General features: G+C 73.9%; 54 protein-coding genes and 1 pseudogene (2 of these 55 cut by a window edge). 26 read left to right on the forward strand and 29 right to left on the reverse strand.

Features of this window, described 5'->3' with window-relative positions; genetic code table 11:
* The 3 genes from AB0G08_RS04605 to AB0G08_RS04615 all read left to right on the forward strand — a co-directional run.
* Positions 1–471: the final stretch of a lytic murein transglycosylase gene (locus AB0G08_RS04605; protein ID WP_358083046.1), read on the forward strand. 1,242 nt of this gene lie to the left of the window's left edge; the window shows 471 of its 1,713 coding nt (coding positions 1,243–1,713); its start codon lies off the left edge, out of view; it ends in the stop codon at positions 469–471.
* A 72-nt stretch (positions 472–543) separates the two neighbouring features.
* Positions 544–1,560 carry a GNAT family N-acetyltransferase gene (locus tag AB0G08_RS04610; protein ID WP_358083563.1) on the forward strand — a complete coding sequence of 339 codons (1,017 nt, stop codon included), beginning with the start codon at positions 544–546 and terminating at the stop codon, positions 1,558–1,560.
* Positions 1,561–1,657: 97 nt separating this feature from the next.
* Positions 1,658–4,936 carry a lamin tail domain-containing protein gene (locus AB0G08_RS04615; RefSeq protein WP_358083049.1) on the forward strand — a complete coding sequence of 1,093 codons (3,279 nt, stop codon included), beginning with the start codon at positions 1,658–1,660 and terminating at the stop codon, positions 4,934–4,936.
* Between the two features lie 65 nt (positions 4,937–5,001).
* Here the strand turns inward: AB0G08_RS04615 and AB0G08_RS04620 are convergent, their stop codons facing one another.
* The 6 genes from AB0G08_RS04620 to AB0G08_RS04645 form a co-directional block, all read right to left on the reverse strand.
* Positions 5,002–5,607, reverse strand: a complete 606-nt coding sequence (locus tag AB0G08_RS04620; RefSeq protein WP_358083051.1) for a helix-turn-helix transcriptional regulator — start codon at positions 5,605–5,607, stop codon at positions 5,002–5,004.
* 1,052 nt (positions 5,608–6,659) lie between these two features.
* Complete coding sequence (hemB, locus tag AB0G08_RS04625; RefSeq protein WP_358083055.1) at positions 6,660–7,643, reverse strand: porphobilinogen synthase; 984 nt, start codon at positions 7,641–7,643, stop codon at positions 6,660–6,662.
* A 19-nt stretch (positions 7,644–7,662) separates the two neighbouring features.
* Complete coding sequence (locus AB0G08_RS04630; protein ID WP_358083058.1) at positions 7,663–9,243, reverse strand: uroporphyrinogen-III synthase; 1,581 nt, start codon at positions 9,241–9,243, stop codon at positions 7,663–7,665.
* Complete coding sequence (gene hemC, locus AB0G08_RS04635) at positions 9,240–10,235, reverse strand: hydroxymethylbilane synthase (protein WP_358083061.1); 996 nt, start codon at positions 10,233–10,235, stop codon at positions 9,240–9,242. Before hemC ends, AB0G08_RS04630 begins: the two co-directional genes overlap by 4 nt.
* Positions 10,232–11,680: a glutamyl-tRNA reductase gene (locus tag AB0G08_RS04640; protein WP_358083064.1), complete on the reverse strand. Its 1,449-nt coding sequence runs from the start codon at positions 11,678–11,680 to the stop codon at positions 10,232–10,234. Before AB0G08_RS04640 ends, hemC begins: the two co-directional genes overlap by 4 nt.
* Positions 11,677–12,447 (reverse strand): redox-sensing transcriptional repressor Rex, encoded by a 771-nt coding sequence (locus AB0G08_RS04645; RefSeq protein WP_358083067.1) that lies wholly within the window; start codon positions 12,445–12,447, stop codon positions 11,677–11,679. Before AB0G08_RS04645 ends, AB0G08_RS04640 begins: the two co-directional genes overlap by 4 nt.
* 431 nt (positions 12,448–12,878) lie before the next feature.
* On the opposite strand from AB0G08_RS04645, the gene AB0G08_RS04650 reads away from it, so the two are divergent.
* Positions 12,879–14,180 carry a sensor histidine kinase gene (locus AB0G08_RS04650; protein ID WP_358083070.1) on the forward strand — a complete coding sequence of 434 codons (1,302 nt, stop codon included), beginning with the start codon at positions 12,879–12,881 and terminating at the stop codon, positions 14,178–14,180.
* A gap of 24 nt (positions 14,181–14,204) precedes the next feature.
* Positions 14,205–14,858 (forward strand): response regulator transcription factor, encoded by a 654-nt coding sequence (locus AB0G08_RS04655; RefSeq protein ID WP_357877906.1) that lies wholly within the window; start codon positions 14,205–14,207, stop codon positions 14,856–14,858.
* Between the two features lie 12 nt (positions 14,859–14,870).
* On the opposite strand, the gene AB0G08_RS04660 is transcribed toward AB0G08_RS04655, so the two are convergent.
* Genes AB0G08_RS04660 through AB0G08_RS04670 form a run of 3 tightly spaced genes read right to left on the reverse strand, consistent with a single transcriptional unit; the run spans position 14,871 to position 17,530 of the window.
* Positions 14,871–15,521, reverse strand: coding sequence for an HAD hydrolase-like protein (locus AB0G08_RS04660; protein WP_358083074.1), 651 nt, complete (start codon positions 15,519–15,521; stop codon positions 14,871–14,873).
* 22 nt (positions 15,522–15,543) lie between these two features.
* Positions 15,544–15,795 (reverse strand): glutaredoxin family protein, encoded by a 252-nt coding sequence (locus AB0G08_RS04665; protein ID WP_357877900.1) that lies wholly within the window; start codon positions 15,793–15,795, stop codon positions 15,544–15,546.
* On the reverse strand, positions 15,788–17,530 hold the full coding sequence (locus AB0G08_RS04670; protein ID WP_358083076.1) for an AMP-binding protein: 1,743 nt from the start codon (positions 17,528–17,530) through the stop codon (positions 15,788–15,790). The genes AB0G08_RS04665 and AB0G08_RS04670 overlap by 8 nt, the downstream gene beginning before the upstream one ends.
* 554 nt (positions 17,531–18,084) lie before the next feature.
* Here AB0G08_RS04670 and AB0G08_RS04675 point away from each other — a divergent pair.
* The 3 genes from AB0G08_RS04675 to AB0G08_RS04685 all read left to right on the forward strand — a co-directional run bounded on the left by AB0G08_RS04675 (position 18,085) and on the right by AB0G08_RS04685 (position 21,222).
* Positions 18,085–19,059, forward strand: coding sequence for an ECF subfamily RNA polymerase sigma factor, BldN family (locus tag AB0G08_RS04675; protein WP_358083079.1), 975 nt, complete (start codon positions 18,085–18,087; stop codon positions 19,057–19,059).
* 288 nt (positions 19,060–19,347) lie between these two features.
* On the forward strand, positions 19,348–20,220 hold the full coding sequence (locus AB0G08_RS04680; RefSeq protein ID WP_358083082.1) for a DUF5667 domain-containing protein: 873 nt from the start codon (positions 19,348–19,350) through the stop codon (positions 20,218–20,220).
* A 126-nt stretch (positions 20,221–20,346) separates the two neighbouring features.
* Entirely contained in the window at positions 20,347–21,222 is an 876-nt protein-coding gene (locus AB0G08_RS04685; RefSeq protein ID WP_358083085.1) for an HAD-IB family hydrolase, read from the forward strand.
* Positions 21,223–21,243: 21 nt separating this feature from the next.
* Here the strand turns inward: AB0G08_RS04685 and AB0G08_RS04690 are convergent, their stop codons facing one another.
* The 9 genes and pseudogenes from AB0G08_RS04690 to AB0G08_RS04730 form a co-directional block, all read right to left on the reverse strand.
* Positions 21,244–22,146 (reverse strand): lysophospholipid acyltransferase family protein, encoded by a 903-nt coding sequence (locus AB0G08_RS04690; protein WP_358083566.1) that lies wholly within the window; start codon positions 22,144–22,146, stop codon positions 21,244–21,246.
* A gap of 206 nt (positions 22,147–22,352) precedes the next feature.
* A complete protein-coding gene (locus tag AB0G08_RS04695; protein ID WP_358083088.1) occupies positions 22,353–23,426 on the reverse strand; it encodes an NAD-dependent epimerase/dehydratase family protein in 1,074 nt (357 codons plus the stop codon).
* Between the two features lie 120 nt (positions 23,427–23,546).
* Complete coding sequence (locus tag AB0G08_RS04700; protein WP_007465623.1) at positions 23,547–23,648, reverse strand: AURKAIP1/COX24 domain-containing protein; 102 nt, start codon at positions 23,646–23,648, stop codon at positions 23,547–23,549.
* Positions 23,649–23,864: 216 nt separating this feature from the next.
* A complete protein-coding gene (locus tag AB0G08_RS04705) occupies positions 23,865–24,074 on the reverse strand; it encodes a helix-turn-helix domain-containing protein (protein WP_007465625.1) in 210 nt (69 codons plus the stop codon).
* 324 nt (positions 24,075–24,398) lie between these two features.
* Positions 24,399–24,539 (reverse strand): annotated as a pseudogene (locus AB0G08_RS04710) (ABC transporter ATP-binding protein); the annotation flags it as partial.
* A 56-nt stretch (positions 24,540–24,595) separates the two neighbouring features.
* Entirely contained in the window at positions 24,596–25,858 is a 1,263-nt protein-coding gene (locus tag AB0G08_RS04715; protein WP_358083092.1) for a hypothetical protein, read from the reverse strand.
* Positions 25,859–26,511: 653 nt separating this feature from the next.
* Positions 26,512–26,847 (reverse strand): YrdB family protein, encoded by a 336-nt coding sequence (locus tag AB0G08_RS04720; protein WP_358083095.1) that lies wholly within the window; start codon positions 26,845–26,847, stop codon positions 26,512–26,514.
* Entirely contained in the window at positions 26,844–27,422 is a 579-nt protein-coding gene (locus tag AB0G08_RS04725) for a WHG domain-containing protein (RefSeq protein ID WP_358083097.1), read from the reverse strand. Before AB0G08_RS04725 ends, AB0G08_RS04720 begins: the two co-directional genes overlap by 4 nt.
* Entirely contained in the window at positions 27,415–28,212 is a 798-nt protein-coding gene (locus tag AB0G08_RS04730) for an alpha/beta hydrolase (RefSeq protein ID WP_358083100.1), read from the reverse strand. The genes AB0G08_RS04725 and AB0G08_RS04730 overlap by 8 nt, the downstream gene beginning before the upstream one ends.
* Positions 28,213–28,288: 76 nt before the next feature.
* Between AB0G08_RS04730 and AB0G08_RS04735 the strand changes: the two genes are divergently transcribed.
* Entirely contained in the window at positions 28,289–28,699 is a 411-nt protein-coding gene (locus tag AB0G08_RS04735) for a VOC family protein (protein WP_358083103.1), read from the forward strand.
* Between the two features lies 1 nt (position 28,700).
* Here the strand turns inward: AB0G08_RS04735 and AB0G08_RS04740 are convergent, their stop codons facing one another.
* Positions 28,701–29,621 (reverse strand): proline dehydrogenase family protein, encoded by a 921-nt coding sequence (locus tag AB0G08_RS04740; protein ID WP_358083106.1) that lies wholly within the window; start codon positions 29,619–29,621, stop codon positions 28,701–28,703.
* A gap of 131 nt (positions 29,622–29,752) precedes the next feature.
* Between AB0G08_RS04740 and AB0G08_RS04745 the strand changes: the two genes are divergently transcribed.
* Genes AB0G08_RS04745 through AB0G08_RS04755 form a run of 3 tightly spaced genes read left to right on the forward strand, consistent with a single transcriptional unit; the run spans position 29,753 to position 31,782 of the window.
* Complete coding sequence (locus AB0G08_RS04745) at positions 29,753–30,022, forward strand: hypothetical protein (RefSeq protein WP_358083111.1); 270 nt, start codon at positions 29,753–29,755, stop codon at positions 30,020–30,022.
* 1 nt (position 30,023) lies between these two features.
* Complete coding sequence (locus AB0G08_RS04750) at positions 30,024–31,190, forward strand: glutathionylspermidine synthase family protein (RefSeq protein WP_358083113.1); 1,167 nt, start codon at positions 30,024–30,026, stop codon at positions 31,188–31,190.
* Positions 31,191–31,209: 19 nt separating this feature from the next.
* Entirely contained in the window at positions 31,210–31,782 is a 573-nt protein-coding gene (locus AB0G08_RS04755) for a CGNR zinc finger domain-containing protein (RefSeq protein WP_358083116.1), read from the forward strand.
* 80 nt (positions 31,783–31,862) lie between these two features.
* On the opposite strand, the gene AB0G08_RS04760 is transcribed toward AB0G08_RS04755, so the two are convergent.
* Both AB0G08_RS04760 and AB0G08_RS04765 read right to left on the reverse strand, forming a co-directional pair.
* Positions 31,863–32,669: a sugar phosphate isomerase/epimerase gene (locus tag AB0G08_RS04760; RefSeq protein WP_358083119.1), complete on the reverse strand. Its 807-nt coding sequence runs from the start codon at positions 32,667–32,669 to the stop codon at positions 31,863–31,865.
* A gap of 61 nt (positions 32,670–32,730) precedes the next feature.
* Positions 32,731–33,675, reverse strand: coding sequence for a Ppx/GppA phosphatase family protein (locus AB0G08_RS04765; RefSeq protein ID WP_358083122.1), 945 nt, complete (start codon positions 33,673–33,675; stop codon positions 32,731–32,733).
* 74 nt (positions 33,676–33,749) lie between these two features.
* Here AB0G08_RS04765 and AB0G08_RS04770 point away from each other — a divergent pair, with 74 nt between their 5' ends.
* Positions 33,750–34,559, forward strand: coding sequence for a hypothetical protein (locus tag AB0G08_RS04770; RefSeq protein ID WP_358083125.1), 810 nt, complete (start codon positions 33,750–33,752; stop codon positions 34,557–34,559).
* Positions 34,560–34,615: 56 nt separating this feature from the next.
* On the opposite strand, the gene AB0G08_RS04775 is transcribed toward AB0G08_RS04770, so the two are convergent.
* Both AB0G08_RS04775 and AB0G08_RS04780 read right to left on the reverse strand, forming a co-directional pair.
* Positions 34,616–35,299 (reverse strand): response regulator transcription factor, encoded by a 684-nt coding sequence (locus tag AB0G08_RS04775; protein WP_088998216.1) that lies wholly within the window; start codon positions 35,297–35,299, stop codon positions 34,616–34,618.
* 23 nt (positions 35,300–35,322) lie between these two features.
* A complete protein-coding gene (locus AB0G08_RS04780) occupies positions 35,323–36,609 on the reverse strand; it encodes an ATP-binding protein (RefSeq protein ID WP_358083128.1) in 1,287 nt (428 codons plus the stop codon).
* A 199-nt stretch (positions 36,610–36,808) separates the two neighbouring features.
* On the opposite strand from AB0G08_RS04780, the gene phoU reads away from it, so the two are divergent.
* Positions 36,809–37,462 (forward strand): phosphate signaling complex protein PhoU, encoded by a 654-nt coding sequence (phoU, locus tag AB0G08_RS04785; RefSeq protein ID WP_357874876.1) that lies wholly within the window; start codon positions 36,809–36,811, stop codon positions 37,460–37,462.
* Between the two features lie 64 nt (positions 37,463–37,526).
* Here phoU and AB0G08_RS04790 read toward each other — a convergent pair whose 3' ends face one another.
* Positions 37,527–38,294, reverse strand: coding sequence for a phosphoglyceromutase (locus AB0G08_RS04790; protein ID WP_358083131.1), 768 nt, complete (start codon positions 38,292–38,294; stop codon positions 37,527–37,529).
* A gap of 150 nt (positions 38,295–38,444) precedes the next feature.
* Between AB0G08_RS04790 and AB0G08_RS04795 the strand changes: the two genes are divergently transcribed.
* Together AB0G08_RS04795 and AB0G08_RS04800 are read left to right on the forward strand one after the other, a co-directional pair.
* Positions 38,445–39,830, forward strand: a complete 1,386-nt coding sequence (locus AB0G08_RS04795; protein ID WP_358083134.1) for an MFS transporter — start codon at positions 38,445–38,447, stop codon at positions 39,828–39,830.
* 83 nt (positions 39,831–39,913) lie between these two features.
* Entirely contained in the window at positions 39,914–41,392 is a 1,479-nt protein-coding gene (locus AB0G08_RS04800; protein ID WP_358083137.1) for an MFS transporter, read from the forward strand.
* A gap of 534 nt (positions 41,393–41,926) precedes the next feature.
* Here AB0G08_RS04800 and AB0G08_RS04805 read toward each other — a convergent pair.
* From AB0G08_RS04805 to mshA, 3 genes are all read right to left on the reverse strand, one after another.
* Positions 41,927–42,784 (reverse strand): hypothetical protein, encoded by an 858-nt coding sequence (locus AB0G08_RS04805; protein ID WP_358083569.1) that lies wholly within the window; start codon positions 42,782–42,784, stop codon positions 41,927–41,929.
* Between the two features lie 360 nt (positions 42,785–43,144).
* Positions 43,145–43,690, reverse strand: coding sequence for a YbjN domain-containing protein (locus tag AB0G08_RS04810; RefSeq protein WP_358083140.1), 546 nt, complete (start codon positions 43,688–43,690; stop codon positions 43,145–43,147).
* A gap of 59 nt (positions 43,691–43,749) precedes the next feature.
* Entirely contained in the window at positions 43,750–45,114 is a 1,365-nt protein-coding gene (gene mshA, locus AB0G08_RS04815; protein WP_358083143.1) for a D-inositol-3-phosphate glycosyltransferase, read from the reverse strand.
* A 181-nt stretch (positions 45,115–45,295) separates the two neighbouring features.
* On the opposite strand from mshA, the gene AB0G08_RS04820 reads away from it, so the two are divergent.
* Together AB0G08_RS04820 and AB0G08_RS04825 are read left to right on the forward strand one after the other, a co-directional pair.
* Positions 45,296–46,057: an SDR family NAD(P)-dependent oxidoreductase gene (locus AB0G08_RS04820; protein WP_358083146.1), complete on the forward strand. Its 762-nt coding sequence runs from the start codon at positions 45,296–45,298 to the stop codon at positions 46,055–46,057.
* A gap of 23 nt (positions 46,058–46,080) precedes the next feature.
* A complete protein-coding gene (locus AB0G08_RS04825; RefSeq protein WP_358083149.1) occupies positions 46,081–46,878 on the forward strand; it encodes a class I SAM-dependent methyltransferase in 798 nt (265 codons plus the stop codon).
* Between the two features lie 114 nt (positions 46,879–46,992).
* Here the strand turns inward: AB0G08_RS04825 and AB0G08_RS04830 are convergent, their stop codons facing one another.
* Positions 46,993–48,084, reverse strand: coding sequence for a UDP-N-acetylmuramate dehydrogenase (locus AB0G08_RS04830; protein ID WP_358083152.1), 1,092 nt, complete (start codon positions 48,082–48,084; stop codon positions 46,993–46,995).
* 71 nt (positions 48,085–48,155) lie between these two features.
* Here AB0G08_RS04830 and AB0G08_RS04835 point away from each other — a divergent pair, with 71 nt between their 5' ends.
* From AB0G08_RS04835 to AB0G08_RS04870, 8 genes are all read left to right on the forward strand, one after another.
* The gene (locus AB0G08_RS04835) at positions 48,156–48,917 is read left to right on the forward strand and encodes a maleylpyruvate isomerase family mycothiol-dependent enzyme (protein WP_358083156.1); all 762 of its coding nucleotides are present in this window, start codon (positions 48,156–48,158) and stop codon (positions 48,915–48,917) included.
* Positions 48,918–49,156: 239 nt separating this feature from the next.
* A complete protein-coding gene (locus AB0G08_RS04840) occupies positions 49,157–50,458 on the forward strand; it encodes an extracellular solute-binding protein (protein WP_358083159.1) in 1,302 nt (433 codons plus the stop codon).
* Between the two features lie 75 nt (positions 50,459–50,533).
* A complete protein-coding gene (locus AB0G08_RS04845) occupies positions 50,534–51,544 on the forward strand; it encodes a sugar ABC transporter permease (protein WP_357874906.1) in 1,011 nt (336 codons plus the stop codon).
* Positions 51,541–52,374 carry a carbohydrate ABC transporter permease gene (locus tag AB0G08_RS04850; RefSeq protein ID WP_357874909.1) on the forward strand — a complete coding sequence of 278 codons (834 nt, stop codon included), beginning with the start codon at positions 51,541–51,543 and terminating at the stop codon, positions 52,372–52,374. Before AB0G08_RS04845 ends, AB0G08_RS04850 begins: the two co-directional genes overlap by 4 nt.
* Positions 52,371–53,741, forward strand: a complete 1,371-nt coding sequence (locus AB0G08_RS04855; RefSeq protein WP_358083162.1) for a GH1 family beta-glucosidase — start codon at positions 52,371–52,373, stop codon at positions 53,739–53,741. Before AB0G08_RS04850 ends, AB0G08_RS04855 begins: the two co-directional genes overlap by 4 nt.
* 17 nt (positions 53,742–53,758) lie before the next feature.
* Complete coding sequence (locus tag AB0G08_RS04860; protein WP_358083165.1) at positions 53,759–54,766, forward strand: LacI family DNA-binding transcriptional regulator; 1,008 nt, start codon at positions 53,759–53,761, stop codon at positions 54,764–54,766.
* Between the two features lie 56 nt (positions 54,767–54,822).
* The gene (locus AB0G08_RS04865; protein WP_358083168.1) at positions 54,823–55,236 is read left to right on the forward strand and encodes a RidA family protein; all 414 of its coding nucleotides are present in this window, start codon (positions 54,823–54,825) and stop codon (positions 55,234–55,236) included.
* A 1-nt stretch (position 55,237) separates the two neighbouring features.
* A complete protein-coding gene (locus AB0G08_RS04870; protein WP_358083171.1) occupies positions 55,238–56,134 on the forward strand; it encodes a GNAT family N-acetyltransferase in 897 nt (298 codons plus the stop codon).
* 28 nt (positions 56,135–56,162) lie between these two features.
* Here AB0G08_RS04870 and AB0G08_RS04875 read toward each other — a convergent pair whose 3' ends face one another.
* Positions 56,163–56,415 carry the 3' end of an O-acetyl-ADP-ribose deacetylase gene (locus AB0G08_RS04875; RefSeq protein ID WP_358083174.1) on the reverse strand. It continues 263 nt past the right edge of the window, so 253 of the gene's 516 nt are visible here — the last part of the coding sequence; the start codon falls outside the window, past its right edge; its stop codon occupies positions 56,163–56,165.

Consider the following 56,415-nt stretch of genomic DNA (forward strand, 5'->3'; position numbering starts at 1 on the left):
GCCCAGACCAACCGCAGCTGCGGGCTGAGCTGGACCACCCTGGCGGCCATCGGGTTCGTCGAGTCGGGGCACGGCCAGGCCAACGGCGCCCGGCTCGGCCAGGACGGCAAGGCGCTGCCCGAGATCATCGGCCTGCCGCTGGACGGGAACGGCGGCCGGATGCGCATCCCCGACACCGACCGCGGCCTGCTCGACAAGGACCCCGTCCTCGACCGGGCGATCGGGCCGATGCAGTTCATCCCGACGACCTGGCAGGAGATCGGGGCCGACGCCGACAACGACGGCGTCAAGGACCCGCACGACCTGGACGACGCTGCCCTCGCCGCCGGCAACTACCTCTGCAAGGGCAGCCGGAACCTCACCATCCCGGCCGACTGGTGGAACGCGATCCTGTCCTACAACGACGTCCGCCGCTACGCCCAGGACGTCTACGACACCGCCAACCGGTACGGACAGGCCAGCCGCACGTGAAGTGATCGTCCGCATACATTGGAGAACTGGACACTTCCCCCGGGCAGCGGTTAGCGGCAAGCTAGACGGGTGATGGTGCGCGAGTGGGACCCCAGGACCGCGTCGTCCGCCGAGATCGCGTCGCTGTTGGACACGCTGAACGCGGTCCTGGCGGCCGATCTGCCGCAGGACCCGCCGTGGCGGGAGAGTTCCATGCGGGAATACCTCGCCGAGGTGATGCCCGGCGAGCGGCGGATCTCCTGGGTCGCCCAGGCGGAGCCGGCGACCGACGGCAGCCCGGGGGCGATCCTGGGTCACGTGCACGTGCTGCTGCTCGGCGACATCGGGGTGCTCGAGGTGCTGGTGCACCCCTCGGCGCGGCGCACGGGCCTCGGCCGGGACCTCGTCCTGACCGCCGCCCGGCGGGTCTACCAGGAGGGCTTCCAGTCGATCGGCGTCGAGGTGGTCGGCGACACGCCGGCCGTCGCCTTCTACGAGTCGCTCGGCTTCTCGAAGGAATACGTCGAGACCCGCAGCGTGCTGGACCTGTCCGGCGTGGACTGGGCCGAGCTGGCCGAGATGGCCACCGGCATCAGCGCGGGCTACCACCTCCAGTTCCACCCCGGCGGCCCGCCGGACGAGCTGATCGAGGCGTACGCGCGGGCCAAGGCGGAGGTGCGCGACGTCGAGGACGGCGAGCTGCGCCCCAGCTCCTACGACCCCGAGCGGCTGCGGGACAGTCTGGACTGCCTGCACCGGCGGGGCATGAAGCCCTACATCGTGCTCGCCCTGCACGAGCAGACCGGGGAGGTGGCGGGGCTGACCGAGGTGGTGGTGCCCGTCCAGCATCCGACCCGCGCCGACCAGTACGACACCATCGTCGTGCAGGACCACCGGGGCTACGGCATCGACCGGGCGATCAAGGCCCGGATGCTGATGGAGCTGCGCTCGGCGGAGGCGGAGCTGACCGAGGTGCAGACCTGGAACGCGCAGGCCAACGAGGCCATGCTCAAGGTCAACGCCGAGTTGGGCTACCGTCCGGACCGCGAATGGTGCGAATACAGCATCGACGTGGCTGAGCTGGTGCACCGCCTCGACGCCGGACGCTGACCGGAGAGTTCACGAAACTGACCGGTGGGGGATGGACGGCGGTCAGCGGCGACCCTTAACGTGCGTTAGTTCCCCGTCCACCCATCGTGGAGGCCCCATGCGCCCGCGCCGCACTCTTGCCGCGCTCGCGACCGCCACCGCCGCCGTGACCGTCACGGCCGTCGGCGTCGCACCCACCGCGGCCAGCGCCGCGCCCACCGACCTCTTCATCTCCGAGTACGTCGAAGGCTCGTCGAACAACAAGGCGATCGAGCTGTTCAACGGCACGGGCGCCGCCGTCGACCTGGCCGCTGGCGGCTACCAGCTCCAGTTGCACTTCAACGGCTCCACCACGCCGACGAACCTGGCCCTCACCGGCACCGTCGCGGCAGGTGACACCTTCGTCCTCGCCGCCGCCTCGGCCGCGCCAGCCATCCTCGACCGGGCCGACCAGACCACCGGCGCCAGCCTGTTCAACGGCGACGACGCGATCGTGCTGCGTCGGGGCGGCACCGTGCTCGACTCGATCGGCCAGGTCGGCGTCGACCCGGGCACCGAGTGGGGCACGGGCGTCACCAGCACCGCCGACAACACGCTGCGTCGCTCGGCCGCCGTCACCTCCGGCGACACCGACCCCTCCGACGCGTTCGACCCGGCCGCCCAGTGGGCCGGTTTCCCCGTCGACACGTTCGACGGCCTCGGCACGCACGCCGTCGACGGCGGCGGTCCGGTCGACGCACCCGCCACGCTCACCTGCGGTCCGACGCTGGTGACCTCGGCCGGCACGGCGGCCACCCGGGAGGTCACCGCCACCGACGCGGACGACCGGATCATCGACCTGGCGGTCACCTCGGTCAGCCCGACCCCCGCCACCGGCTCCGTCAGCCGCTCGGCGGTCACCCCGGCCGACGCGGTCGGCGGCACCGCCCGGGCCACGGTCGGCACGAGCGCCGACCTGGCCGCCGGGGCGTACACCGTGGTGCTGACCGCGACCGACGCGGACGGCGGCACCGCCACCTGCACGCTGGCCGTGCAGGTGACCCGGGAGCTGACCGTCGGCGAGGTGCAGGGCCCGACCACCGACGGCGAGTCCGGTCCCGCCGACCGGTCGCCGCTCGCGCCGGGCACCGGCAACGGGACCAGCAGCACGCTGTACGACGTACGCGGCGTGATCACCCAACTCACCCTGGCGCGCGACTCGGCGGGCCGGGACCAGCGCGGCTTCTTCCTGCAGAGCCGCTCGGACGCCACCGACGGCGACCCGACCAGCTCGGACGGCATCTTCGTCTTCATGGGCTCGTTCACCTCGCTGATCGGCGGCTACGTGCCGACGGTCGGCGACGAGGTGGTGCTGCGCGCCCGGGTCTCCGAGTACTTCAACTTCACCCAGCTCTCCGGCGCGTCGCTGGTCCGTCGGATCGCCTCCGGCGTGGACGTGAACGCCGAGGTCGAGGTGACCGACGCGGTGCCGCCGGTCGAGGTGGCGGCGGCGCAGCGCTTCTTCGAGCGGCACGAGGGCGCCCGGCTGCGGGTGCGTGCCGGCAGCGGCGCGGTGAGCGGGCGGAACGTCTTCGCCTCCACCGCGGACGCGGAGATCTTCGTGATCGACCGCGACGACCCGCTGCTCGACCGCGCCGACCAGTACGCCCGCCGGGTGTTCCGGGACGCGCACCCGCTGGACAACGACCCGAGCCGCCGCTTCGACGACGGCAACGGGCAGCGCGTCCTGCTCGGCAGCATGGGCGTCAAGGGCGCCACGGGTGACAGCGGCGCGCTGCTCCCGCCCGCGCGTACCTTCGACACGCTGACCGCCGACGCGGTCGGCGGGCTCTACTACTCGTTCGAGAAGTACGGCGTACAGGTCGAGGCGGCCGCGTTCACCGGCGGGGCCGACCCGTCGACGAACAACCCGCCGAAGCCGGCCAACCGGTCGGAGGAGGTCGCGGTCGCGACCTACAACGTCGAGAACCTGTACGACTACCGTGACGACCCCTTCGACGGCTGCGACTTCGCCGGCAACGCCGGCTGCACCGGGGTGCGCCCGCCGTTCGACTACGTGCCGGGCAGCGAGCAGGAGTACCGCGAGCAGCTCGCCGCGCTGGCCGACCAGATCACCACCGACCTGCACTCCCCGGACCTGATCCTGGTGCAGGAGGCCGAGGACCAGGACATCTGCTCGGTCTCCGGCGGCGAGCTGGTCTGCGGCACCACGGACAACGCGGACGGCGCGCCGGACTCCCTCCAGGATTTGGCGCTGACCATCGCGGCCGCCGGTGGCCCGGCCTACCAGGCCGCGTACGACCGGACCGGCGCGGACGCCCGGGGCATCACCGCGGCGTTCCTGTTCCGCACCGACCGGGTGTCGCTGGCGACGCCCACCGCCGGCGACCCGCTGCTGGGCTCGGCGCCGACGGTGCGGTACCGCGGTGCGGGGCTTCCGGGCAACGCGGACGTGCAGAACCCGAAGGCGCTCAACGCGGTGCTCCCCGCCGACGTGGACACGTCCACCGGCAAGGACGGCAACAACGTCTTCACCCGCGCCCCGCAGCTCGGCAAGTTCACCGTGGCAGCGGCCCCCGGCTCCACGGAGCGGTACACGCTCTGGGCCGCGAGCAACCACTACTCGTCCGGGCCGGACAGCCGGGTCGGGCAGCGCCGGGAGCAGGCCGCGTACGGCGCCGCGATCGTCACCGCGATCGAGGCGTCGGACCCGCACGCGCGGGTGGTCTACGGCGGGGACCTCAACGTCTTCCCCCGCCCCGACGATCCGATCGCCACGGCGGCGGAGCCCACCCCGTCGGACCAGCTCGGGCCGCTGTACGAGGCGGGCATGCGCAACCTCTGGGACGACCTGCTCGCCGACGCGCCGTCGTCCGCCTACTCGTACAGCTTCGAGGGGCAGGCGCAGACGCTCGACCACCTGTTCGTGAACGGCGCGCTGCACCGGGACCTGGTGCAGATGCGGGCCGCGCACATCAACGCCGACTGGCCGGCCGACCACGCGGCCGACGGCAGCCGGGGCTCCAGCGACCACGACCCGCAGGTGGCCCGCTTCCGCTCCCGGGCCTCGCTGAGCGTCAGCGACGCGTCGGTGGTCGAGGGCGACCGGGACACCCGGCCGCTGACCTTCACGGTCACCGTGTCGCGCCCGTTGTCCCAGCCGGTGCTGCTCTGCGCCGCCACCTACGGCACCACGGCCCAGGCCGGCGCCGACTACGACCCGTACGTCGGATGCAAGGTCCTGGCCGCCGGGCAGACCTCCCTGGCCTTCCCGGTTGCCGTGCGGGGTGACCGGAAGCGGGAGGCGGACGAGAAGGTGAACCTGGTGGTGGCCGGGGTGCCGGGCCTGCGCCTGGCCGACCCCCTCGCCGTGGGCACCATCACCGACGACGACTGACGTCACACCGGAGCCCGTCCCGACGGCCCGCCGCCCAGGAGCCCCCTGGCGGCGGGCCGTCCGCGTCACCACGGGAAACGCGGGTCGGGCACCCGCGGCGATGGGGGTACGCGCGGCGGCGGGGGCACGCTGCGGTACTTCGCCACCCGCACCTCCCACTGGCTGCGCCGCCGCATGGCGTCGCGGACCCTGCGGTCGCGGTAGAACGTCTCCGGCGGGCGGGCCAGCCCGTAGATGTCCGCCCACCACTCGCCGGGCTCCGGATCGAGAATGGTGTCCAGGTGCGAGGGGTAGCGACGCCCCGCCCCGTCCCGGGTGTCCTGCCAGTCCCGCATCGGCTTCAGCACCCGACCGAACTCATCGACGACGGCCAGCCGGAACCCGGCGACTCCGAGGATGCGGCGCAGGAGCAGGATGCTCGGCACCAGCCGGCCCGCCTCGATCCGCCCGACGGTGGAATGGTTCACCCCCGCCCACCGGGCCAGCTCCCGCTGGCTGAGGCTGGCGTACCGCCGGACCGCCCGGACGATGCCCGCGGCCGGCCACGGAGTGTCGAACGGCTCGGTCAGCATCACGGACGGCTCGCGCGAGCCCACCGGCTGGCCGAAACCCGACATCGCTGCGGAGCCCGACAGTTCGGCGGAGCCCGACAGTTCGGCGGAGCCCGACATCCCGGCGCCGCCCGATATCCCGGCGGACTCCGGCATCCCTGCGGTGCCCGGCAGTCCGTCAGGGCTTGGCAGTTGGTCGGGGCCCGGCGGCCGGTCGGCGCTTGGCATGCGGTCGGACTCCGGGGACCGGTCACTTTCCGGTTCAGCGGGACGGTCGGTCATCCCGTCACGATCCTGGCGGCGGTGCCCCTCCCGCAATCCCACCCGCTCCGCCTGTGGACAACGCGGCCGCCTGTGGAAAACCGCCGACGGATCCCGCCGTCCCACCCCGGACGCATTCCACTCGCACGGTAACGCTGAGCAACCGACCCGGCGCCTTCGCCAATTACTACGATGAGTAACGACCTCCCCGACGCTGGCGAAGACTCTGCCACCGCTGGTGGCGACGACAGCGCCGCGACCAGCACATTCATCGAGTGCCGCCCTCGGGAGCAACCACCCCCCGTGCGCCCTTTGCTCTGCATCCTCATACGCAACAGGCACTCAGGGTTGCTGGTGCGTATGTGGGTGCAGAGCAAAGCGTCCGAAGGACAGTGGCGTCCGGACCACGGTTTGAATACTCAGCGTCACTGACGTCGAACCGTTGCGGACGTGTGAAGCGGGCAGCCGATTCAGCGCCGGCTACCGCAGCACCGGCACCCTTCAACTGCCAAGGACGCACAACACCGGCGCGGGCAGCGGCAGGGACACCGGACAGCAGCACCAGCACCAGCGAATCGATCTGGGGCGAGGAGGGCAGGCGCGGATTCCGGTGTGGGCATCCCTGACGGGTGACGGAGGGATGGGGCGGCGGGTCGGACCCTGGCCAGTCAGGCCCGGCCCAGTCTGCCCCGGGGCGGCCAAACCCTGCCGGTCAGGCCGAAGCCCGGTGGAGACACGTCCCGTTGTCGAGGGCAGCAACGACAGGCCGTGGGCCAGCCGAGGCCATAGGCCAGCCAAGGGCGCAGGCCGGGTCGCGACCGCGAGCCGGGTCGCGCGGGCCAGCCAACGCGACGAGCCAGCCACGGGCCGGATCGCGCCGGCCAGCCACGGGCCGAATCGCGCGGGCCGGGTCAGTAGCGCTGGCGGAGGAGTTGGGCGGCCTCGACCGCCCAGTAGGTGAGGATGATCTGGGCGCCGGCCCGACGGATCGAGGTGAGCGACTCCATCATCGCCCGCTCCCGGTCGATCCAGCCGTTCGCGGCGGCCGCCTCGACCATCGCGTACTCGCCGGAGACCTGGTAGGCGGCGACCGGGACGTCCACCGCCGCGCGGATCGCCGACACCACGTCGAGGTACGGCAGGGCGGGCTTGACCATCACCATGTCGGCGCCCTCGGCGATGTCCAGCTCGACCTCGCGCAGCGACTCCCGCAGGTTGGCCGGGTCCTGCTGGTAGGCGCGGCGGTCGCCCTCCAGGGCCGACTCCACCGCGTCCCGGAACGGGCCGAAGAAGGCCGAGGCGTACTTGACGGCGTACGCCAGCACGGCCACGTCCTGGTGGCCCGCGGCGTCGAGCGCGCGGCGTACGACGCCGACCTGGCCGTCCATCATCCCGGACGGCCCGACCACACCGACCCCGGCGGCGGCCTGGGCGACGGCCATCTCGGCGTACGCCTCCAGCGTGGCGTCGTTGTCGACGCCGCCGTCGGGGGTGAGCAGGCCGCAGTGCCCGTGCGAGGTGAACTCGTCCAGGCACAGGTCGCTCATCACCACCGTGGCGTCGCCCACCTCGGCGACGACGTCGCGGATCGCGACGTTGAGGATGCCGTTCGGGTCGATCCCGCCGGACCCGGTGGGGTCCCGCCGCTCCGGCACGCCGAAGAGCATGATGCCGCCGACGCCCGCCTGGACCGCCTCGGCGGCGGCCTTGCGGAGCGAGTCCCGGGAGTGCTGGAGCACCCCCGGGAGCGACGCGATCGCCCGCGGCTCCGTCAGCCCCTCCTTGACGAACATCGGCACGACCAGCTCGGCCGGGTCGACGCGGGTCTCGGACACCAGCCGTCGGACGGCCGCGTTGCGGCGCAGCCGGCGGGGCCGGATCTCGGGGTACGGCATCACGGACCTCCTGCTACGACTACCGGAACCTCAGTGCGGTCGGCCCCTGCACCTTCGAGCCGCGGCGCTGCTTCGCCGGCATGGCGGCGAGCTTCTCGCGCAACTCGACGGCGTAGGCGGCGAGCGCCTCCACCAGATCGGGCACCGAGGCGTGCGGCGGCTGGACGTCGACCCGCAGGCCGAACTCCGTCGCGGTCTCCGCCGTCTTGGGCCCGATCACTGCAACGACGGTACGGGCGTGCGGCTTCCCCGCGATACCCACCAGATTGCGCACTGTCGAGCTGGACGTGAAGAGCACCGCGTCGAAGCCACCCGACTTGATCGCGTCCCGGATCTCGGCGGGCGGCGGGGCGGCCCGGACCGTCCGGTAGGCGGTCACGTCGTCGACCTCCCAGCCGCGCTCGGTGAGCCCGGCGGCGAGGGTCTCGGTGGCGATGTCGGCGCGCGGCAGCAGCACCCGGCCGACCGGGTCGAGGATCTCGTCGTGCGGCGAGAACTCGGCCAGCAGCCCTTCGGAGGACTGCTCCCCGGACGGGATCAGCTCAGGCTGGATGCCGAACGCGCGCACGGCGTCGGCGGTCGCCTCCCCGATGCAGGCGATCTTGACGCCGCCGAAGTGCCGGGCGTCCAGGCCGTGCTCGGCGAACTTCTCCCAGACCGCGCGGACCGCGTTGACGGAGGTGAAGATCACCCAGGCGTACCGGCCGTCGACCAGGCCCTTGACCGCCCGCTCCATCTGGGCGGGGGTGCGCGGCGGCTCGACCGCGATGGTCGGCACCTCGCAGGGGATGGCCCCGTACGCGCGCAGCCGCGCGCTCATCACGCCGGCCTGCTCCTTGGTGCGGGGCACGAGGACCTTCCAGCCGTACAGCGGCCGGTTCTCCCACCAGCTCAGCTTGTCCCGCTGCCCGACGCCCTCGCCGACGGTGAGCACCACCCGGCCGGTGAAGCCGAGGGCCGCCGCGACGAACGAGTCGACGGTCGAGGTGGTGGTGTACTGCGTCTCGCCGGTGCCGTCCCCGGTCACCCCGACGCCGGTGGTGCCCTCCACCCCGGCGGCGAGCAGCCCGTCGCGGATCGCGGCGAGGTCACCGGCGTCCACGGCCAGGGCCAGCGAGCCCCGGCCGACGGCCGCGGCCAGCGCGTCGAAGTCCAGCGTGCTGACGTCCTCGACGTCGGCCGCCGTCCGTACGCCCGGCAGCGGCACGCCCGCGTAGGTCGCCACCCCCTCGGCCTGGCCGACGCCGGGAACCACCTCGAAGTGCGCGGCGGTCCGCGCGACCGCCTGCACCTCCTTGACGACCGAATCGTGGCCGAACGGGTCGCCGGCGACCAGATGCACCGCGTTCAGCCCGGAACGGGCCGCCGAGATCAGCACCTTCGCCACGTCACCCGGCGCGCCCTCCGCCGGAGTGAACTGGGCGTCCTCCCTGGCCTGGGCACGCACGGCGTTGAGCAGCGACTCGGGGACTCCCCGGTCGTACACCACCTGGTCGGCGTCGACCAGGGCGTCGTGCGCCCGGCGGGTCAGCAGGCCCGGGTCGCCGGGACCGGCCCCGACGAAGGCGATGCGGCCTACGGGCTTACGGGTGCGGGTCATTCTGTGCTCCCAAATTGCTGGGTCCCCGGGCCGGCGTGTCCATCGTGGCCGAGGATCGAGTCGGCGCCGAGGTCGAGGAGTTCGGCGGCGAGTGCCTTGCCGATCTCCGCCGCGTCGGCGAGCGTTCCGGTGCGGGACAGCCGGAGGTCTCTCGTGCCGTCCGGACTGATCACCGCCCCGCGCAGATAGATCTCCTGGACGACATCGCCCTCGGCACCCGAGCCGGTTGGCTCGCCTTCGGCGACGACGGCGTAGGCGGCGACCGGTGCGGAGCATCCGGCCTCCAGGGTGGCCAGCAGCGCCCGTTCCGCGGTGACCGCGGCGTGGGACGGTGCGTGGTCGAGCACGGCGAGCAGCTCGACCAGGTCCGTGTCGTCGGCCCGGCACTCCACCGCCAGCGCGCCCTGGGCGGGCGCGGGCAGCATCAGCATCGGGTCGAGCGTCTCCGTGATCACGTCGGTCCGCCCGATCCGGGCCAGCCCGGCCCGGGCCAGGACGACCGCGTCGAGGTCGGCCTCCGGGCCGAGCACCCGCGCGACGCGGCTGTCGATGTTGCCGCGGATCGGGGTGACCTCCAGCTGCATCCCGAGGGCGTGCAGCTGGGCGATGCGGCGCAGCGCGCCCGTGCCCACGGTCGCGCCGGAGGGCAGCTCGGTGAGCGTCCGGCCGTCCCGGGCGACCAGCGCGTCCCGCGGGTCCTGCCGGGTCGGCACCGCCGCGATGTGCAGCCCGGCCGCCGCCGCGGTGGGCAGGTCCTTGTAGGAGTGCACCGCGAAGTCGATGGTGCCGGCGGTCAGCGCGTCGCGCAGGGCGGAGACGAAGACGCCGACGCCCAGCCGGTGCACCGGCGCGGACGAGCGGTCGCCGGCGGTGACCACCTCGACCAGCTCGACGGGCCGGCCGGTGGCGGCGGTCAGGGCCTCGGCGACGTGGCCGGACTGGGCCATCGCCAGCTTGCTGCCCCGGGTACCGAGGCGCAGGGGCGTGCTCATCGCTCACCTCCGATGGGCGGGACGTCGGCGGAGCCCGTCGACGGCGGGATGTCGGCGTGACCGACGGGCGGCGGAATGTCGGCGAGGCCGAAGGGCGGCGGCACGTCGGCGAGGCCGAACGGCGGCGCGGCGTCGCCGGCCACGATGTCGGGAACGCCGTCGACCGGGGACGTCTGCGGCACCTGGAGATCGAACAGCTCGCGCAGCAGGGCCGCGTACTGGTCGCCGCCGGGCTCGGCAGCGAGCTGGCGGACCCGCACGGTCGGCTGGTGCAGCAGCCGCTGCACCACCCGGTGCACGGTCCGGGCCACCTCGGCACGCTGGTCGTCGGTGAGGTCCGGGCGGCGCTGGGCGAGCCGGCGCAGCTCGGCGCCGACCACGTCGTCGGCGCGGCCACGCAGGGCGGCCACCGTGGGCGCCACGTCGGCGCCGCGCAGCCAGGTGAGGAAGGCGTCGACCTCGCCGACCACGATCCGCTCGACGGCGGCGGCGTCGGCGGCGGCGGGGCCGTCGGCGAGCAGCGCCGCCATCCGGTCGATGTCGATCACCTCGACGCCGGGCAGCTCGGCGACGCCGGCCTCCACGTCGCGCGGCACGGCCAGGTCGAGCAGGACCAGCGGCCCCCGGCCGGGGTCGCGCGCGGCGAGCGCCCGGGTCACCACCTCACGGGTGAGGACCGCTTCGGCGGCCGCGGTGGCGGCCACTACGATGTCCACTGTGGAGAGAACGGTGGTCAGCTCCGCCATGGGTGACGCGCTGGCCCCGTACGCCTCGGCCAGCCGGACGGCCCGGTCGGCGCCCCGGTTGGTGACGGTGAGCGGCCCGGCGCCCAGCCGGGACAGCGTGGCGACGCCCAGCGACCCCATCGCGCCCGCGCCGACCACCAGGGCGGGACGGCCCGCGAGGTCGCCGTCGAGGTGCCCGGCGGCCAGGTCCAGCGCTGCGGTCACCACGCTCTGGCCGGCCCGGTCGATCCCGGTCTCCGCGTGGGCCCGCTTGCCGACCCGCAGCGCCTGCTGCATCAGCTCGTGCAGCAGCCGGCCGGCGGTGTCGGCCCCGGTCGCGGAATGGTAGGCGTCCCGGAGCTGGCCGAGGATCTGCGCCTCGCCGACCACCATCGAGTCGAGCCCGGCGGCGACCCGGAAGACGTGGTCCACGGCGGCGGCGTCGAAGTGCACGTAGAGGTGGTTGGCGAGCGCGGCGGGCTGGCAGCCGGCCTGCTCGGCCAGCACCGCGCAGATGTCGCCGAGGCCGCCGTGGAAACCGGACACGGCGGCGTAGACCTCCACCCGGTTGCAGGTGGAGACGAGCACGGCCTCGGTCACGTACGGCTGGGCGACCAGGCGGTCCAGGGTGCGGGTGAGGTCCGCGGGGCCGACCGCGAGCTGCTCCAGCGTGGCGACGGGAGCGGTGCGGTAGGACGCGCCGACGACGAGCAGTTTCACGTGCCGATCGCCTCCTGCGGGTCGGTGACGGCGAGCCCCCCGGGCAGGGCGGTGAGGGCGGACCCACCGGTGGCGGGGAGCGCGGTCAGTGATGCCTTGCGGTGCTCGTGGAAGGACAGGATCTGCAGCTCGATGGCGAGGTCGACCTTGCGCACGTCGACCCCCTCCGGGACCGAGAGTACGCACGGGGCGAAGTTCAGGATGCTCGTCACACCCACGGCCACGAGCTGGTCCGCCACCGCCTGGGCGGCCGGGGCGGGGGTGGCGATCACGCCGATGGCGATGGCCTCCTCGACCGCGACCCGGGGCAGCTCGTCGATGTGCCGGACGACCAGCCCGTTGATCTCCTCGCCGATCCGGCCGGGGTCGGCGTCGAAGAGGGCGGCGATCCGGAAGCCGCGGCTGGCGAAGCCGTCGTAGCCGGCGAGGGCGTGACCGAGATTACCCACGCCGACCAGGGCGACGGCCCGCCGCTGGGTGAGCCCGAGCACGAACTCGATCTGCTCGATCAGCAGCGCCACGTCGTAGCCGACGCCACGGGTGCCGTACGAGCCGAGGTGCGAGAGGTCCTTGCGGAGTTTCGCGGAGTTCACGCCGGCGGCACTGGCCAGCCCCTCGCTGGACACGGTCTCGTGGCCGGTTTCGGCGAGGTTGTGCAGGGCACGGAGGTATTCCGGGAGCCGCGCGACGGTCGCCTCCGGCAGATCCGGGAGCGCCGGTACGGCACCGGCGCGGCCGGGCGCGCCAGGGTGACGGTGCTGACTCATGAGACTCCGTGCGGTGCGATCCTCGGCCAGCTCCAGCGGCCGGCCGTTTCGGGATCCCCGCTGGCGACCGAGATTGCCGGCTGTGCTAGCAGGGCGCGTCGGAACTACAGAGTAGGCGCTTGTGAAGGCGTGCACAAATCGCGATCTTGAAAGCTCGCGACGCGGCTTCACCAGCCCCTCCATTCCGCAAGATCGATCCGGCGACCGCCTCCGGCCGCCGCCCGACCTCCGGGCGACGCCGATGGTGCCGGCCGCGCCGATTATTGCTCAATTACGACTTCTCTGACCAATGGCGCGACCATGGCTCGCCCACGTTCCGGTCACGGCGGCCCACGGTTCGCCCACGATCCGGTCACGGTAGGGCCAGCCCTACGCCGGAGAGAAGGGCCGACGGGATGGGTCGGTCCCCCCGCGCTGCCTAGCCTCGTGGCATGACCGCCGTACCCGTCGCCGCCGACCAGCCCGTCCCGGCGCCGACCATCTCCCGACAGCTCCTGCTGGACTCCGGCTACGTGCTGCTGGGACTCCCGCTGGCCCTGGCCAGCTTCGTCGTCCTGCTGGTCGGCCTGGCGGCCGGGCTCGGGCTGGTCGTGACGGTGATCGGCCTGCCGATCCTCAGCGGCACCCTCTACGCCGCCCGGGGCCTCGCCGACATCGAGCGGCTCCGCCTCCCCGCCGTGCTGCACCAGGCCCGGATCCGCCCCCAGTACCGGCTCCCCGAGCCCGGGGCGAGCGCCTGGCGACGGATCTTCGTGCCGATGGGGGACGCGCAGTCGTGGCTCGACCTGGCGCACGGCATCCTCAAGCTGATCGTGGCCATCGTCACCTTCGTGGTCACGCTGGTCTGGTGGGCCGGCGCCGTCGCCGGCACCCTCTACTGGGCGTACGACTGGGCGCTGCCGCACGGCGACCCGGAGGACGTCGGCCTCCCCCAGCTCCTCGGCCTGGGCGACTCGACCGTCGCCCGGATCGGGCTGCACACCGCGATCGGGGTGTTCTTCCTGATCACCCTGCCGATCGTGGCCCGGGGCTGCGCGCTGCTCCAGGCCAGCTTCGGCCGGGCCCTGCTCACCGGCGTGGCCGAGATGCGCAACCGGATCACCGTGCTGGAGGAGCAGAAGCGGGCCGCCGTCTCCGCCGAGGCGAGCGCGCTGCGCCGGCTGGAGCGGGACATCCACGACGGCCCGCAGCAGCGCCTGGTCCGGCTCGCGATGGATCTCAGCCGGGCCCGCCAGCAGCTCGCCACCGACCCGGCGGCCGCCGGCCGCACCCTGGACGAGGCGGTCACCCAGACCCGGGAGACGCTCGCCGAGCTGCGTGCCCTGTCCCGGGGCATCGCGCCGCCGATCCTGGTCGACCGGGGGCTGCCCAGCGCCCTGGCCGCGCTGGCCGGGCGCGGCCTGATCCCGATCGAGCTGCGGGTGGACCCGGAGCTGGCCAGCCCGGACGGTCGGCTGGACCCGGCGGTGGAGAGCACCGCCTACTTCGTGGTGTCGGAGGCGCTGACCAACGTCGCCAAGCACAGCCGGGCGACCGAGTGCCAGGTCACCGTGGCCCGGCACGACGGGCGGCTGGAGGTCGACGTCGACGACGACGGACAGGGCGGCGCGCACCTGGCGAAGGGGCACGGGCTGGTCGGCATCGCCGACCGGGTCCGCGCCGCCGGCGGCCGGCTCTCCGTGGTCAGCCCGGCCGGCGGGCCCACCAAGATCCGCGCGGAGCTTCCGCTGTGAGCCGTACGTGGTAGACAACAGGACATGCGGATCGTGATCGCGGACGACGCGGTGCTGCTCCGGGAGGGGCTGGTACGGCTGCTCACCGAGCGCGGGCACGAGGTGGTGGCCGCCGTGGCCGACGGCGAGGCGCTGGTGGTGGCGGTGGAGGCCCACCGGCCGGACGTCTCGATCGTCGACGTCCGGATGCCGCCGTCGCACACCGACGAGGGGCTGCGCGCGGCGGTGGAGGCCCGTCGGCTGGTGCCCCGCACCCCGATCCTGGTCCTCTCCCAGTACGTCGAGGTGTCGTACGCCGACGACCTGCTCGCCACCACCGGCGGCGGCGGGGGCGGGATCGGCTACCTGCTCAAGGACCGGGTGGCCGCGATCGACGAGTTCCTCGACGCGCTGGACCGGGTGGCCGCCGGCGGGACGGTGCTCGACCCCGAGGTGGTCGGCCAACTCTTCGCCCGGCGCCGGCGTGACGACCCGCTGCGCGAGCTCACCCCGCGCGAACGCGAGGTGCTCGCGTTGATGGCCGAGGGCCGCTCCAACACGGCGATCGCGAAGACCCTGGTGGTCACCGACGGCGCCGTCGAGAAGCACGTCCGGAACATCTTCACCAAGCTCCAGCTCCCGCCCGACACGGAGCAGCACCGCCGCGTCCTGGCCGTGCTGGCCTACCTACGCAACTGACCACCGGCCCGGTCAGGGCAGCGTGGCCGCCAGGCGTACGGCCTCGCTGAGGGTGTCGGCGACCGGGTGGCCGGAGGCGCGCAGCCGCGCCGGGTCGGTGAACCCGCCGGTGTAGAGGACGGCGCGGCCCCCCACCGCCTCGGCGGCGTCGGCGTCGTCGACGGAGTCCCCGATCAGCACCACGTCCCGGCCGTCGACGCCCAGCTCCGTCAGGTGCCCCCGCAGGGACTCGGCCTTGCGGTCCCCGCCGACGCTCGCCCGCAGCCCGTCCACCCGGACGAAGCGCCCGGTGAGGCCGTACGTGTGCACGGTCGGCACCAGCTCCTCGTGGAACCACATGGACAGCAGGGACTGGCTGCCCGGCCAGACCGCCATCGCGTCGGTGGCGTCGTGCGCCAGCGCACAGGTCGTCAGCCCGGTGCGGTACGCGTCGTGGAAGATTCGGTCCAGCCGGCCGAACGCGTCGTCGTCGACCGCCCGGCCGAGCACCTCGGCGTAGTAGTCGGCGATCGGCCGGCGGAACCGCACCCGGTGCTCGTCGGCGGTCACGGCGGGCCCGCCGACGCTGGCGAAGGCGACGTTGGTGGAGGCGACCACCAGGCTCAGGTCGTTGAGCAGGGTGCCGTTCCAGTCCCACACCAGGTGGCGACGCGCAGGGGTCATCGGAGCACCCTAACGCCTGGCGCTACAGCTGCGGCGTGGTCAGGTCGCGCAGCAGCCGCTCCTCCTCCACCCGCCAGTAGCCGTGCTCCTTGCCGTCGAGCAGCACCACGGGCAGCCGGTCGCCGTACTCGCGTTCCAGCTCGATGTCATCGGTGACGTCCTTCTCGGTCCACCGGTCCCCGGTGACCGCCACCACCCGGTCCAGCGCCGCCTTCGCCTCGTCGCAGAGGTGGCAGCCGGGGCGGGTGATCAGGGTGAGTCGGGGCTCACGCATCGCTCTCCTCCGTCGTGCTGGTGCCGGCCGGGGCCGGCGGGCGGGTCTCCGGCGACGCCGCCGGGGACGGCACCGGGGCCGCCGGGGTCGACGCCGGCCGGAGCAGGGTCTTGCGCACCTTGCCGATCACCGAGTGCGGCAACTCGTCGACGAACTCGACGGCGGTCGGGCACTTGAACCGGGCCAGGTTGCGGGCGCAGTGGGCGAGCAGTTCCGCACCGGTCACCGGACGCCCCGGCGCCGGCACCACGTACGCCCGCACAGTCTCGCCGGTCCGCGGGTGCGACACACCCAGTACCGCCGACTCGGCCACCCCCGGGTGCGCGGAGAGCACCAGCTCGACCTCGTGCGGGTACACGTTGAAGCCGTTGACCAGGATCAGCTCGCCGATCCGGTCCACCAGGAAGAGGTCGCCGTCGGAGTCGGCGTACGCCACGTCGCCGGTGGCCCACCAGCCGTCGGCGTCCGGGCCGCCCCGGCCGTCCGGCCAGTAGCCGGTGAAGACGTTTGCCCCGCGCACCACGACCTGGCCCGGGTCGGTGCCCGGCGTGACGTCGGAGAGGTCCAGCTCGTCGGCGTCGGAGTCGTCGTCCGGCTCGGCCACGCCGTCGCGCCACAGGTCGGCCCCGTCCGTGCCGACCAGGCGCAGCTCGACGCCGGGCAGCGGGCGGCCGATCGAGCCGGCCTTCGGCTCCCCGCCGACCAGGGTGGAGGTCAGCACCGGCGCGGTCTCGGTCAGCCCGTACCCGACGTGCACCGGGCGACCGGCGACCTCGGCGAAGCGCGCCGCGACGGCCGGCTCCAGCGGCGCCGCGCCGCAGACCACGACCCGGACCGACGCCATCGCCGCAGCGAGGGCGGCGGCGTCCGCCGTGGACCAAGCGGCCACCATCGACGGTACGCCGACCAGCACGGTGACCCGGTGCCGGGCGATCTCGGCCAGCCCCGCGTCGGGGCCCAGGGCGTCGACGAGCACGCCGGTCGCGCCATGGTGGACGACCGCGCCGAGCCCCGCGTTCAGCCCGTACGCGTGGAACAGCGGCAGCGCCAGCAGCACGGTGTCGTCCGGCCCGACGACGGCCGGGTCGATGCGGCCGACCTGCTCGTGGTTGGCCGCCAGCGCCCGGTGCGTCAGCATCGCGCCCTTCGGCCGCCCCTCGGTGCCGGACGTGTAGAGCAGCAGCGCCAGGTCGTCGCCGCCCCGCTCGGGGAACGGGTGGCCGGCGTCGGCCACCGGCGGTGCCGTGTGCACGGCGAGGGGCGCGGGCAGGTCCCCGGCGACGCTGGCGGCCAGGTCGCGCACCCGCTCGGTGCCGATCAGCACGGAGGCGCCGGAGTCGGCCAGCACGTGCCGCAGCTCGGGGGCGGTGAGGCCGGGGTTGACCGGCACCGCGACCAGCCCGGCGCGCAGCGCGGCCAGACAGCTGACCACGAAGTCCGGCGAGTTGCCGAGCGCGACGGCGATCCGGGGCGGGTGCCGGTCGGTGGCGGTGGTGCCCGACGCCGGGCGGGGCCCGGCGGGCGGCCCGGTCAGGGCCGCCAGGGCGTGGGCCGTGGCCGTCACCGAGGCGTCCAGTTCGGACCAGGTCATGGTCCGCTCGCGCCAGTGCAGCGCGGGTCGGTCGCCGTGGGCGGCGGCGGCCCGGTGGAGCCGCTCGACGAGGGTCGAGGCTGGGCTGTCGGTTGCGTCCTGCACGGTGGCTGAGTCTGGCACAGCGCGGGGCCTGTGGGCCATGCCCGCGGAGGGCCGACGTGGACATCGCCGGCCGGCGGGATCGGCGACCCGGAGAGTCCCGCGCACGGGACCACGGGCGCGCGTGGACGGGACGGAACCGGTCCCGTCCACAGGACACGCCGGACGTACCCGGTGTGCCGGACGGTCCTGACCCGACACCCGCGACGCCGCCCCGCCCCGGCACCGCGACGCGCATGCTGACCTGGAATTACATTCGCGTCCACGCCGGAATCCGAAAGTCAACCGCACACGACGGACAACCGGTCCGCCAGGTGTGCGACGCAGCGGGAAATACTTCCGCCCTGTGTAACGGACTTGCCACGCGTGGGTGACGTTGGCCCTATCATCACTCGGGTCGGCTCACCCCATTTGCCGTGAGTCGACACCCCTCAGCCCGAGGAGGCCCCCGTGCCTGTGAGCGCATTGGACCAGCACCTCAAGGGGATCTGCCGCCCGTCGGCACACCCCGAGCCAGCCCTGCCCGGCCGTGCCGGCCGGGCCACTACGGCGACGCGTCGAACGGCGTGGTCGGCCGGTGGGACGGAGGCGGCGCGGTGACCACCTTCGGATACGCGGAGCGGCCGGCCGGCCTGACCAACCCGGCGATCCGCGGCGCGGTCAACGAACGGCCCGCCGCCCGCGGCCCGCTGGACGACACGGGCAGCCTCGCCGTCCGGGAGGAGGGCGCGTCGAGCCGGACCCGCAGCCGGCCGCACCAGAACGAGCCGCCGCCCCGCACCGCGACACCGGGCGGCAACGCGAAGCCGGCCGGCGGCCGGGTCGCGGTCCCCGCCCGGCCCACCATGCCGGCGCAGGGCCGCCGCACCACGGAGCCCGCCAAGGCGCCCGACGAGTCGGGCGCGGAGACGGCGGTGCTCCCGGCCGTGCCGGCCGCCGCCGCGCCGGCCCCCGCCGCGCCGGTCAACACCTCGACGGGTTTCCCCAGCCGCCCGGACCCGTCCGACCCGGCCACCGAGGTCTGGGGGCTGGTCGAGCGGGCCCAGGCCGGCGAGTCCGAGGCGTTCGGGCTGATCTACGACCGGTACGTCGACACCGTGTTCCGGTTCGTCTACTTCCGGGTGGGCAACCGCCAGCTCGCCGAGGACCTCACCTCCGACACCTTCCTGCGCGCCCTCAAACGGATCGGCAGCTTCACCTGGCAGGGGCGCGACCTGGGCGCCTGGCTGGTCACGATCGCCCGGAACCTGGTGGCGGACCACTTCAAGTCCGGCCGCTACCGGCTGGAGGTCACCACCGGGGACGTGCTGGACGCCGACCGCGAGGACCGGGGCCCGGAGGGCAGCCCGGAGGCAGCGGTCGTCGAGCACATCACCAACGTGGCCCTGCTCAGCGCCGTCAAGCAGCTCAACCCGGAGCAGCAGGAGTGCATCGTGCTCCGCTTCCTGCAGGGCTTCTCCGTGGCCGAGACGGCCCGCGCGATGGGCAAGAACGAGGGCGCGATCAAGGCGCTCCAGTACCGCGCGGTGCGCGCGCTGGCCCGACTGCTGCCGGACGGCTTCCAACCGTAGTCCCGTGCAGGAGACTGCCGTGCATCGATCGATGTACGCGCAGGCCAGTGGCGTGGTGACCCCGTGACGGCGATCACTTTCCGTGATTTCGCCTCCGCCGGCCCCGTAACCCATGTCCGGTCCGGACCGTTTCTCCGGGTGCGACCGGTGGTAGCCCCGGCATTCCCCGGGCCCCCGAGGTCCGGCAGTGCGGCCGGCCACGACCTTCGTCCGTGGTGTCACGCCGTCACCGGTCGCTGTCGACGACAGCGGCCGACCGGCCGCGACCAGCGAGAGGAGGTGCCCGCGGTGGACAGCAACCTCTTCTCCCGTCGGCGCGCGGAGCGCTTCGCGCAGCTTCTCGACGAGGCCAACGGCGGCCGGCGACACCACGTCCGGTCCCGGGCCGACGACCAGTTGGCCGGGCTCGTCGCGGTGGGTCAGCGGCTGGCCGCGGCCCCGCCCGCCGTGGAGGTGGACCCGGAGTTCCGCACCGGACTGCGGGCCATGCTGCTGGCCACGGCCGAGCGCGAGGGCATCGGCGCCCCGGCCGAGCCGTCGTCCCGGCGCGCCACCGCCGACGCCGGCCGCAACCGGCTGCTGCCGGCGGTGACCGCCCGCCGGGCCCGCGCCCGCGGCGCCGTCCTGGTCGGCATCGCGGCCGGTGCCGTCGCCCTCTCGGGCATCTCGGCCGCCAGCGAGAACGCCGTCCCCGGCGACGCGCTGTACGGCATGAAGCGCTCCACCGAACGCGCCCAGCTCGCGCTGGCCAGCTCGGACGTCAGCCGGGGCCAGCTGTTCCTGGACTTCGCCCGCACCCGGCTCGCCGAGGCGGCCGCCCTGCGCGGCGACGAGGACGGCTTCAGCGCGGTGCTGGACGACATGGACGCCGACACCCGCCAGGGCGTACGCCTGCTGACCACCGCCGCGACGCAGCGCTCCGACCCGGCGGCGCTGGACGCGGTCAACTCCTTCCTCACCGGCCAGCGCCGGGCGGTCGGCGGGCTCCTCGACGACGCCAGCCGGGCCGAGCGCGACCGGACCCGCCGCTCCCTCGCCCTGCTCGACGCGGTCCGCAAGCGCTCCGACGCGCTGCGCGCGGCGATCGCCTGCGGCCTGCCCGCACCCGCCGGCAGCGACGCCCTCGGCCCGGCCCCGGCCACCTGCCCCGGCGACCGCTGACCACCTCGGCCGAATCCGGCAGGGACGTCCGCGCCACAGTTCACCCCTCGGGCGGCCGTCCGTCACCCGCACCCGGCTACCCTCGCCGGAGGCACACGACGCGCCGGTCGAGCGGAGGGAGGTCGCGTGGCCCGCAGCCGCAAGGTGACCGTCAGCACCGACTCCCACGGTCACACCGCCGGCTGGGCGGAGACCGACCTCGCGCCCCTGGCCCCCCCGGAGCCCGATCCGACCGCGGCGGCCTTCTTCGACGTCGACAACACGATGATGCGGGGCGCGTCGATCTACTGGTTCGCCCGGGGCCTCGCCGCGCGCAACTACTTCACCACCACCGACCTGGCCCGGTTCGCCTGGCAGCAGCTGCGGTTCCGGTTGCTCGCCACCGAGCACGCCGGAGACATGTCGCAGGCCAAGGAGGCCGCCCTCGCCTTCGTCGAGGGCTGGCGGGTGGACGACGTGGAGCGCCTCGCGGAGGAGATCTTCGACGAGCTGATGGCGCCCCGGATCTGGGCCGGCACCCGCCAGCTGGCCCAGCGGCACCTGGACGCCGGCGAGCGGGTCTGGCTGGTCAGCGCCGCGCCGGTGGAGATCGGCCGGGTGATCGCCGCGCGGCTGGGCCTGACCGGAGCGGTGGGCACGGTCGCCGAGATCGTCGACGGCGCGTACACCGGGCGGCTGGTCGGCGACCTGATGCACGGCCCGGCCAAGGCGGAGGCGGTCAGCCAGCTCGCCGCGGTCGAAGGGCTGGACCTGCGCCGCTGCACCGCCTACAGCGACTCGTGCAACGACCTGCCGATGCTCTCCATGGTGGGCCGGGGGGTGGCGGTGAACCCGGACGCCGCCCTGTTCAAGGAGGCCCGGCAGCGCGGCTGGGACGTCCGCGACTTCCGCACCGGCCGCCGCGCCGTCAAGATCGCCGTGCCGTCCACCGCGGCGGCCGGCCTGGTCGCCGGGGCGGTCGGCGCCGGGCTGGCGCTGCACCGTCGCCGCCGCGACGGCTGACGACACCGCCCGCCCGCGCCCCTAGGGGCCGAACGGGTCCGGACGCCGCTCCAGCAGCTGGTGCAGGGTCTGCTGGATGGTCTCCCGCACCTGGTCGGCGAGGTTGAACACGACCAGCGGGTCGTCGGCGGAGTCCGTCAGGTGGGCGGTGGGGATCGGCGGGCAGAACTCGATCAGCCACTTGCTCGGCAGCGGCACCATGCCGAGCGGCCCCAGCAGGGGGAAGGTCGGCGTGACCGGGAAGTAGGGCAGCTTGAGCAGGCGCGCCAGGGGCTTGATGTCGGCGAGCATCGGATAGATCTCCTCGCCGCCGACGATGGCGACCGGCACGATCGGGGTGCCGGTGCGCAGCGCCGCCGAGACGAACCCGCCCCGGCCGAAGCGTTGCAGCTTGTAGCGCTCGGAGTAGAGCTTGCCGATGCCCTTGAAGCCCTCGGGGAAGACGCCGACCAGCTCGCCGTTGCCGAGCAGCCGCTCGGCGTCCGGGTTGCAGGCGACCGTCCCGCCGGTCTTGCGGGCGATCTCGGAGACCACCGGCATCCGGAAGACCAGGTCGGCACCGAGCAGCCGCAGGTAGCGGCGGGCCGGGTGCTGGTCGTGCAGCGCGGCCGAAAGGATCAGCGCGTCCAGCGCCACGGTGCCGGAGTGGTTGCCGACCACCAGGCCGGCGCCCTCGGCGGGCACGTGCTCCAGGCCGGTGACCTCGGTGCGGAACCAGTCCCGGTAGAGCATCCGCAGCAGCGGGTGGAAGACCGCCTCGGTGATCTCCGGATCGAAGCCGAACTCGTCGACCTCGTATTCGCCGGAGAGCCGCCGCCGCAGGAACGCCAGGCCCCTGGCGACCTTGCGGTCCCAGTGGTCGCCGGGTTGGTCCGGCACCGCCGGCCCGTTCGGACCCGCGGCGCCCGGCGCCCGGTCCGCCACGGCGGTGGCCGGCGCGTCGGTGGCCCCGGTGTCGGGCGCGTCGACGGCGGCCGGCGCGTGGTCCGCGACCGCCTCGTCGGTGGCGGCCGTGTCGGGCTCGTCGGGCGTGGCGGGGTGGTGTCCGTTGGCCCGCGCCGGCTCCGCGTCCGGTGCGGCCACGGTCAGCGGTACGTCGTAGCGGCCGTCGCGCCGCTCCTCCGGCCCGGTCACGAGCCCTCCCGCACGGCCGCCCGGACCTGCCGGATCCCGTCCAGCACGAGCTGCTCCGCGACGGCCAGCTGGTCCCGGTGCACCACGACCCCGCCGTAGTGGGCGCGGATGAAGTCGTCAAAGGCGGCGGCGGTGGAGCGGGGCGTGAAGCCGTACTCCCGCTCCAGCCGGCTGGTGTCGACGACCCGCCCGTGCACGAAGAGGTCGACCTGGTCCAGGCCGTAGCGGCCGAAGCCGAGGTTGCGGGCGATCGCGGCGGCGCTGGAGAGGCCGGGCTCCAGCACCGGCACGGCGACCCGGCCGGCCCGGCGGATCGCCTGCGACAGGGAGAGCACCCCGGGCCCGGCCACGTTGTACGTCCCCGGATGGTCCTCGACGATCGACCGGTGCAGCACCTCCAGCGCGTCGTCGAAGTGCAGGAACTGCAACCGGGGGTCACGCCCGAACACGGTGGGCACCACCGGCCGGGAGAAGTAGCGGGTGAGGGTGGTGTCGGCCGTCGAGCCGATGAACGGCGCGAAGCGCAGCACGGTCGCGGTGACGTCGGGCCGGCGGCGGCGGAAGCCGCGGACGTACCCCTCGATGTCGAGGATGTCGCGGCCGTATCCCCCGCGCGGCACCTCGCGCGGCTCGGTCTCCTCGGTGAAGACGGCCGGGTCGCGGAAGGACGCCCCGTAGGCGGCCGTCGAGGAGCGGACCACGAGCTTGCGCAGGCGGGGGGCGCGCTGGCAGGCGGCGAGGAGCTGCATCGTGCCGATGACGTTCTGGTCCTTCATCGCCGAGCGACCGCCGTGCTGCGGGTCCGGCGAGGTGACCAGGGCGAGGTGGACCACCGCGTCGACGTCGAGGTCGGCGAGGAGGCCGCCGAGCGAGCCGGGGTCGATGCGGACGCGCTCGACCCGGTCGAGCAGGTCGGCGAACTCGGCGCCGGGCTCGGGCTGGTCCACGCCGATGACCCGCTCGATGCGGGGGTCGGCGGCGAGCCGGGCGGCGACGTGCGCGCCGAGGTAGCGGCTCACCCCGGTGACGACGACTACCCCCGGGGCACCTGGGGTGCCACCGGGGGTCATGTCGCGCACCTTCCCCGGCAGGTGGGATCGAGCCGGGACATCCGCGGCGTGATCACCTGAGCCTCCGGGGGTCGACAGTTGGCAAGTGACGACGGGAGCCGGGCCGGAACCCGGCCCCGGTCACTTGCCGAGACGGCGACGCTGGACGCGGGTCTTGCGCAGCAGCTTGCGGTGCTTCTTCTTAGCCATGCGCTTGCGGCGCTTCTTGACCACCGAGCCCATACGAAAGCCTTTCGATGCAACGTGCGGGGCGACCGGATGACGCCACAATGTGGCGTCGGCGACCGCTTGCGGACAACGGACCGGACCAGCGGGGTAAGCGGCAGGGCGCACCTGCGGTCACGGTCGGGGTCCAGGGTAGCCGGAGAGCGTCAGCAGGACCAACGCGCCCCCGTCGATGCCCGTTACGTCGTGCTCGAGGGGCGGTCCGCGGAAGGGTCAGGCGGTCTCCTGAAAGGCGCCCCGCAGGTATTCGTGCACCGCGTGTTCGGGCACCCGGAACGACCGGCCGACCCGCACCGCGGTGAGCTCACCGCTGTGCACCAGGCGGTAGACCGTCATCTTCGACACCCGCATCACCGTCGCCACCTCGGCGACGGTGAGGAACTTGACCTCCGACAGCCGTCCGTCGGACTGCGACCCGGCCATGGCTCACCGACCAATCCCATGCCCGGCGCGTGCCACCGGACGGGTTCGTCCCGCCCGGACCGGCGACGCGCGTGTTACCAGTACGGTAGCGGGACGGCTGTGACCGGCGCGATCCCTTCGTACAACTGATCATGATTCTCGCCGGTGTCCACCCGACCGGTCGGTTCGTTGTCGAACCTGTTGCGCCCGGCGTCCGGTCGGTCCTCGTCCGGACGATGCCGTCCCCGTGCCGCCCGGTCCCCAGGCGGTCGAACCGCCGCCCGGCACCTCGGGCGCCACCCACCCCGCGACGATCGGATCGGGGGGCCGCCCGCCGAGCGGAAGGCGCCCGGTGGCTCCGGCGGCGCCACCGGAGCCACCGGGCGGGTGCCCCGGGCCGCTTCCGGACGCGGACCGGGGCTCCGCGCTGGGAGCGGGCACCAGTGTGTCAGGTCGGCCCGCGCGGCCCGACAGCGGTCGATCATGAATGCCGCGACCACCCCGGACGGCGCCCTCGGGGACCACGGCGCCGCTCGGATCCGTCAGCCGACCACGGCGCGGACGTGTCGGACGCACTCGTCGTGCAGGGCGGACCAGGGTTCGCCGAGGACCCGCTCGGCCGCCCGGTCCAGCGGCGTGCGCTCGTGCACCACGGCCGCGAAGAAGGCGAGCAGCCGCTCCGGGCCGAACCGGTCGACCAGATGCCGGACCGCCAGGTAGGAGATGCCGTAGCTGCCGCTGACCCGGTCGGCCGGGGCGTCGTCGGCCGGGCTGAGGCTGTCGAGCCGGCCGTCCCAGCCGCCGCCGAGCAGGCGCCGCACCTCGGCCAGCCCGGCGTACCGGTCGATCGGCTCGCCGTCGGCGCCCGCGTACTCGGCCAGCCCTTCCACCAGCCACCAGGTGCCCTTTCCCGGGTAGCCCCGCTCGGGCAGGGACGCGGCGTGGGTCAGCTCGTGCCGGAGCAGGTCGTCCACCCCGCTGGCGGCGAGCCCGTCGGCGTTCAGCACCACCTCGTGGTGGCCGCCGCCGACCGTGACCGCGTACCCGCCCGTCCACTTCGGCCGGCCACCGCCGTACCAGCGCCGCCACTCGCCCCGGCCGGCGTAGAAGATCCGGTACCGGTCCGGCGTGCGGCCGTCCACGGCGTACGTGTCGGCGATCCGGGCGGCGGCCTCCGCCTGGGCGAGCAGGCCGGGCAGCTTCCTGCGCAGGGCGGGAGTGGTGGCCACGAGCGTACGCGGGCCGACGGCCACGGCCAGCTCGCTGACCTCCCAGGGCCGGGTGCCGGTCTCGGCGGACCGGGACGGTTCCACGGCGAGCAGCCGGGGCCGCTCCCCCTCGCGCCAGCGGGTGCCGGTCAGCACCCGGCTGGTGCGGCAATCCGGCGTGACGAAGCAGTAGCGGAACTCGACCAGCAACCGCCACTCGCCGGGCCGGCCCTCGACCGGGGTGGGCAGGCCGGTCGCGCCGGCCTGCCAGGCGGTCACCCGCAGCGCGCGCAGCGCGGCGTACCGCCGGCGCAGGTCCGGGTGCGCGGCCGGCTCCGCGACCGCCAGGAACCCGGCGCGGTCCCCGCCGAGCAGGGCGGCGGACTGCCGGGCCAGTTCCGCCGTCATGCGCTCACCGAGCCGGCGGGCGGCCGCGGCGGCGGGGTCGTCGGGTGCGGCGGCGGACGGCCCCGGGGCGGGCGGGTCGCCGGCCCGCACCAGCCCGGTCAGCAACGCCGCGGGCAGGCCACAGGCCAGCAGCAGCACGACCGCCGCCAGCGCCGCCCCGAGCGGCCGGGACGACCGCCCGGGACCCACCGCCGCCGGGACGGGCCCGGTCGCCGCCGGAACCCCCGATGCGCCAAGAGCCGCCGGTACGCCGGAAGCGGCAGCCGGCGCGGCCGGAACAGCCGGCACGGGCGACGCGGCCGCCTCGCTCGGAGCGGCCGGAGCGGGCGACGTTGGCGCCTCGGCAGGCTGGGGCGACGCGGCCGGAGCGGGCAGAGCGGGCGACTCGCTCGGCGCGGGCGGAGCAGCCGGAGCGGGCGATTCTGTCGGCGCGGGCGACGTTGGCGCCTCGGTCGGCGCGGGAGATTCGGTCGGCGCGGCGGGCAGGTCCGGTTTCCCCGACACGGTGTGCGGGTCCGGCTCCGTCGGCGCAGCGCACTCGGCCCCGTCAGTCGGCTCCGCCCCGCCAGTGGGCTCGCTCCCGTCAACTGGGTCGGCACCGCCAGTCGGCTCGGCACCGTCAGTGGGCTCGGCACCGTCAGCGGGGTCGGCACCGTCAGCGGGGTCGGTCTTGCCCGTCGCGGTGGCCGGCGTGCCGTCCGGCAGTGGTCGGCCGTCCGTCCCGGGCTGCCCGTCAGTCACCCGCCGAAGGGTACGACCAATCAAGCGGCCCGGCGAGCACCGCCCGGCAGGTACGCGGCCCCGCGGCCCCGGCGGTGGAGACCCGGCGGGGGCCGGGTGGTTCAGGCGGGGCGGCCCGTCAGGCGGAGCAGGGTGACGGTGACCGCCCACGCCACGACCAGCGCGACCCCGGCCAGCGGCAGTGCGCGCAGGGCGAGCATCCCGCCGCCCGCCACGAACCAGGCGGCCTGGAACGCGTGCTTGCCGGCCGTCGGCAGCGGCACGCGGGCCTTCGGCGAGCCGAGGACGCCCCAGAGCGCGGCGAACAGCAGCGGCACGGCGACGGCGGCGGCCACCCGCACGGGCGGCGCCGCGTCCAGGGTCCAGCCCCACCAGGCGCCGACGGCCAGCACGGCCAGCTCCAGCAGGAAGAGCAGCAGCAGGCCCAGGGCCGTCACGGGCGTCGCCCCCGGGGCCAGGACCGGAACGCGCCGTCCAGCGCGGCGACCAGGCTGTCGAAGGAGGCGTCGACGGCGCGGGGCAGGCCAAACCCGCCGGCCGCCTCCAGCGCGACGAACCCGTGCAGGGTGCTGCGCAGCATCCGGGTGGCGTCGAGGGCGTCGTCGCCGTCGAGCCCGTAGCCCCGCAGGGTGGCCCGGATCGCCCCGACGGCCCGTTCCCCGGCGGCGACGTGCTCCGGGTCGGCCGGGTCGGGCACCCGCTGGCTGGCCGGGTAGCGGCCGGGGTGCCGGTGGGCGTACGCCCGGTAGGCGGTGGCGACGGCCCGCAGCGCCTCCCCACCGGCCCGGCCCGCGACGGCGGCGGTCAGCTCGTCGGCGAGCTCGGCGGTGGCCAGCGCGGAGAGCTTCTGGGCGAGCGCGTCGGCCCCCCGGACGTGCTTGTAGAGGCTGGGCAGCGCGACGCCGAGCCGGCCGGCCAGCGCGGCGAGGGTGAGCTGGTCGGCCCCGACCTCGTCGGCGAGCCGGGCCGCCTCGCGCACCACGCTCCGCTGGTTGAGCCCGGCCCTAGGCACCGGTGACCGCCAGGAACTCGGTGAGCTGGGCGGCGGTGCGGGCCGGCTGGTCGGCGTGGGGGTAGTGGCCGGAGTCGTCGATCATCCGCGCCTCGGCGGTGGCGAAGAGCCGGCGGGCCGCCCGCGCCCCGGCGCCCGGGTCCGGGAAGTCCGGGTCCTTCGCGCCCATCAGCACCAGCACCGGCTGCCGGACCTCGCGGGCGCGGGCGGTCCAGTGCGGATCGGCCGGCGCGAGCACGCCGCGCATCGCCGCCATCCGGCCGGGCTCGCGCAGGTTGGCGACCATCGCCCTGCGGTACGCCGCGTCGTCGGCCGGCCGGTCGCACGGGAAGAGCGTGCGGTGGAACAGCCCGAAGATCCGAGGGCTGCGCAGCACGGCGGTCTGGACCACCCGCGTGACCGGGTTGAGCTTCGGCTCCTCGACGAACGGGGCGACCTGGACGATGCCGTTGACCAGGGCGGGTGCGTCGGCGGCGGCGAAGACCACGGCCGCCGCGCTGGACGAGCTGCCGACCAGGGTGGCCGGCCCGCCGCCCAGGTCGCGGACCACCGCGAGCAGGTCGGCGCCGACCTCAGCCGGGGTGTACGACGGCCAGCCGGCGCTGGACGCGCCGTGCCCCCGGACGTCCACCGACGCCACCCGGTGCCCGGCCTCGACGAGCAGCGGGACCAAATGGCGGAAGGAACCACGGTTCTCCCCCACACCGTGCGAGAGGACGACGAGCGGCCCCCGCCCGTGCGCCTCGTAGGCGATCCGTCCGCCGTCCCGCTCCACGTAGCTAATAGTCATAACCCAAAAGCTAAGACAATTAGCCAATGCCGTCAAGGCTTGACCTCACGCCGGCTTCAGGTCGCACGATCCACTCATGCCGCTCGCCCCCGCCGCCGCCTTGCACCTGCGCATCGCCCGACCGAGCCGCGACCTGGCAGCCGCCGAACGCTTCTGGGTCGACGGGCTCGGCCTCGACGTGCTCTGGCGCTCCGCCGCCGAGGCGCCGGGCGAGCACGACCTGCTCGTGGTCGGCCGGCCGGGCGACCACTGGCACCTGGAACTCGTCGGCGGGGAGCAGCTCGCCGTGGCGCCGACGCCGACTGCTGCGGACCTGCTGGTGCTCTACCTCGACGGCCCCGTCGACGACCAGCTGGTCCGGGAACTGGAACGGGCCGGCGGGACGAGGGTCTCCGCCGGCCCGTACTGGGACCGCTGGGGGGTGACTGTGGCCGATCCGGACGGCTACCGCCTGGTGTTGAGCACCCGGGGCTGGTCGAACGACTGACCTACTTCCTCGACATCACGGCCCGGCCGAAGAACATGAGGTTGGCCGGACGCTCGGCGAGGCGGCGCATCAGGTAGCCGTACCAGTCCTCGCCGTAGGGCAGGTAGGTCCGCACGGTGTAGCCCTCGCCGGCCAGCCGGGCCTGCTCCTCCGGGCGGATGCCGTAGAGCATCTGGAACTCGAACCGCTCGGGGCCGCGGTCGAACCAGCGGGCCCGGTCCTCCCCGATCGCGATCAGGCGCGGGTCGTGGGTGGCCAGCATCGGGTAGCCGTCGCCGGACATGAGGATGTTCATGCAGCGTACGTAGGACTTGTCGACCTCGCGCGCGGACTGGTAGGCCACCGACTCCGGCTCCTTGTACGCGCCCTTGCACAGCCGCACCCGGGAACCGGCCGTGGCCAGCTCGCGGCAGTCCGACTCCGTCCGCCGCAGGTACGCCTGGAGCACGGCGCCGGTCGACGGGTGGTCCTTGCGCAGCTTGGCGAGGATGTCCAGGGTCGAGTCGGTGGTGGTGTGGTCCTCCATGTCCAGGGTGACCGTGGTGCCCGCCTCCTCGGCTGCGGCGCAGATCGCCCGCGCGTTGTCGTAGGCGAGCTGCTCGTCGAACATCTGGCCGAGCGCCGACAGCTTGACGCTCACCTCGGCCGCCGGGGTGAGCCCCGCCCCGGAGAGCAGCTTCAGCAGCCCGACGTACTCGTCGCGGGTGGCGGTGGCCTGCTCGGGGGTGACGGTGTCCTCGCCGAGGTTGTCGATGGTGACCGCGAGACCGCCGTCGACGAGTTCGCGGGTCGCGCGCAACGCGTCGTCGGTCTTGGCGCCGGCGACGAACCGGCGGACGAGGTCCCGGGTGAACGGGGCCGTCGCGACGAGCCGCTCGACCTGGGATGACCGGGACGCGGCGAGGATGACGGTACGGAGCATGGATCGAGCCTAACGCCCGCCGGTGGCCCCGCGCGGGGCAGCGGCGCAGCCTCGGTCGCCAGGTCCCAACCGCATCACAGGCACCACCCGCGGGCGGACGGCGGTGGCCCCCATCGGTTACAACCATGGACGTGGAACAACGCCCCCGACGCCGACTCCGGTCGGCCTCCGTGCAGCTCGGCGCGCTCACCGTCCTCGCGCTCACCCTCTCCGGCTGCAACATGTCCTCGGACGACGACGATGACGACTGCGCCCTCGGCCCGGTGGGCGGCGGCGAGACGGTGGCCCTGGCGCTGCGCGCGCCCACGGTGACCGCCGGGCGCAGCGCGCCGGAGCCCGCCGCCGCGGCGGTGCCCGACAAGGGCGGCTTCGGCACCCACCTCGCCTCCTGCGGCGGCTGAGGTGCGCCGGGAGTCGGTCACCCCCCGCCCGGACTGGGACGCCACCATCCGCTCCCAGGGCCTGGTGTACGTCGACACCGAGCTGCCCGACGGCGGCATCATGTCGTACTGGGACGAGACCGCCGCGTACGCGTTCGAGCTGGACGAGGTGCTGCGGCTGGAGGAGGCGACCGAGGAGCTGCACCGGATGTCGGTCGCCGCCGCCGAACACGTCGTCGCGCGCCACCGCTACGCCGAGTTCGGCATCCCGGCCTGGGCGGCCGAGGCAGTGGCCCGGTCGCTGCGCGAGGCGCCGCCCACCCTGTACGGGCGCTTCGACCTCGCCTACGACGGCAGCTGGCCGCCGAAGCTGCTGGAGTACAACGCCGACACCCCGACCGCGCTGGTCGAGGCGAGCATCGTCCAGTGGTACTGGCTGGAGCACACCCGGCCGGAGCTGGACCAGTGGAACAGCCTGCACGAGCGCCTCGTCGGCGCGTGGGCGAAGATCGGCGCGGGGCTGCACGACCGCCGGGTGCACGTGGTCTGGTCGAACGAGGAGGAGTCGGGCGAGGACCACATGACCGCCGGCTACCTGGCCGAGACCGCCCGCCAGGCCGGGCTGGAGGTCACGCTTCAGCCGATCCAGGAACTCGGCTGGGACGGCCGGCGCTTCGTCGACGCGGCCGACCAGCCGGTCACCACCTGCTTCAAGCTCTACCCCTGGGAGTGGATGCTCGCCGAGCCGTACGGGCCGCTGGCGCTGGAGCCGGGCACCCCGACGACCTGGATCGAACCGGCGTGGAAGCTGCTGCTGTCGAACAAGGCGCTGCTCGCCGTGCTCTGGGAGCTCTACCCCGGGCACGAGCTGCTGCTGCCGGCGTACCTCGACTCGCCGCGCGGCATGACGGAGTACGTGGCCAAGCCGCTGCTCGGCCGGGAGGGCGGCTCGGTGCGGATCGTCACCGGCGACACCGAGATCAGCAACCCGGGCATCTACGGCGACGAGGGCTGGTGCTACCAGGAGTTCCGGGCGCTGCCGGAGTTCGCCGGCAACCGGCTGGTGCTGGGCAGCTGGATCGTCGACGGCGAGTCGGCCGGGGTGGGGCTGCGGGAGAGCGCGAGCCTCATCACCGACGGCTACGCGCGGTTCCTGCCGCACTACATCGACGCGCCACGGGCCCCCTGAGTCGTCTACGGTTGTGGGCGTGAACTTCGACGCGTACGCCCGGACCGGCGTTGACCTCGTCAACGCCCGCCTGGACGACCTCGACGACCTGCGGGCCCTCTTCCCCGACGACAACGCGTGGATGCGCGACGAGGTGGCGGAGCGGGACCTCGCGACCTTCCGGCGGGCGCAGAAGCGGCTGCGCGACGTCTTCGAGTACGGCACCTCCGGGCGGGACGCCCGGGCGGTGACCGAACTCAACGCGCTGCTGGAGGCGTTCCCGGTGCAGCCCCGCATCTCCGGGCACGACTCCAGCGACTGGCACATGCACGTGACCAGCCGGGGCGCCTCGGTGAGCGCCGAATACCTGGCCGGCGCGGTCTGGGGGCTGTCGGTCTGGCTCTGCGAGTACGGCAGCGCCCGGTTCGGGGTGTGTGCCGACGAGCGCTGCGGCAACGTCTACCTGGACACCTCGTCCAACTGCTGCCGGCGGTTCTGCTCGGAGCGCTGCGCCACCCGCTCGCACGTGGCCGCCCACCGCGCCCGCAAGCGCGCGGCCATCGGCGAGCAGGCCGGCGCGAGCGCCAAGGAATCGCTCACCACGGTCGTCTGACGCCCGGCCCGGTCGGCGCTCAGGCGCCGACCGGGGACGGCGCGGCGTGCAGGGCGCGCCGACCGGGGACGGTGCGGTGCTCAGGCGTCGACCGGGGACGGGGTGCCGAGGTGCTGGCGGGCGAACTCCAACGCCTCCCGCAGGTCGGCCTCCCGTACGGCGCGGCTCTTCGCGCCCCGGGTGGTGACCTCCACGGCGACCGAGCCGGTGAACCCGCGCCCGGCCAGCGAGGCGAGCAGCTCGCCGCAGGGCTGGGTGCCGCGCCCCGGCACCAGGTGCTCGTCGCGGCCCTCGCCGGTGCCGTCGCCGAGGTGCACGTGGGCCAGGTTGGCACCCATCCGGTCGGCCATCGCCATCGAGTCGGTGTGCGAGGCGGCGCAGTGCGACAGGTCGAGCGTGTAGGAGGCGTAGCCCGTCTCGGTCGGGTCCCAGCCCGGGACGTACGGCACGAACTGCCGCCCCGCCATCCGCACCGGATACATGTTCTCCACCGGGAAGCGCAGGTCCGGGTACTCGGCGGCGATCGCGGCGAGCCCGTCGGCGAAGTTGCGCGCGTAGTCGCGCTGCCAGGTGAACGGCGGGTGCACCACCACGGTGGGCGCCCCGAGCGTCGCCGCCAGCTCGGCGGAGCGGCGCAGCCGCTCCCACGGGTCGGGGCTCCACACCCGCTGCGTGACCAGCAGGCAGGGCGCGTGGACCGAGAGCACCGGGACGCCGTAGTGCTCGGCGAGCCCGCGCAGCGCGCCGGCGTCCTGGCTGACGGCGTCGGTCCAGACCATCACCTCGACGCCGTCGTAGCCGAGCGCGGCGGCGAGCTGGAACGCCGCCGCGGTCCGCTCAGGGAAGACCGAGGACGTGGACAGGAGCACGGGGACGCGGGAAGTCACACCATCGAGGGTAGCCGGGGTCGATCGACAGCTCGTGACGAGAGACCGCAAACCGCGCGAATCACACCGGGCCGAGCTGGTCCAGCCGCCGCAGGATCACGCCCTCGCGCAGCGCCCAGGGGCAGATGTCCAGCGCCTCGACGTCCAGCCGGCGCAGCACGGCCTCGGCGACGACCGCCCCGGCGAGCAGCTGGTGGGCCCGGCCGGCGCTGACCCCCTCCAGCTCGGCGAGCTGGGCCGGCGGGATGTGCCGGATGAACGCGAGCACCTGCCGCAGCCCGGCGCGGGTGAGCCGGCGGGGCGCCCACAGGCCGGCGCCGGAGGGCGCCGCACCCGCCAGCCGGGCCAGGGTCCGGAACGTCTTCGAGGTGGCCACCGGTCGTTCCCAGCCCACCGCGGTCATCTGCGCGACGACCGGTTCCAGCAGCCCGTCGACGTACGCCCGCAGCTCGTCGACGGCCTCGGCCGGCGGCGCCACCGCGCTGTCGGGGTCCACCCGGAGCCGGTCGCGGGTGAGCCGACCGGCGCCGAGCGGCAGGGAGACCGCGACGGTCGGGTCCTCGTCGATGCCGGCCGCGATCTCCAGCGAGCCGCCGCCGATGTCCAGCACCAGCAGCCGGCCCGCCGACCAGCCGAACCAGCGCCGCACCGCGAGGAAGGTCAGCCGCGCCTCGTCCGCACCCGGCAGCACCTCCAGGCGTACGTCTGTCTCGTCGCGCACCCGGGCCAGCACCTCGGCGGCGTTGGTGGCGTCGCGGACGGCGGAGGTGGCGAACGCGATCAGGTCCTCGGCGCCCAGCCCGACGGCCGCCGCCTTGGCCATGCCGACCGCCTTGACCAGGCCGTCCGCGCCGGCCTCGGTGAGCGCGCCGTCCGGGCCGATCTGCTCGGCCAGCCGCAGCATGACCTTCTCCGAGTGCGCCGGCCAGGGGTGCGCCCCGTGATGGGCGTCGACCACCAGCAGGTGCACCGTGTTGGAACCGACGTCGAGGACACCCAGTCGCATGGTGAAGACACTAGGGCCAACCCGTTTGCGCGGCTCGGCGGACCGGTGGGGGCACCGGGCGTACGCTGGGCCGGGTGACAGGCCAGATCGAACTCCGCGTGCTGGTGGACGACCCGGACGACCCGCGCAGCCGTGAGGTGCCCCTGGACTTTCCCCGGGAATGGATCGAGTTCGCCGACCCGGCGGACGACAACCACCTCATCCGGGCCGACCTGACGTGGCTGCTCTCCCGTTGGACGTGCATCTTCGGCCGGGGCTGCCACGGCATCGTCGCCGGCCGGGCCGCCGACGGCTGCTGCTCGCACGGCGCGTTCTTCACCGACGCCGAGGACGAGCAGCGGGTCCGGGCCGCGGTGAAGCGGCTGACCCCGTCGACGTGGCAGCACTTCCGGCGCGGGTTCAAGAACTGGACCGAGAACGACACCATCGACGGCAAGAACTCCGCCCGCCGCACCGCCACCCAGGGCGCGGAGGGGCCGTGCGTCTTCCTCAACGACGCCGACTTCCCGGCGGGCGCCGGCTGCGCCCTGCACGCCCAGGCGCTGCGCGACGGGGTGCACCCGCTGGAATACAAGCCGGACGTCTGCTGGCAGCTGCCGATCCGCCGCGACCAGGAGTGGGTCAAGCGGCCGGACAACACGAAGGTGCTGGTCTCCACGCTCGCCGAGTTCGACCGGCGCGGCTGGGGCGCGGGCGGGCACGACCTGGACTGGTGGTGCACCTCCTCCACCGACGCGCACGTCGGCACCGAGCCGATGTACGTCTCCTACGGCCCGGAGCTGACCGCGCTCATCGGCGCCCCCGCGTACGCGAAGCTGGCCGAGGTCTGCGGGGCGCGCGGGCGGCAGGGCTTGGTCGCCCCGCACCCCGCCGACGGCGCCTGACCGACCGACGACGACGGGGCCCGCGCGCGGCGCGGGCCCCGTCGTGCGTACGCCGATCAGGGCTCGAACTTGTAGCCCAGACCCCGCACGGTGACGATGAAGCGCGGCGCGGACGGCTCCGGCTCGACCTTGGAGCGCAGCCGCTTGACGTGCACGTCGAGGGTCTTGGTGTCGCCGACGTAGTCGGCCCCCCAGACCCGGTCGATGAGCTGACCCCGGGTGAGCACCCGGCCGGCGTTGCGCAGCAGCAGCTCCAGCAGCTCGAACTCCTTGAGCGGAAGCTGGACGGGGGCGCCGTCGACGGTCACCACGTGCCGCTCGATGTCCATCCGGACCGGGCCGGCGGCCAGCGTCGGCCCGCCCGACTCGGCGGCCTCGGCGCTCTGCCGCCGCAGCACCGCCCGGATCCGGGCGACCAGCTCCCGGGGCGAGTACGGCTTGGTGACGTAGTCGTCGGCGCCGATCTCCAGGCCGACCACCTTGTCGATCTCACTGTCCCGGGCGGTGACCATGATGATCGGCACGTGCGAGCGCTGCCGCAGCTGGCGGCACACCTCGGTGCCGGACATCTCGGGCAGCATCAGGTCGAGCAGCACGATGTCGGCGCCGGTCCGGTCGAACTCGGTGAGGGCGGAGGTCCCCGTCGCGGCGACGGACACCTCGAAACCCTCCTTGCGGAGCATGTACGACAAGGCGTCGGAGAACGACTCCTCGTCCTCGACCACGAGAACGCGGCTCAACGGAACTTCCTTTCCATGTGCTGTCAGACCTGCCGGAGCTCGGCCGGACCGGCCTCGATCCCAGCGGAGGGCGGTGTCGCCAGGACCTCGTCGGGGGGACGGGTGGGCAGCCGGAGGGTGAACGTCGACCCACCACCAAGAGTGCTCGACACCTCCACCCTTCCGCCATGGTTGCCGGCGATGTGTTTCACGATGGCCAGCCCCAGGCCGGTGCCGCCGGTCGATCGGGACCGGGCCTGGTCGGCCCGGTAGAACCGCTCGAAGATCCGGTCGACGTCGGTCGGGGCGATCCCGATGCCCTGGTCGGCGACGGACACCTCCACGTGTTCGTCGGTGGCGCGGGCGGTGATCCGGACGGTGGTGTCCTCGCCCGAGTAGTTGACGGCGTTCTCCACCAGGTTCGACACGGCCGTGGCGAGCTGGGTGTCGCTGCCGTGGACGGTCAGGCCCCGCTCGGCGTCGACGGTCACCTCGATCCGCCGGGCGGCGGCGGAGGTGCGGGTCCGGTCGATCACCTCGGCGATCACCCAGTCGATCGCGACCGGCTCCGGGGGCGGCTGTGGCTCGGCGCCCTGCAACCGGGTCAGCTCCAGCAGCTCCTGCACCAGACGGCCCAGCCGGGTCGACTCGTGCTGGATGCGCTCGGCGAACCGGCGGGCGGCGACCAGGTCCTCGGAGAGGTCGGGCGCGCCCGCCCCGGCCGGCTCGGTGGCGTCCAGCAGCGCCTCGGCGAGGAGCTGGAGGGCCCCGATGGGGGTCTTGAGCTCGTGGCTGACGTTGGCCACGAAGTCCCGGCGGACGCGGGCGAGCCGGTGCGACTCGGTCACGTCCGACGCCTCGACGGCGATGAAGCCCGCCCCGATCCCCATCGCCCGCAGGTGCACCCCGAGCGGGTTCACCCCGGCGTTGTCGCGGCCCCGCGGCAGGTCCAGCTCGATCTCGCGCCGCACGCCGGTGCGGCGTACCTGCCCGGCGAGCGTACGGATCAGCGGGTGGGCGGCGATCGAGCCCTGGGTGGGGCCGGTGCGGAGCAGCCCCATCGCGCGGGCGGCGGGGTTGACCAGGACGGGCAGGTCGTCGGGGTCGAGCACGACCACGCCGGCCCGCAGCGAGTCGATGGTCCGGCGGCCGATCCCGGACTGCGGATCCTCGGCGATCGGGAGCCTCCCCCTGTTGAAGGGGAAGCCGGACCGGCTCCCCGTCCGCGTGGCGCGCTCGCCCGGCGCCGGGACGAGCCGGGGCAGCAGCAACCCGGCGATCAGCCCGACCGCCAGTGCCACGGCCACCGCGACCGTCTCCGCCCATTCCACCCGGCGATCGTAGGGTCATTGTTAACCTGGGAACCCCCTCAAATGGGATGAATCACCTTCACTTCCGGGAAAGTTCACTCCCGCGCCCGGCGTCGTTCACCGAGGTTCACCTCGGGTCCGCCCGTCCGACCTACCGTGGGCGGCGCACCTGCTCCCCGCCGGCCTCCGGGCCGGCGACCACCGACCACAGGACGTGACAATGCGCGACGAGTTCCGGGCTGACCTGCAGATCGTCAGCCAGCTGCTGGTGGACATGGCCGAGGGGGTCCGGGCCGCGATGCGGCAGGCCACCCGCGCCCTGCTCACCGCGGACCGCCGGGCGGCCGAGACGGTGATCGAGCGGGACGCCGAGATCGACGAGCTCTACCGGCACGTCGAGGAGCGGGTCTGCGACCTACTCGCCCGGCAGGCCCCGGTCGCCTCCGACCTGCGCGCGATGATCACCGCGCTGCACGTCGCGGCCGACCTGGAGCGGATGGGCGACCTGGCCGACCACGTCGCCAAGACCGCCCTGCGCCGGCACCCCTCGCCGGCCGTGCCGGCGGAACTGCGGCCGACCTTCACCGACATGGCCGCCATCGCCGACCGGATGGCCATCAAGATCGGCTCGGTGCTCGCCAAGCCCGACGCGGACCTCGCCGCCGAACTGGACGGCGACGACGACGCCATGGACGACCTGCACCGGAGCCTGTTCGGGCTGCTGCTCGGCGAGGACTGGCCGTACGGGGTGGAGACCGCCATCGACGCCACCCTGCTCGGCCGCTTCTACGAGCGCTTCGCCGACCACGCCGTCAACGCCGGCGAACACGTGGTCTACCTGATCACCGGGCAGACCGCGCCCACCCCGAACTGAGGTACGGCCGAGGGCCCCTTCCCCGCTCGTCGCGTGGGGAAGGGGCCCTCGGCGTGGCTCTACGTCAGCGGCCCTGGTTGGCCACCGCGGCGGCGGCCGCCTTGGCGGCGGCCGGGTCCAGGTAGGTGCCGCCCAGGGTGAGCGGGCGCAGCTGCGGGTCCAGGTCGTAGCGCAGCGGGATGCCGGTGGGGATGTTGAGCTTGGCGATCGCGGAGTCGGAGATCTGGTCCAGGTGCTTGACCAGGGCGCGCAACGAGTTGCCGTGCGCGGCCACCAGCACCGTCCGGCCGGCCAGGATGTCCGGCACGATCGAGTCGTACCAGTACGGCAGCATCCGCTCGACGACGTCCTTGAGACACTCGGTGCGCGGCATCAGCTCGCCCGGCAGCAGCGCGTAACGCGGGTCGCCGACCTGCGAGAACTCGTCGTCGTCGGCGATCGGCGGCGGCGGGGTGTCGTACGAGCGGCGCCAGAGCATGAACTGCTCCTCGCCGTACTCCTCCAGGGTCTGCTTCTTGTTCTTGCCCTGGAGGGCGCCGTAGTGCCGCTCGTTGAGCCGCCACGACCGGCGCACGGCGATCCAGTGCCGGTCGGCGGCGTTGAGCGCCAGCTCGGCGGTGCGGATCGCGCGGCGCATCACGCTGGTGTGCACCACGTCCGGCAGCAGGTCGTGCTCGCGCAGCAGCTCGCCGCCGCGGCGCGCCTCGTTCTCGCCCTTCTCGGTCAGGTCGACGTCGACCCAGCCGGTGAAGAGGTTCTTGGCGTTCCAGTCGCTCTCGCCGTGCCGCAGCAGGACCAGCGTCCCGACGGTGGGCCCCTCGCTAGCAGTCATGCCGATCATCCTGCCGCACGGCGTCGGACGACGCGCGGGCGGTGGTCGTGACGACCACCACGTGGAAAAGGCGCTGCCCGGACATCCGGCCTGACACTAGGTTGTAAGGCGCAATAATCAGGGCGGTCATTACGGGGCGGGGGCGCCGACGTGCGGACGATGCGGGGTTGGTTCCGGGACACCACCGGCGGCCTGCCGGTCACCTTCTGGTACCTGTGGGCCGGCACGCTGATCAACCGGCTCGGCTCGTTCGTCCTGGTCTTCCTCGCCATCTACCTCACGCAGGAACGCGGGTTCTCCCCGTCGCAGGCGGGGCTGGTGCTCGGCCTGTGGGGTGTCGGCGGCGCGCTCGGCACCACCGCCGGCGGCACGCTGAGCGACCGCTGGGGCCGCCGGCCCACCCTGCTCACCGCGCACCTCGGCGCCGCTGCCATGATGCTCGCGCTCGGCTTCGCCCGGGAACTGTGGGCCGTGGCGCTCGGCGCCCTGCTGCTCGGCATGTTCGCCGAGGCGGCCCGGCCCGCGTTCGGCGCGATGGTCATCGACGTGGTGCCGGAGAAGGACCGGCTGCGTGCCTTCTCGCTGAACTACTGGGCGATCAACCTCGGCTTCGCCAGCGCGGCGATCCTCGCCGGCCTCGCGGCCGAGGCCGGCTACCTGCTGCTCTTCGTGGTCGACGCGACCACCACCGTGATCACCGCACTGATCATCTTCGCCAAGGTGGGCGAGACCCGGCGGGCCCCCACCGGCGCGGTGGCCCACAAGAGCGGCGGCGTGCCGGTCGGGGCGCTGCGCACCATCCTGCGCGACCGGGTCTTCCTCGGCTTCGTGACGCTCAACCTCTTCGCCGCGCTGGTCTTCCTCCAGCACATCTCGATGCTGCCGATCGCGATGGGCGACTCCGGCCTCAGCCCCGCCACCTACGGCTCGGTGATCGCGCTCAACGGGGTGCTGATCGTGGTCGGTCAGCTCTTCGTGCCGCGGCTGATCAGGGGCCGGAGCCGGTCGCACGTGCTCGCCCTGGCGTCCGTGGTGATGGGCGTCGGGTTCGGGCTCACCGCCTTCGCCGACACCGCCTGGTTCTACGGCCTCACCGTGCTGGTCTGGACGGTCGGCGAGATGCTCAACTCGCCGTCCAACGCCACCCTGATCGCCGAGCTCTCCCCCGCCGAGCTGCGCGGCCGCTACCAGGGCGTCTTCTCCCTCTCCTGGCAGGGGGCGGCCGCGGTCGCGCCGGTCCTCGGCGGCCTGGTCCGGGAGCAGGCCGGCAACGCCCAGCTCTGGCTCGGCTGCGCCGCCATCGGCGGACTGATGGCGCTCGCGCACCTGATCTCCGGCCCGACCCGGGAGCGGCGGGCCGCGACCCTGCGGACGGCCACCGGCCCCGTCGTGCCGGTGGTGGCGATCCAGCCGCCCGCCCCGCAGGCGGCCGAGGCGGCGGCGACGGCCCCCGCCGAGCCGGTGGATCCGGCGCGGGGCGACGGCCTGCCGGACAGGGACCCGGGGCGGGCGGCGGAGCCGACCGGAACCCGATGACCAGCGACACGCTGGCGCGGCAGCGCTCGGCTTCCTACCGTCGAGGACGCTTCGGTTAGGAAACAAAACTGTCGGGAGGACGGGTGCGGGCCCTGCGCCGCTGGCTGGACGACACCACGGGCGGGCTTCCCGCCACCTTCTGGTACCTCTGGGCCGGCCTGCTGATCAACCGGGCCGGCGCCTTCGCGATGCTCTTCCTGTCGCTCTACCTGACCGAGGCGCGGGGCGCGAGCGAGGCGCTCACCGGGACGGTCGTCGGGGCGTACGGGCTGGGCGGGGCGGCCGGCGTGCTGCTCGGCGGGGTGCTGGCCGACCGGTGGGGCCGGCGGTCCACCCTGCTCGCCGCCCACCTGGTCACCGCCGGGCTGATGGTCGGGCTGGCCTTCAGCCGCCACCTGGCGATGATCGCGGCGCTCGCCGCCCTGGTCGGGGTGGCGCACTCGATGCCCAGCCCCGCATTCGTGGCGGCGATCGTCGACGTGGTGCCCGAACGGCGTCGCTCCCGGGCCTTCAACCTCCAGTTCTGGGCGTTCAACCTGGGCATGGCCGTGGCGTCGCTGCTGGCCGGACTGCTCGCCGAGGCGAGCTTCGTCGCGCTCTTCCTGGTCGACGCCGCCGCCACCCTGCTCGCGGCGGGCGTCATCGCCTGGAAGGTCCCGGAGACGCTCCCCCGCCGCGCCGCCACGCCTGCACCGATCTTGGACACTTCCCGTTCCGACCGGACGGCAGGTCTCCAAGATCTTCGGCCGGCACCGGTCGGTGGCGGCGGAGCGGCGCCGCGACGGGCGGAGGTCGCGCGGCAGACGAAGGCGGGACGGGGGCGGCCGGCGGAGTCGGGAGCGGGGCGGGGGCGGCCGGCAGGGCGACGGGGGAAGGGGCGGGCGGGGCTGGGACGAGCGGGGCGGGAGCGGCCGGCGGGGCTGCACACGGCGCTGACCGACCGCACCTTCCTCACCTTCGTGGGCCTGACCTTCGTGCTGGCCGTACTGACCATGCAGACGTCGACGATCATGCCCCTCGCGATGCGGTCGGACGGCCTGCGCCCGTCGGCGTACGGCGCGGTGGTGGCCCTCGGCGGGGTGCTGATCGTGCTCGGGCAGCTCTTCGTCCCGCGGCTGATCGAACGGCACCGCAGGGACCGCGTCCTGGCCGTCTCCACCGCGCTGCTGGCGCTCGGCTTCGCCACTCTCGCGTTCGCCGACGACGTGGCGGTCTACCTGGCCGCGGCGGTGGTCTGGACGGTCGGCCAGATGCTCGCCGCGCCGCCCAACGCGCAGATCAACGCCGACCTCGCCCCACTGGAGCTGCGGGCCCGCTACCAGTCCGTGTTCTACCTGGCGTTCCCGGCGGCGTCGTTCGTGGCGCCCACCCTCGGCGGGGTCAGCCTGCAGTACCTCGGGGACCGGCACTGGCTCATCGTCGGCGGGCTGGGGCTGCTGGCTGCCGGCTGTCACCTGCTCGCCGGCCCACCCCGCGAACGCCGCGTCGCCGCCCTCCGCCAACTCTCCACCCCCCTCCCACCTCCCTCCACCCCGACCCCGTCCCCGACCCCCGTGCGGTGATCATGAGGTTGGCGGCGTCCGCAGAGATCGGCATCGCCGTCAACCCCATGGTCAACGGACGCCGCGAGCGGCGGAGGGAGGCGGGTGGGGCCGGAAAAGGGGGCCCGACGGCGGGGCAGGCCCAGGCACAGGCGGGCGGGGTGGGGTGGTTGAGGGGGACAGCAGAACGCCCATCGCGACTCGTGATCGCGATGGGCGTTCGCACCGTATGACCGGCGGCGGCGGGCGAAGCCCACCCCCGTAGGCGTCGCCCGCTCACGCCGCCGGTCCAAACAGGTGGCCACCGTCCCCCAACGGTGTTGTTCCACCCGTCCCCTGCGCCTCGCTCGGTGCACGGATCTGATCGATCCACCGCTCCCCCGAACGGTTCCAAGCGTGGCGCGGTGCAATAAAGTTAGTTCGCCCGGGATTACGAAGACAACCTGGATGGGCTGTCTCGCCGGTCACAGCTCCGTCGTCGGACCGGAGTGCCCCCCGCCTCGGGTCTCGGTCATGGCCAACAGCGCTTACCCGTCGACCATTCCCCCAAACACGTCAGGCGTCCTCACGATCGGGCGATTCCGTACGGAAGAAGTTGCTCGGTCGGCCGTCCCGGAGCTGCTCCTGGTAGATCAGGTTCAGCTTCCGCTCGTCGAAGGTCCCGAACCACTCGTCCCAGGTGATCTCGCGTACCCGGCTGCTCTCCCGGTAACCCGGCATGTTGAAGGTGAGCACGCCGGCCCGCCCCTCCCGCTCGGTACCCGCGATCGTCGCCGGCCTGGCGCCGCGCTCCCCCGCCCAGCGCCGGATCACGTCGTGGTTGGTGGTGACCAGGCTGCGGCCGGGGCGCTCCGGCCGGTCGGCGGTGGACGAGATGAGCTGCGAGGAACGCACCGACCGCGAGGTGCTCCGCCCGGTCCGGATCCCGGTCGCCGTACCGCCGCGCGTCGTGCCCGCCCGCGACGGCGCCGCCGCGGACGCGCGGGCCGACGACGTGGACGTGCGGGCCGGCGTGGACTTCCGGGCCGCCGACGTGGTCTTCTTCGCCGGGGCCGCCTTCGCGGCGGCCTTCCGGGCTGACGCCTTCCGGGCCGGCGCCTTCTTCTCGGCCGCCTTCTTCGCCGCCGCCTTCTTCGCCGGGGCGGTCTTGTTCGCCGCCTGCGCCCGGCCCGGGGCGGCCTTGCCCGCCGCCCGGCCCGATGCCGCCTTCTTCGTGGCGGCTGCCCGCCCGGCGGACGCCCGCGTCCCCGTCGCCCGGCCGGCGGGCCCGGTGCTGCGACGCGCGGCACCACCCGAGGGGCGCTCGGCCCGCAGGGTCTTCGCCAGCGTCTTCACCAGTTCCGGCTTGCGCAGGGCGGAGATGCCGGAGACCCCGCGCTTGCGGAGCTGTCCCCGGATCTCGTCCACCTTCATCCGGGAGATCTCGGACTCGGAGATCGTCGGGGTGTTCGGGGTCTGGTTGCCCGCCTGCCGTTTCGTCCTGGTCGCAGTCCCGCCGCGACCTGAGCTGTTCCGCTGAGCCATGGGACGCTCACGCTCCTCGACAGTTGGTCCTCGGCGCGCGGCCGGTCCCAGTGCCGCACCGCGCGGTGCGGCATACCCGTCAGGACCGGTCCGAACCTCCGACCGGGGCACCCGTGCCCGCCCCGTCGGCGGCGGTCTCCCTACGCGACCCGGCCGAGCCGGACTACCCAGCGGCACCAGCCCGCCCGGCGGCACCCGACCACCCGGCGGACCCGGCGGCTCCCGACCGCCCTGCGGGCCCCGCGGTGCCTACTGCCCGGCGGTCGCCGCGGTGCCCTGCTGCCCGGACCCGCCGCCGCCCGGGGACGGCTCGAAGAGGTGCGCGAACGCCGCGAGGTTGGCGGTGGACTCGCCCCGCTTGACCCGCCACTCCCACTCCCGCCGGATCGAGCTGCCGAAGCCGATCTCCAGCATGGTGTCGAAGGACTCGTCGGCGTACGTCAGCACCGCGCCCAGCAGCCGGTCCAGCTCGTCGGCGTCGATCCCGGCGGGGTTGACACGACCGGTGAGGTAGACGTCGCCGACCGCGTCGACGGAGAACGAGACGCCGTACATGCGGGCGTTGCGCTGCAACAGCCAGGCCCACAGCTCCTCGCGCCGCTCGTCCGGCTGGCGCATCACGAACGCCTCGATCCGCAGCGCGTGCTCCCCGACGATCAGGTTGCAGACCGTCTTCAGCTTGTGGGTGCCCGGCAGCGTGACGGCGTACGAGCCCGGGCCGGTCGACTCCCAGGCCAGCTCCCGCTCGTCGCAGACCGACTCGATCAGGGCCGCAAGATCGCTCTTCCCGCTCATCGGATCCACTCTACGGCCGCCACCGCCCCGGCACCGGTGGCGACGGCCGGCGCGACCGGTCACCAGGAGCAGGACATCGCCGGGCCGCCGGCCAGCTCGGAGGCGAGCCGGGCCCGGTGCGCGGCGATCGCCTCGCCGTAGACGGCGAGCAGTCCGGAGGCGGTGCGGTGCCAGGAGAAGTTACGGGCGTGCCGCGCGGCGCCCCGGGCCAGTTCGGCGCGGTGGAGCCGGTCCGGCAGCAGGCGCCCGAGCGTACGGGCCCAGTCGGCCGGGTCGTGGCCGTCGATCAGCACGCCGCTGACCCCGTCCCGCACGGCGGTCACCAGGCCGCCGACGGCGGCGGCCACCACCGGCGTACCGCAGGCCTGTGCCTCCAGCGCGACCAGGCCGAAGGACTCGTTGTACGACGGCACCGCGACCAGGTCGGCGGCCCGGTACAGGGCGGGCAGGTCGTCACCGGTCTGCGGGGGCAGGAAACGCACCCGGTCGGCGACGCCGAGCGTGGCGGCCAGCTCCATCAGGGCGGTCGGCCGGTCCAGGCCGCTGCCGCTGGGGCCCCCGCAGATCACCACGGTCACCTCGTCGGCGAGCACCGGGTCGCGCTCGCGCAGCGCGGCCACCGCGCGGATGAGCACGTCCGGGGCCTTCAGCGGCTGGATGCGGCCGACGAAGGCCACCACGTAACCGGTGGCGGGCAGCCCGAGCCGGCGACGGGCGGCGGCCGCGACGCGATCACGGTTCCCCGGCGCCGGGCGGAACCTCTCCAGGTCCACGCCGGGCTCGACCACCGCGACGCGGGCCGGATCGGCGTCGTACCGGTCGATCAGGTCGCGGGCCTCGACCGTCGTGTTCGCGATCAGCCGGTCGGCCTCGGCGACCACCTGCTCCTCGCCGATGACGCGGGCCTTCGGTTCGGGCCGGTCCCCGGCGGCGAGCTGGGCGTTCTTGACCTTCGCCAGCGTGTGCGCGGTGTGCACCAGCGGCACTCCCCAGCGCTCCTTGGCCAGCCAGCCGACCTGACCCGAGAGCCAGTAGTGGGAGTGGATCAGGTCGTAGTGGCCGGGCGGCCGGGACGCCTCGGCGCGGAGCACCCCGGCGGTGAAGGCGCAGAGCTGCCCCGGCAGCTCCTCCTTGGTGAGCCCGCCCAGGGGGCCGGAGGTGACGTGCCGGACGTGCACGCCCGGCGCCGTCTCGACGATCGGGGGGAGGTCGCGGGAGGTAGCCCGGGTGAAGATCTCCACCTCGACGTCCGCCTCGGCCAACCGCCGCGCGACCTCCAGGATGTAGACGTTCATGCCGCCGGCGTCGCCGGTGCCCGGCTGGTGCAGGGGTGAGGTGTGCACCGAGAGCGTCGCGATCCGCCGGGGGCGGGGCCACGGGCGCGCACCGCGCTGCCGACCCACACCGGTGTGCAACTCCGCCACGTCCGCTCCCTTTGTCACGGTTGATGCCGTCCGCACGCCCGGCGCCCTTCGGACAACGTCCCCGGCCAATGTCATCTTCCCCATCGGGCACGCGTAATGCGCCGGGGCGGCGCCCCGGCGTGACGGACCTCATCACCGCGCCGCCGGCAGCCACCCCGGCCCTTCGGGGGAGAATGACCGGATGACCTCTGTCGCCGTTGTCACCGGAGCGTCCAGCGGGATCGGGGCGGCCACCGCCCGCCGGCTCGCCGCCGAGGGATTCCACGTCCTCGCCGCCGCGCGGCGTACCGACCGGTTGGCCGCCCTGGTGGCCGAGATCGAGGCCGCGGGGGGCGCGGCCACCGCCGTGGCCTGCGACGTCACCTCCGACGAGTCGGTGGCCGGCCTGGCCGGGGCGGCGGCTGCCCTGGGCCCGGTCACCCTCCTGGTCAACAACGCCGGCGGCGCGCGCGGCCTGGACCCGGTCGAGTCCGGGTCGGTCGGCGACTGGCAGTGGATGTACGACGTCAACGTGCTCGGCACGCTGCGCGTCACCCAGGCGCTGCTGCCCGCGCTGGAGGCGTCCGGGGCCGGCACCATCGTGGTCGTCTCCTCCACCGCCGGCTTCATCGTGTACGAGGGCGGGGGCGGCTACGCCGCCGCGAAGCACGCGCAGACCGCGATCGCCGGCACGCTGCGGCTGGAACTCTGCGGTCGACCGGTGCGCGTCATCGAGATCGACCCCGGCATGGTCAGGACCGACGAGTTCGGGCTGGTCCGCTTCGCGGGGGACGCCGAGCGGGCGGCGGCGGTCTACGCCGGCGTCGCCGAGCCGCTGGTCGCCGAGGACGTCGCCGACTGCATCGCCTGGTGCGCGACGCGCCCGCAGCACGTCAACGTGGACCGCCTCGTCGTACGCCCGCTGGCCCAGGCCGCCCAGCACAAGGTGCACCGGGTCGGCTGAGCCGGCCCGGACGGTCGCGGACGATGGCGGGCACGGCGCGGCACCGGCCGCTCGGCGTGGTGACCCGGGGGACGACGAACCCCAACCGGCTCCGCCGGGTGGACAACTGGATCGTCGAGACCTGCGGGGAGGCGCTGCGCGAGGCGGCCGACCCGCTGGTGGTGGACCTCGGCTACGGCGCCAGCCCCGTGACCGCCGTCGAACTGCGCGCCCGGCTGGCCACCGCGGTCCGCCCCGACGTGCGGGTCGTCGGGCTGGAGATCGATCCGGTACGCGTCGCCGCCGCCCAGCCGTCCGCCGACCCGCCCCGGCTCACCTTCGCCCGGGGCGGGTTCGAGCTGGCCGGGCTGCGGCCCGCCCTGGTCCGCGCGTTCAACGTCCTGCGCCAGTACGACGAGCGCGAGGTCGCCGACGCCTGGCGCACCGTGACCGCCGGGCTGGCCCCGGGCGGGCTGCTGGTCGAGGGCACCTGCGACGAGTTGGGGCGGCTCGGCGGCTGGCTGCTGATCGACGCCGACGGCCCCCGTACGCTCACCCTGGCCGCGAGGCTCACCACTTTGGGCGCCCCGGCGGAGCTGGCCGAACGGCTGCCCAAGGCGCTGATCCACCGCAACGTCCCCGGCGAGCGCATCCACGACCTGATCCGCGCGCTCGACGACGCCTGGCGCGCCGCCGCCGGCTACGCCCCGTACGGCCCGCGCCAACGCTGGCTGCGCGCGGTGTCCGCCGTACGCGAGGCGGGCTGGCCGGTCCTCGACGGCCCCCGCCGCTGGCGCCACGGCGAACTCACCCTCCCCTGGCCCGCCATCTCCCCCACCTGACCCACCTGACCCCACGCCGGCGATCATGCAGTCGTGGTGGGCGTTTCGCGACATACGCGGCTTTCACACCCCACCAGAAGTGCATGATCGACGCGATGCCGCGGGGGCGGCGGGTCAGATGGTGCAGTTGATGAGGACGGGTTCGGGGTGCAGGGTGACGCCGAAGCGGTGGTGGACGCCGTCGCGGATCTCCCGGGCAAGCTCGACCAGGGACGCGGTGCTGGCGGTGCCGCTGCGGTTGGTCAGGGCGAGGGTGTGCTTGCTGGAGATGGCGACGCCCTCCGGCCCCGGGTGGCCCTTGCCGAAGCCGGCCTTGTCGATCAGCCAGGCCGCGCTGACCTTCACCACGTCACCCGCGCCGGGCCAGGCGGGCGGCTCGCCGACGTCGGCGGCGCGCTCCCGCAGCAGCTCGTACGCGGCGACGTCGAGCACCGGGTTGGTGAAGAACGAGCCGACCGACCGGGTGTCCGGGTCGGTCGCGTCGAGCACCATGCCCTTGCCGGCGCGCAGCCGCAGGACCGTGGCCCGGGCGTCGGCCAGCGGCACCCGGTCCCCCACCTGCACGCCGAGCGCCCGGGCCAGTTCCGCGTAGCGCACGGGGCCGGACAGCGGCGAGCGGGCGAGCCGGAAGTCGACGGAGAGCACCACCCAGCGGTCGCTGTACTTGAAGATGCTGGACCGGTACGCGAAGCCACAGTCGGCGGCGGCGATCCGCCCGACGGTCCCCTCGACCCGGTCGTGGACCTCGACGCCGGTGATGGTCTCCGCGACCTCCTGCCCGTACGCGCCGACGTTCTGGATGGGGGTGGCGCCGGTCGAGCCGGGGATGCCGGAGAGACACTCCAGGCCGGACCACCCGTTGGCCACGGTGGTGGCGACCAGGTCGTCCCAGGGCTCGCCGGCCTCGACGCGTACGGTGACGGTGTCGGCGTCCTCGGCGACCACCCGCAGGCCCCGGGAGCGCACCAGGACCACGGTGCCGGGGAAGCCGGCGTCCCCGATCACGACGTTGCTGCCCCCGGCGAGCACCAGGACCTGCTCGTCGCGTTCGGCGGCCTCCCGCACCGCCCGCACGATGCCGTCGGCGTCGGTGCCGGCGACGACGCGTCCGGCCGGGCCGCCCAGGCGCAACGTGGTGTATCGCGCCAGGTCGCACCTCGTGGGGTGTTCGGTTCCGGTTGTCGGCTGGGCGTAGACGTCTGACACGCCTTTCACCCTAGGCTGAGGGGTAGCCGCGGCGCCCACTGGTGGCCCGGTCACCCCCGGGAGGATTGGCGATGAGCAGACTGCATGGCACGAAGGACTTCTGGATGGGAGCGCTCCGGGCGGAGGGCCCGGCGTTCGCCGCAGCCGTGGCCGAGGCGCCGCCGGAGACACCGGTGCTCTCCTGTCCCGGCTGGACCGTCGCCGACCTGACGCTGCACCTGACCTCCATCTACCGCTGGGTGCACTCGGTCGCCGGTTCGGGCGCGGCCACCCCGCCGCCCGGCCGGTCCGAGCCGCTCGAACCGGAGCCGGGCGTCGCCCCGCTCCAGCTCTGGCAGCAGGCGTACGACCAGCTGATGACCCTCTTCGACGGCCTCGACCCGGAGGCCCCGGCGTGGAACTGGGCGCCGCAGCCGAAGAAGGCGGGCTTCTGGCCGCGCCGGATGGCGCACGAGACCGCGGTGCACCGCTGGGACGCCCAGCTCGCCATCGCGGCGGGCGAGCCGGTCGAGGCGAAGCTCGCCGCCGACGGGGTGAGCGAGATCCTGGACACCTGGCTGCCGGCCGGCCGGCGCCGCACCGCCGGCCAGTGGCGCGGCGTGGTGCAGCTCTCGGCCGTCGACGCCGCCCAGGAGTGGTTCCTGCGGCTGCGCGGCGAGGGCGTGGCCCTGCTCGACACCGCCACCATCTTCGACCACGACGACCACCACGCCCGGGCGCAGGTCAGCGGCACCGCGAGCGACCTGCTGCTGGCGCTCTGGGGCCGGGTCGGCCTCGACACGCTGGACGTGGCGGGCGACCGCGCCCTGCTGGAGGGCCTGCGCGTCGGCTGATCCACCGCCGCGCGGAGCCGGGCCCCGAGGGCTCCGCGCAGTCCCACCGCACGTCCGAGGAGAGTGGCCGCCCGGCACAGGCGGCCACTCTCCTCGCGTCCGGCCCCCTCGGCAACCAGCAGAGAGCGCTCTCTTGACACCGGCGGAAGCAACCACCACCCTGTCGTGAGAGCGCTCTCTCAGCTCTGCTCCACCACCTGCCTCACCACCTCAGACGACCTGAGAGGGGTCCGACCGAAATGGGTGTCTTTCCGCGCCGCCGCCTGGCGGCGGTGGCCCTCGTCGCCGCCACCGCGCTGTTCGCCACCGCCGGCTGCGCCGGCGACGAACCCGCCGAGGACGGCAAGATCACGTTGACCGTGGACGTGTTCAGCCAGTTCGGCTACGAAGAGCTCTACAAGGAGTACATGGCCAGCCACCCGAACGTGAAGATCGTCGAGCGTGGCACGGGCACCAACCTCGACGACTACTCGCCGAAGCTGACCCAGTGGCTCGCCGCCGGCAAGGGCGCGGGCGACGTCGTCGCCATCGAAGAGGGGTTGATGGTCGAGTACAAGGCCAACCCCGACAACTTCGTCAACCTGCTCGACCACGGCGGGGCCGAGCTCCAGGGCAACTTCCTGGAGTGGAAGTGGAAGGGCGGGATGACCCAGGACGGCAAGCTGATCGGCCTGGGCACCGACGTCGGCGGCATGGCGATGTGCTACCGCAAGGACCTCTTCGCCAAGGCCGGCCTGCCCACCGACCGCGAGGCGGTCTCGAAGCTCTGGCCGACCTGGCAGGAGTACATCAAGGTCGGCGAGCAGTTCAAGGCCAAGAACACCGGCGCCGCGTTCCTGGACGCCGCGACCAACATCTTCAACACGATCGTGCTCCAGACGGCCGGCAACGCGCAGGGCTACCACTACTACGACACCAGCGGCAACCTGGTGGTGGACAGCAACCCGGCCGTCCGGCAGGCGTGGGACACCACCATGGACATCGTCGACTCCGGCCTCTCCGGCAAGTACGGCTCCTGGTCCGAGGAGTGGGTGTCGGCCTTCAAGCAGGCCAAGTTCGCCACCATCGCCTGCCCGGCCTGGATGACCGGCGTCATCGAGGGCAACGCCGGCGCCGAGGCCAAGGGCAAGTGGGACATCGCCCGGGTGCCCGGCAACGGCGGCAACTGGGGCGGGTCGTGGCTCGCCGTGCCGACCCAGAGCAAGCACCGCGCCGAGGCGATCGAGCTGGCCAAGTTCCTGACCAGCGCCAAGGGCCAGATCGGGGCGTTCAAGGCCAAGGGCCCGCTGCCCTCCTCGCCGCAGGCGCTGGCCGACCCGGCGATCGTCGACGCCAAGAACGCGTACTTCTCCGACGCCCCCGTCGGGCAGATCTTCGGCGAGGGCGCCAAGACCCTGAAGCCCGTCTACATGGGGCCGAAGAACCAGGCCGTCCGCACCGAGGTCGAGAACGCCGTCCGGACGGTGGAGCTGGGCCAGCGCAACCCCGAACAGGGCTGGACGGACGCGGTCAACAACGCGAAGAAGGCCGCCGCCAAGTAGCCCGAGCCGGAGTGCGGGTGGGAGGGCGCCGGGGGCGCCGGTCCCGCCCGCACCCGGGAAAGGAGTCCTCCGGGCATGACCGTCCAGCTCGACGCGCGCCCGCCGGTCGCACCGGCGCCCCGCACCGGCCGGCGTACACCGGCGATGCGGTTCAGCCGCCTCGACACGAAGTACTCGCCCTACCTGTTCATCGCCCCGTTCTTCGTGCTCTTCGGGGTGTTCGGGGCGTACCCGCTGATCTACACCTTCTGGGTCTCCCTGCACGACTGGGACCTGCTCGGCAGCAATCACCCGTTCGTCGGGCTGCAGAACTACAGCCAGCTGCTGGCGGACGCCGACTTCTGGCACGCCGTCGTCAACACCCTCGGCATCTTCGTCATCTCGACGGTTCCGCAGCTGCTGGCCGCGCTCTGGCTGGCCAACCTGCTCAACCGGCAGCTGCGGGCCCGGACCACGTTCCGGATGGCGGTGCTGATCCCGAACATCACCTCCACCGCCGCCGTCGCGATCGTCTTCGGGGTGCTCTTCGGCCGCGAGTTCGGCATGGTCAACTGGCTGCTCGACCTGGTGGGGATCGACGCGATCGAGTGGAAGTCGAACCGGTTCGCGTCCTGGGTGGCCATCTCCGCCATGGTCGACTGGCGGTGGACCGGCTACAACGCGCTGATCTTCCTGGCCGCGATGCAGGCCATCCCGCGCGACCTCTACGAGTCGGCCGCCATCGACGGGGCCGGCCGGGCCCGGCAGTTCTGGTCGATCACCGTGCCGCTGCTCAAGCCGACGATCATCTTCACCGTCATCATCTCCACCATCGGCGGGCTCCAGCTCTTCACCGAGCCCCGGCTGTTCCACTCCGGGACCAACCCGATCCGGGGCGGGACGCTACGGGAGTCGCAGACCGTGACCATGTACATGTTCGAGAACGCCTTCGCGCCCCACTACAACTTCGGGTACGGCTCGGCGGTGGCGTGGCTGCTCTTCGCGCTGATCGCGGTCGTCGCGGCGATCAACGTGCTGCTCCTGCGCCGGCTCGGCGGCGCGAAGCCCCCGAAGGAGGACGCGAAGTCGAAGGAGGGAGCGCGATGACCCGCCTCTGGGCCGCCAGCCGGCTCACCTACGCCGCGCTGATCGCCGCCGGGATCCTGTCGATCTTCCCGATCTACTGGATGTTCGTGGTGGCGAGCCGCTCCAACGACGCGATGGGCCAGCTGCCGCCCCCGGTCACCCCCGGCGGCAACTTCGGCGCGAACGTGTCCCGGCTGCTGAGCAACACCGACGCGTACTTCGTCGCCGGCCTGGTCAACTCGGCGATCGTGGCGACCACGGTCACCGTCTCGGTGGTCTTCTTCTCCACCCTGGCCGGGTTCGCCTTCGCCAAGCTGCGGTTCCGGGGGCGCAACGCGCTGCTCATGGTGATCATCGCGACGATGATGGTGCCCACCCAGCTCGGCGTCATCCCGCTCTACCTGCTGATGACGAAGCTGAACTGGAACGACCGGCTGCCGGCGGTGATCGTGCCGGCCCTGGTCACCGGCTTCGGGGTGTTCATGATGCGGCAGTACGCGGGCCAGGCGGTCAGCAACGAACTGATCGAGGCGGCCCGGGTGGACGGGTGCAACACCGCGCGGATCTACTGGAACGTCGTGCTGCCGGCGCTGCGCCCGGCCGCCGCCGTGCTGGGGCTGCTCACGTTCATGACCACCTGGAACGACTTCCTCTGGCCGTACGCTGTGCTCAACGATCCGGAGAACCCGACCGTGCAGCTGGCCCTGCGCACCCTGTCCGACGGGTACTACACGGACATGTCCCAGGTGTTCACGGGAACGGCCATCGCCACCCTCCCGCTGTTGCTGGTCTTCGTCCTGTTCGGCCGCCAGATCATCGGCGGCATCATGGAAGGTGCGGTCAAGGCGTGAGCACTCTGCGATTCCCCGACAACTTCGTCTGGGGTGCGGCCACCGCCGCGTACCAGATCGAGGGCGCGGCCACCGACGACGGTCGCGGCCCGTCGATCTGGGACACCTTCAGCCGTACGCCGGGCAAGGTCCACCACGGCCACACCGGCGACGTGGCCTGCGACCACTACCACCGGTACGCCGACGACGTGGCGCTGATGGCGGAGCTGGGGCTGCGGGCGTACCGCTTCTCGGTGGCCTGGCCCCGGATCCAGCCGGACGGCACCGGCCCGGTCAACCCGCGCGGCCTGGACTTCTACGACCGGCTGACCGATGCGCTGCTGGCCCGGGGCATCGACCCGATCGTCACGCTCTACCACTGGGACCTGCCGCAGGCCCTCCAGGACCGGGGCGGCTGGACCAACCGGGAGACCGCCGAGCACTTCGCCACGTACGCCACGGCGGTGCACACCCGCCTCGGCGACCGGATCCGCACCTGGACCACGCTCAACGAACCGTGGTGCTCGGCCTACCTGGGCTACGGCAACGGGGTGCACGCCCCCGGTGAGCAGGATCCGGGCGCGGCCTTCGCCGCCGTACACCATCTGCTGCTCGGGCACGGCCTGGCGGCCCGCGCGCTGCGCGCGGCCGGCGCGCAGACCGTCGGGATCACGGTCAACCCGGCCGACGTGCGCGCGGCCGACCCGGACAGCGCCGCGGACGCGGCGGCGGTGCGCCTGGTCGACGGCCTGCACAACCGGATCTTCCTCGACCCGCTGCTGCGGGCGGCCTATCCGGACGACGTGCTGGAGCACGTGGTCCGGATCGTCGAGCCGACGTTCGTCCGGGACGGCGACGAGAAGCTGATCGCCGCCCCGATCGACCTGCTCGGCGTCAACTACTACGCCCCCACCTACGTCGCCGGCCGGCCGGACGGCGCGGGCGGCGGCGCCTGGCCGGGCACCGAGGGCGCGGTGGAGTTCCTCCCGCCGACCGGGCCGCTGACCGACATGGGGTGGATGATCGAGCCGGCCGGGCTGACCCGGCTGCTGGAACGCATCGCCACGGACTACCCCGGCGTGCCGCTGATGGTCACCGAGAACGGCGCCGCGTTCCCAGACAAGGCCGACGCCGACGGCGCCGGGCAGATCGTGGACGCGGACCGCATCGCCTACCTCGACGGGCACCTGCGCGCCGCGCACGAGGCGATCTCCCGGGGAGTGGACCTGCGGGGCTATCTCGTATGGTCGTTGTTGGACAACTTCGAGTGGGCCGAGGGCTACCGTCGACGGTTCGGGATCATCCACGTCGACTACCTGACGCAGCGACGCACGCCGAAGTCCAGCGCCCGGTGGTACCAGGAGGTGATCTCCCGGAACGGGCTGTGACGAGGGTGGTAACGGGGATGACGACGGCGCAGCGGCCGACACTGGAGGCGGTGGCCCGGCGGGCGGGCGTCTCGCGGGCAACCGTGTCGCGGGTGGTGAACGGCTCCACGACGGTCGCCGAGCCGATCCAGGAGGCGGTCCGCCGGGCGGTGGCCGAGCTGGGATACGTGCCGAACCTGGCCGCCCGCAGCCTGGTCACCCAGCGGACCGACTCGATCGCCCTCGTGCTGCCGGAGGCCGCCACCCGCGTCTTCTCCGACGACCAGGTCTTCCCCGGGATCATCCGGGGCGCGGCGCAGGAGCTGGAGGCGGCCGACAAGCAGCTCGTGCTGATGCTGGCCGGCTCGCCCGCCGGGCACGACCGCGTCGAGCGCTACACGACCGGGCGGCACGTCGACGGGGTCCTCTTCGCCTCGCTGCACGGCGAGGACCCGCTGCCCGGCCGGCTCGCCCGGCTGGGCATCCCGGTCGTGTGCAGCGGTCGCCCGCTCGACGGCGCCGACGTGCCCTACGTCGACGTCGACCACGTCGGCGGGGTGACCACGGCGGTGCGGCACCTGGTGGCCACCGGTCGCCGCCGGATCGCCACCATCGCCGGCCCGCAGGACATGGTGGCCGGCATCGAGCGGCTCGCCGGCTACCGGAACACGGTCGCCGAGGCCGGCCTGCCGGAGCTGGTGGCGACCGGCGACTTCACCCGCGAGTCCGGGGCGACGGCGATGCGGCAGCTGCTCGCCGAGCACCCCGACCTGGACGCGGTCTTCGCCGCCTCCGACCTGATGGCGCACGCCGCCCTGCGGGCGCTGCGCGAGGCGGGGCGGCGGGTGCCGGACGACGTGGCGGTGATCGGCTTCGACGACATCGAGACGGCGGCGTACACCGAGCCGCCGCTGACCACCGTCCGACAGCCCATCGTGCAGCTGGGCCGGGAGATGACCCGGTTGCTGCTGCGGCTGGCCGCCGGCGAGGCCATCGAGCCGGCCGTGGTGCTCCCCACCGAACTGGTGATCCGCGAGTCGGCCTGACCGGTCGGCGAATATCCGGTCGAGTCGCCCGGGGGTCCGGCGGTAGCGTCGCCGCCGTGACCCCACTAACCCGGCTGGTCCGCGTACCTGCCCTCTCCGACGTCGCCGAGTACGCGTACGCGGCCACGGTCGAGCCGCCGGCCCGGCTCATCCACACCGCCGGCGCCTGCCCGCTCGACGCCGAGGGGCGGACCGTCGCGCCCGGCGACCCGGTGGGCCAGGCCCGGCAGGTGATGGTCAACCTGGAGACCGCCCTCGCGGCGGCCGGGGCCCGGCTCACCGACGTCGTCAAGACCACCGTGTACGTGGCGTCGTCCCGCCGGGCCGACCTGGTGGCCGTGTGGGAGGTGGTCCGGGACGCGTTCGGCGACCACGAGCCGCCCAGCACGCTGCTCGGAGTGACCGTGCTCGGCTACGACGACCAGCTCGTCGAGGTCGAGGCCGTCGCCGCCGTACGCGAGGAGAACTGACGTGCGCATCCGGACCGCCCGCCCCGACGACGCGCCCGCCGTGGTGGCGATGCGCGCGATCGTGCACCCCTACCTGGTGCGCGGCGTCGAGTCGACCCGGCAGATGATCGCCCAGCCCCCGCCCGGCGAGGAGTGGGCCGCGTACGTCGCCGAGGTCGACGACGCCGTGGTCGGCTGGGTGTCGGCGTACCGCAACGACCGGACCTCGGAGCCCGACGTCGGCGAGATCTCCACGCTGCACGTCCACCCCGAGCACCGGGGCCGGGGCGCCGGCACCGCGTTGCTGACCGCCGCGCTGGCGCACCTCCGCGACATCGGGGCGCGCCGGGTGCGCACCTGGGCGCTGCCGGAGTCGCTGCCGTTCGCCCGCCGGCACGGCTTCACGCCGAGCCGGGAGCTGCGCTACTCGGCCCTCGACCTGCGGCCGGCCCCGCCGATGCCGGAGCCGCCGCCGGGCGTACGGCTGCTTGCGCTGACCGACGTCGAGCCGCGTCGGGTCTACCTCGCCGAGGTGGCGGCGGCGGCCGACGAGCCGGAGGACGTGCCCGCCGACGCGATCAGCTACGAGAACTGGTACTCCGAGGTCTGGGACAACCCGGGCCTGGACCGCGCGGCCAGCACGGCGGCGGAGGCCGGCGACGAGATCGTGGCCTTCAGCCTCGTCCAGCGCGACGGCGACCGGATGTGGTCGGACTACACCGGCACGCTGCCGACGCACCGGGGTCGTGGGCTCGCGCGCCTGGTCAAGACGGCGGCGCTGCACCGCGCCGCCGCCAACGGCGTACGCGTCGCCTACACCTCGAACGACGAGGCGAACGCGCCGATGCTGGCGGTCAACGTCCGGCTCGGCTACCGCCCGGTCGGCTCCAGCTGGTCCTGCCTGCGCGAGCTGTCCTGACGGTCCCTGGGCGGCGGACCACGCGGCGTCAGCCGGCGTCGTACACCCGTTGCGCGACCGCCCGGGTGTCGGCGCCGAAGAGCACCAGCCGGGCCTCGGTGACGTGCGCCGGGGTGGCCGACCGGAGCACCGACAGGGCCTGCCGGACGGCATCCTCGACCGGCCAGCCGTAGACGCCGGCCGAGACCAGCGGAAAAGCCACGGTGGCCGCGCTCAGCTCGTCGGCGATCCGCAGGCTGTTCGCGTAGCAGTCGCGCAGCAGCGCCGAGCGGTCCTCGGTG

Origin of the sequence: Micromonospora sp. NPDC023644 (assembly GCF_040640115.1) — a bacterium.
In the GTDB taxonomy this organism is placed as follows: domain Bacteria; phylum Actinomycetota; class Actinomycetes; order Mycobacteriales; family Micromonosporaceae; genus Micromonospora.

Coding starts and splice junctions, on each gene's coding strand:
- AB0G08_RS04610 (WP_358083563.1), top strand. CDS start 544: ATGGTGCGCGAGTGGGACCCCAGGACCGCGTCGTCCGCCGAGATCGCG.
- AB0G08_RS04615 (WP_358083049.1), top strand. CDS start 1,658: ATGCGCCCGCGCCGCACTCTTGCCGCGCTCGCGACCGCCACCGCCGCC.
- AB0G08_RS04620 (WP_358083051.1), bottom strand. CDS start 5,607: ATGTCGGGCTCCGCCGAACTGTCGGGCTCCGCCGAACTGTCGGGCTCC.
- hemB (WP_358083055.1), bottom strand. CDS start 7,643: ATGCCGTACCCCGAGATCCGGCCCCGCCGGCTGCGCCGCAACGCGGCC.
- AB0G08_RS04630 (WP_358083058.1), bottom strand. CDS start 9,243: ATGACCCGCACCCGTAAGCCCGTAGGCCGCATCGCCTTCGTCGGGGCC.
- hemC (WP_358083061.1), bottom strand. CDS start 10,235: ATGAGCACGCCCCTGCGCCTCGGTACCCGGGGCAGCAAGCTGGCGATG.
- AB0G08_RS04645 (WP_358083067.1), bottom strand. CDS start 12,447: ATGAGTCAGCACCGTCACCCTGGCGCGCCCGGCCGCGCCGGTGCCGTA.
- AB0G08_RS04650 (WP_358083070.1), top strand. CDS start 12,879: ATGACCGCCGTACCCGTCGCCGCCGACCAGCCCGTCCCGGCGCCGACC.
- AB0G08_RS04655 (WP_357877906.1), top strand. CDS start 14,205: ATGCGGATCGTGATCGCGGACGACGCGGTGCTGCTCCGGGAGGGGCTG.
- AB0G08_RS04660 (WP_358083074.1), bottom strand. CDS start 15,521: ATGACCCCTGCGCGTCGCCACCTGGTGTGGGACTGGAACGGCACCCTG.
- AB0G08_RS04665 (WP_357877900.1), bottom strand. CDS start 15,795: ATGCGTGAGCCCCGACTCACCCTGATCACCCGCCCCGGCTGCCACCTC.
- AB0G08_RS04670 (WP_358083076.1), bottom strand. CDS start 17,530: ATGGCCCACAGGCCCCGCGCTGTGCCAGACTCAGCCACCGTGCAGGAC.
- AB0G08_RS04695 (WP_358083088.1), bottom strand. CDS start 23,426: ATGACCCCCGGTGGCACCCCAGGTGCCCCGGGGGTAGTCGTCGTCACC.
- AB0G08_RS04700 (WP_007465623.1), bottom strand. CDS start 23,648: ATGGGCTCGGTGGTCAAGAAGCGCCGCAAGCGCATGGCTAAGAAGAAG.
- AB0G08_RS04705 (WP_007465625.1), bottom strand. CDS start 24,074: ATGGCCGGGTCGCAGTCCGACGGACGGCTGTCGGAGGTCAAGTTCCTC.
- AB0G08_RS04730 (WP_358083100.1), bottom strand. CDS start 28,212: ATGACTATTAGCTACGTGGAGCGGGACGGCGGACGGATCGCCTACGAG.
- AB0G08_RS04735 (WP_358083103.1), top strand. CDS start 28,289: ATGCCGCTCGCCCCCGCCGCCGCCTTGCACCTGCGCATCGCCCGACCG.
- AB0G08_RS04740 (WP_358083106.1), bottom strand. CDS start 29,621: ATGCTCCGTACCGTCATCCTCGCCGCGTCCCGGTCATCCCAGGTCGAG.
- AB0G08_RS04765 (WP_358083122.1), bottom strand. CDS start 33,675: ATGCGACTGGGTGTCCTCGACGTCGGTTCCAACACGGTGCACCTGCTG.
- phoU (WP_357874876.1), top strand. CDS start 36,809: ATGCGCGACGAGTTCCGGGCTGACCTGCAGATCGTCAGCCAGCTGCTG.
- AB0G08_RS04790 (WP_358083131.1), bottom strand. CDS start 38,294: ATGACTGCTAGCGAGGGGCCCACCGTCGGGACGCTGGTCCTGCTGCGG.
- AB0G08_RS04805 (WP_358083569.1), bottom strand. CDS start 42,784: ATGAAGGTGGACGAGATCCGGGGACAGCTCCGCAAGCGCGGGGTCTCC.
- AB0G08_RS04810 (WP_358083140.1), bottom strand. CDS start 43,690: ATGAGCGGGAAGAGCGATCTTGCGGCCCTGATCGAGTCGGTCTGCGAC.
- AB0G08_RS04820 (WP_358083146.1), top strand. CDS start 45,296: ATGACCTCTGTCGCCGTTGTCACCGGAGCGTCCAGCGGGATCGGGGCG.
- AB0G08_RS04825 (WP_358083149.1), top strand. CDS start 46,081: ATGGCGGGCACGGCGCGGCACCGGCCGCTCGGCGTGGTGACCCGGGGG.
- AB0G08_RS04835 (WP_358083156.1), top strand. CDS start 48,156: ATGAGCAGACTGCATGGCACGAAGGACTTCTGGATGGGAGCGCTCCGG.
- AB0G08_RS04840 (WP_358083159.1), top strand. CDS start 49,157: ATGGGTGTCTTTCCGCGCCGCCGCCTGGCGGCGGTGGCCCTCGTCGCC.
- AB0G08_RS04845 (WP_357874906.1), top strand. CDS start 50,534: ATGACCGTCCAGCTCGACGCGCGCCCGCCGGTCGCACCGGCGCCCCGC.
- AB0G08_RS04850 (WP_357874909.1), top strand. CDS start 51,541: ATGACCCGCCTCTGGGCCGCCAGCCGGCTCACCTACGCCGCGCTGATC.
- AB0G08_RS04860 (WP_358083165.1), top strand. CDS start 53,759: ATGACGACGGCGCAGCGGCCGACACTGGAGGCGGTGGCCCGGCGGGCG.